Origin of the sequence: uncultured Roseovarius sp. (assembly GCF_947259555.1) — a bacterium.
GTDB lineage: Bacteria > Pseudomonadota > Alphaproteobacteria > Rhodobacterales > Rhodobacteraceae > Roseovarius.
Map to the genome: position 1 here is coordinate 1 of NZ_CAMYMD010000084.1, position 57671 is coordinate 57671.

At 59.7% G+C, this 57671-nt stretch carries 50 protein-coding genes and 1 pseudogene (1 of these 51 running past the window's edge); 25 read left to right on the forward strand and 26 right to left on the reverse strand.

What is annotated here, in order from left to right:
* The first annotated feature begins 306 nt into the window (after window positions 1-306).
* Window positions 307-2718 carry a calcium-binding protein gene (locus Q0X85_RS13610; RefSeq protein ID WP_297772732.1) on the forward strand — a complete coding sequence of 804 codons (2412 nt, stop codon included), beginning with the start codon at window positions 307-309 and terminating at the stop codon, window positions 2716-2718.
* Here Q0X85_RS13610 and Q0X85_RS13615 read toward each other — a convergent pair.
* Window positions 2705-3538, reverse strand: coding sequence for a sulfotransferase family 2 domain-containing protein (locus tag Q0X85_RS13615; protein ID WP_297772734.1), 834 nt, complete (start codon window positions 3536-3538; stop codon window positions 2705-2707). The genes Q0X85_RS13610 and Q0X85_RS13615 overlap by 14 nt on opposite strands.
* A 140-nt stretch (window positions 3539-3678) precedes the next feature.
* On the opposite strand from Q0X85_RS13615, the gene Q0X85_RS13620 reads away from it, so the two are divergent.
* Window positions 3679-4722 (forward strand): hypothetical protein, encoded by a 1044-nt coding sequence (locus tag Q0X85_RS13620; RefSeq protein WP_297772736.1) that lies wholly within the window; start codon window positions 3679-3681, stop codon window positions 4720-4722.
* On the opposite strand, the gene Q0X85_RS13625 is transcribed toward Q0X85_RS13620, so the two are convergent.
* Window positions 4712-5512 carry an ABC transporter permease gene (locus tag Q0X85_RS13625; protein ID WP_297772737.1) on the reverse strand — a complete coding sequence of 267 codons (801 nt, stop codon included), beginning with the start codon at window positions 5510-5512 and terminating at the stop codon, window positions 4712-4714. The genes Q0X85_RS13620 and Q0X85_RS13625 overlap by 11 nt on opposite strands.
* Before the next feature lie 88 nt (window positions 5513-5600).
* Between Q0X85_RS13625 and Q0X85_RS13630 the strand changes: the two genes are divergently transcribed.
* Both Q0X85_RS13630 and Q0X85_RS13635 read left to right on the forward strand, forming a co-directional pair.
* Window positions 5601-6857, forward strand: coding sequence for a sugar transporter (locus Q0X85_RS13630; protein WP_297772739.1), 1257 nt, complete (start codon window positions 5601-5603; stop codon window positions 6855-6857).
* A 13-nt stretch (window positions 6858-6870) separates the two neighbouring features.
* Window positions 6871-7545: an ABC transporter ATP-binding protein gene (locus tag Q0X85_RS13635; RefSeq protein ID WP_297772740.1), complete on the forward strand. Its 675-nt coding sequence runs from the start codon at window positions 6871-6873 to the stop codon at window positions 7543-7545.
* A gap of 45 nt (window positions 7546-7590) precedes the next feature.
* Here Q0X85_RS13635 and Q0X85_RS13640 read toward each other — a convergent pair whose 3' ends face one another.
* Together Q0X85_RS13640 and Q0X85_RS13645 are read right to left on the reverse strand one after the other, a co-directional pair.
* The gene (locus Q0X85_RS13640; RefSeq protein ID WP_297772742.1) at window positions 7591-8451 is read right to left on the reverse strand and encodes a hypothetical protein; all 861 of its coding nucleotides are present in this window, start codon (window positions 8449-8451) and stop codon (window positions 7591-7593) included.
* Window positions 8452-8453: 2 nt separating this feature from the next.
* Complete coding sequence (locus tag Q0X85_RS13645) at window positions 8454-10769, reverse strand: glycosyltransferase (protein WP_297772744.1); 2316 nt, start codon at window positions 10767-10769, stop codon at window positions 8454-8456.
* A gap of 280 nt (window positions 10770-11049) precedes the next feature.
* Between Q0X85_RS13645 and Q0X85_RS13650 the strand changes: the two genes are divergently transcribed.
* Window positions 11050-11898 carry an aspartate dehydrogenase gene (locus Q0X85_RS13650; RefSeq protein WP_297772746.1) on the forward strand — a complete coding sequence of 283 codons (849 nt, stop codon included), beginning with the start codon at window positions 11050-11052 and terminating at the stop codon, window positions 11896-11898.
* Window positions 11899-12181: 283 nt separating this feature from the next.
* Here Q0X85_RS13650 and Q0X85_RS13655 read toward each other — a convergent pair whose 3' ends face one another.
* From Q0X85_RS13655 to Q0X85_RS13685, 7 genes are read right to left on the reverse strand one after another with little or no spacing between them, the layout of a single operon-like run.
* Complete coding sequence (locus Q0X85_RS13655) at window positions 12182-13678, reverse strand: hypothetical protein (protein ID WP_297772748.1); 1497 nt, start codon at window positions 13676-13678, stop codon at window positions 12182-12184.
* Window positions 13675-14364, reverse strand: coding sequence for a hypothetical protein (locus tag Q0X85_RS13660; protein ID WP_297772749.1), 690 nt, complete (start codon window positions 14362-14364; stop codon window positions 13675-13677). The genes Q0X85_RS13655 and Q0X85_RS13660 overlap by 4 nt, the downstream gene beginning before the upstream one ends.
* A gap of 39 nt (window positions 14365-14403) precedes the next feature.
* A complete protein-coding gene (locus Q0X85_RS13665) occupies window positions 14404-15438 on the reverse strand; it encodes a GSCFA domain-containing protein (RefSeq protein ID WP_297772752.1) in 1035 nt (344 codons plus the stop codon).
* Window positions 15435-16376, reverse strand: coding sequence for an alpha/beta hydrolase (locus Q0X85_RS13670; RefSeq protein WP_297772754.1), 942 nt, complete (start codon window positions 16374-16376; stop codon window positions 15435-15437). Before Q0X85_RS13670 ends, Q0X85_RS13665 begins: the two co-directional genes overlap by 4 nt.
* Window positions 16377-16385: 9 nt before the next feature.
* A complete protein-coding gene (locus tag Q0X85_RS13675; protein ID WP_297772757.1) occupies window positions 16386-17780 on the reverse strand; it encodes a glycosyltransferase family 2 protein in 1395 nt (464 codons plus the stop codon).
* Window positions 17781-17794: 14 nt separating this feature from the next.
* Complete coding sequence (locus tag Q0X85_RS13680; RefSeq protein WP_366130027.1) at window positions 17795-19114, reverse strand: nucleotide sugar dehydrogenase; 1320 nt, start codon at window positions 19112-19114, stop codon at window positions 17795-17797.
* Between the two features lie 22 nt (window positions 19115-19136).
* The gene (locus Q0X85_RS13685) at window positions 19137-19304 is read right to left on the reverse strand and encodes a hypothetical protein (protein WP_297772760.1); all 168 of its coding nucleotides are present in this window, start codon (window positions 19302-19304) and stop codon (window positions 19137-19139) included.
* Between the two features lie 311 nt (window positions 19305-19615).
* On the opposite strand from Q0X85_RS13685, the pseudogene Q0X85_RS13690 reads away from it, so the two are divergent.
* From Q0X85_RS13690 to Q0X85_RS13705, 4 genes and pseudogenes are all read left to right on the forward strand, one after another.
* A pseudogene (locus Q0X85_RS13690) lies at window positions 19616-19738 on the forward strand (hypothetical protein); the annotation flags it as partial.
* Between the two features lie 138 nt (window positions 19739-19876).
* Window positions 19877-21253 (forward strand): glycosyltransferase family A protein, encoded by a 1377-nt coding sequence (locus Q0X85_RS13695; protein ID WP_297772763.1) that lies wholly within the window; start codon window positions 19877-19879, stop codon window positions 21251-21253.
* Window positions 21253-21465, forward strand: coding sequence for a hypothetical protein (locus Q0X85_RS13700; protein WP_297772766.1), 213 nt, complete (start codon window positions 21253-21255; stop codon window positions 21463-21465). Before Q0X85_RS13695 ends, Q0X85_RS13700 begins: the two co-directional genes overlap by 1 nt.
* Window positions 21466-21469: 4 nt before the next feature.
* Window positions 21470-23440 (forward strand): glycosyltransferase family 2 protein, encoded by a 1971-nt coding sequence (locus Q0X85_RS13705; RefSeq protein WP_297772768.1) that lies wholly within the window; start codon window positions 21470-21472, stop codon window positions 23438-23440.
* Window positions 23441-23888: 448 nt separating this feature from the next.
* On the opposite strand, the gene dapA is transcribed toward Q0X85_RS13705, so the two are convergent.
* Window positions 23889-24764 carry a 4-hydroxy-tetrahydrodipicolinate synthase gene (dapA, locus tag Q0X85_RS13710; protein ID WP_297772770.1) on the reverse strand — a complete coding sequence of 292 codons (876 nt, stop codon included), beginning with the start codon at window positions 24762-24764 and terminating at the stop codon, window positions 23889-23891.
* 153 nt (window positions 24765-24917) lie between these two features.
* On the opposite strand from dapA, the gene Q0X85_RS13715 reads away from it, so the two are divergent.
* Window positions 24918-26861 (forward strand): transglycosylase SLT domain-containing protein, encoded by a 1944-nt coding sequence (locus tag Q0X85_RS13715; RefSeq protein ID WP_297772773.1) that lies wholly within the window; start codon window positions 24918-24920, stop codon window positions 26859-26861.
* A gap of 159 nt (window positions 26862-27020) precedes the next feature.
* On the opposite strand, the gene Q0X85_RS13720 is transcribed toward Q0X85_RS13715, so the two are convergent.
* On the reverse strand, window positions 27021-27599 hold the full coding sequence (locus Q0X85_RS13720; RefSeq protein WP_297772775.1) for a HupE/UreJ family protein: 579 nt from the start codon (window positions 27597-27599) through the stop codon (window positions 27021-27023).
* 156 nt (window positions 27600-27755) lie between these two features.
* A complete protein-coding gene (locus Q0X85_RS13725) occupies window positions 27756-29153 on the reverse strand; it encodes an aminotransferase class III-fold pyridoxal phosphate-dependent enzyme (protein ID WP_297772777.1) in 1398 nt (465 codons plus the stop codon).
* 425 nt (window positions 29154-29578) lie between these two features.
* Between Q0X85_RS13725 and Q0X85_RS13730 the strand changes: the two genes are divergently transcribed.
* From Q0X85_RS13730 to Q0X85_RS13740, 3 genes are all read left to right on the forward strand, one after another.
* On the forward strand, window positions 29579-30577 hold the full coding sequence (locus Q0X85_RS13730) for an ABC transporter substrate-binding protein (RefSeq protein ID WP_297772779.1): 999 nt from the start codon (window positions 29579-29581) through the stop codon (window positions 30575-30577).
* Window positions 30578-30659: 82 nt separating this feature from the next.
* Entirely contained in the window at window positions 30660-31469 is an 810-nt protein-coding gene (locus Q0X85_RS13735) for an ABC transporter ATP-binding protein (RefSeq protein WP_297772781.1), read from the forward strand.
* Window positions 31466-32731, forward strand: a complete 1266-nt coding sequence (locus tag Q0X85_RS13740) for an ABC transporter permease subunit (RefSeq protein WP_297772783.1) — start codon at window positions 31466-31468, stop codon at window positions 32729-32731. Before Q0X85_RS13735 ends, Q0X85_RS13740 begins: the two co-directional genes overlap by 4 nt.
* Before the next feature lie 157 nt (window positions 32732-32888).
* Here Q0X85_RS13740 and trxB read toward each other — a convergent pair whose 3' ends face one another.
* Entirely contained in the window at window positions 32889-33833 is a 945-nt protein-coding gene (trxB, locus tag Q0X85_RS13745) for a thioredoxin-disulfide reductase (protein ID WP_297772785.1), read from the reverse strand.
* 197 nt (window positions 33834-34030) lie between these two features.
* Between trxB and Q0X85_RS13750 the strand changes: the two genes are divergently transcribed.
* The gene (locus tag Q0X85_RS13750; protein ID WP_297772787.1) at window positions 34031-34531 is read left to right on the forward strand and encodes an Lrp/AsnC family transcriptional regulator; all 501 of its coding nucleotides are present in this window, start codon (window positions 34031-34033) and stop codon (window positions 34529-34531) included.
* An 8-nt stretch (window positions 34532-34539) separates the two neighbouring features.
* Here the strand turns inward: Q0X85_RS13750 and Q0X85_RS13755 are convergent, their stop codons facing one another.
* Entirely contained in the window at window positions 34540-35304 is a 765-nt protein-coding gene (locus Q0X85_RS13755; RefSeq protein WP_297772788.1) for a Hint domain-containing protein, read from the reverse strand.
* Window positions 35305-35678: 374 nt separating this feature from the next.
* On the opposite strand from Q0X85_RS13755, the gene Q0X85_RS13760 reads away from it, so the two are divergent.
* Window positions 35679-36131 carry a hypothetical protein gene (locus Q0X85_RS13760; RefSeq protein ID WP_297772789.1) on the forward strand — a complete coding sequence of 151 codons (453 nt, stop codon included), beginning with the start codon at window positions 35679-35681 and terminating at the stop codon, window positions 36129-36131.
* Window positions 36132-36440: 309 nt separating this feature from the next.
* Window positions 36441-37565, forward strand: a complete 1125-nt coding sequence (locus tag Q0X85_RS13765; RefSeq protein ID WP_297772790.1) for a transporter — start codon at window positions 36441-36443, stop codon at window positions 37563-37565.
* Window positions 37566-37605: 40 nt separating this feature from the next.
* Here the strand turns inward: Q0X85_RS13765 and Q0X85_RS13770 are convergent, their stop codons facing one another.
* From Q0X85_RS13770 to Q0X85_RS13810, 9 genes are all read right to left on the reverse strand, one after another.
* Window positions 37606-38064 carry a phage regulatory CII family protein gene (locus Q0X85_RS13770; RefSeq protein ID WP_297772792.1) on the reverse strand — a complete coding sequence of 153 codons (459 nt, stop codon included), beginning with the start codon at window positions 38062-38064 and terminating at the stop codon, window positions 37606-37608.
* Window positions 38065-38327: 263 nt separating this feature from the next.
* On the reverse strand, window positions 38328-39458 hold the full coding sequence (locus Q0X85_RS13775; protein ID WP_297772794.1) for a beta-ketoacyl-ACP synthase III: 1131 nt from the start codon (window positions 39456-39458) through the stop codon (window positions 38328-38330).
* A gap of 154 nt (window positions 39459-39612) precedes the next feature.
* Window positions 39613-40665, reverse strand: coding sequence for a hypothetical protein (locus Q0X85_RS13780; protein WP_297772795.1), 1053 nt, complete (start codon window positions 40663-40665; stop codon window positions 39613-39615).
* A 37-nt stretch (window positions 40666-40702) separates the two neighbouring features.
* Window positions 40703-42235 (reverse strand): hypothetical protein, encoded by a 1533-nt coding sequence (locus tag Q0X85_RS13785; protein WP_297772796.1) that lies wholly within the window; start codon window positions 42233-42235, stop codon window positions 40703-40705.
* A 313-nt stretch (window positions 42236-42548) separates the two neighbouring features.
* Window positions 42549-45185 carry an AAA family ATPase gene (locus Q0X85_RS13790; RefSeq protein ID WP_366130036.1) on the reverse strand — a complete coding sequence of 879 codons (2637 nt, stop codon included), beginning with the start codon at window positions 45183-45185 and terminating at the stop codon, window positions 42549-42551.
* A gap of 144 nt (window positions 45186-45329) precedes the next feature.
* Window positions 45330-45752 carry an alternative ribosome rescue aminoacyl-tRNA hydrolase ArfB gene (arfB, locus tag Q0X85_RS13795; protein ID WP_297772937.1) on the reverse strand — a complete coding sequence of 141 codons (423 nt, stop codon included), beginning with the start codon at window positions 45750-45752 and terminating at the stop codon, window positions 45330-45332.
* Window positions 45753-45813: 61 nt separating this feature from the next.
* On the reverse strand, window positions 45814-47130 hold the full coding sequence (locus Q0X85_RS13800; protein WP_297772800.1) for an MATE family efflux transporter: 1317 nt from the start codon (window positions 47128-47130) through the stop codon (window positions 45814-45816).
* Window positions 47123-47632: a PaaI family thioesterase gene (locus tag Q0X85_RS13805; protein WP_297772802.1), complete on the reverse strand. Its 510-nt coding sequence runs from the start codon at window positions 47630-47632 to the stop codon at window positions 47123-47125. The genes Q0X85_RS13800 and Q0X85_RS13805 overlap by 8 nt, the downstream gene beginning before the upstream one ends.
* Complete coding sequence (locus Q0X85_RS13810; RefSeq protein WP_297772804.1) at window positions 47632-48054, reverse strand: PaaI family thioesterase; 423 nt, start codon at window positions 48052-48054, stop codon at window positions 47632-47634. Before Q0X85_RS13810 ends, Q0X85_RS13805 begins: the two co-directional genes overlap by 1 nt.
* Window positions 48055-48171: 117 nt before the next feature.
* Here Q0X85_RS13810 and Q0X85_RS13815 point away from each other — a divergent pair, with 117 nt between their 5' ends.
* The 8 genes from Q0X85_RS13815 (at window position 48172) to Q0X85_RS13850 (ending at window position 56709) form a co-directional block, all read left to right on the forward strand.
* Window positions 48172-48540, forward strand: coding sequence for a MerR family DNA-binding transcriptional regulator (locus tag Q0X85_RS13815; protein ID WP_297772938.1), 369 nt, complete (start codon window positions 48172-48174; stop codon window positions 48538-48540).
* Between the two features lie 172 nt (window positions 48541-48712).
* Window positions 48713-49114 carry a MerR family DNA-binding transcriptional regulator gene (locus Q0X85_RS13820; protein WP_297772805.1) on the forward strand — a complete coding sequence of 134 codons (402 nt, stop codon included), beginning with the start codon at window positions 48713-48715 and terminating at the stop codon, window positions 49112-49114.
* A 36-nt stretch (window positions 49115-49150) separates the two neighbouring features.
* Window positions 49151-50929 carry an acyl-CoA dehydrogenase C-terminal domain-containing protein gene (locus Q0X85_RS13825; protein WP_297772807.1) on the forward strand — a complete coding sequence of 593 codons (1779 nt, stop codon included), beginning with the start codon at window positions 49151-49153 and terminating at the stop codon, window positions 50927-50929.
* A gap of 43 nt (window positions 50930-50972) precedes the next feature.
* Window positions 50973-51185, forward strand: coding sequence for a hypothetical protein (locus tag Q0X85_RS13830; RefSeq protein ID WP_050663187.1), 213 nt, complete (start codon window positions 50973-50975; stop codon window positions 51183-51185).
* Window positions 51186-51210: 25 nt separating this feature from the next.
* Window positions 51211-52344 (forward strand): acyl-CoA dehydrogenase family protein, encoded by a 1134-nt coding sequence (locus Q0X85_RS13835; protein ID WP_297772809.1) that lies wholly within the window; start codon window positions 51211-51213, stop codon window positions 52342-52344.
* Between the two features lie 292 nt (window positions 52345-52636).
* Window positions 52637-53272: a glutathione S-transferase gene (locus Q0X85_RS13840; protein ID WP_297772811.1), complete on the forward strand. Its 636-nt coding sequence runs from the start codon at window positions 52637-52639 to the stop codon at window positions 53270-53272.
* Window positions 53273-53286: 14 nt separating this feature from the next.
* Entirely contained in the window at window positions 53287-54498 is a 1212-nt protein-coding gene (locus Q0X85_RS13845; RefSeq protein WP_297772813.1) for an acetyl-CoA C-acetyltransferase, read from the forward strand.
* Window positions 54499-54513: 15 nt separating this feature from the next.
* Window positions 54514-56709 (forward strand): 3-hydroxyacyl-CoA dehydrogenase NAD-binding domain-containing protein, encoded by a 2196-nt coding sequence (locus tag Q0X85_RS13850; RefSeq protein ID WP_297772814.1) that lies wholly within the window; start codon window positions 54514-54516, stop codon window positions 56707-56709.
* A 97-nt stretch (window positions 56710-56806) separates the two neighbouring features.
* On the opposite strand, the gene Q0X85_RS13855 is transcribed toward Q0X85_RS13850, so the two are convergent.
* Window positions 56807-57457, reverse strand: coding sequence for a carbonic anhydrase (locus Q0X85_RS13855; protein ID WP_297772816.1), 651 nt, complete (start codon window positions 57455-57457; stop codon window positions 56807-56809).
* Window positions 57458-57621: 164 nt separating this feature from the next.
* On the opposite strand from Q0X85_RS13855, the gene Q0X85_RS13860 reads away from it, so the two are divergent.
* A protein-coding gene (locus Q0X85_RS13860; protein ID WP_297772819.1) for a hypothetical protein crosses the window boundary here: on the forward strand, window positions 57622-57671 show its 5' portion. 331 nt of this gene lie beyond the right edge of the window; the window shows 50 of its 381 coding nt (coding positions 1-50); it begins with the start codon at window positions 57622-57624; its stop codon lies beyond the right edge, outside the window.

Consider the following 57671-nt stretch of genomic DNA (forward strand, 5'->3'; position numbering starts at 1 on the left):
GTGAGGTTAATATCGAGAACGGCGGAAACGGTCTGTCGGGCTTCCTCGACGCGCTGAACATCACCGACGCGGCAGGCGGAGCGCAGATGGATATCGACGGGCATCTCGTGCTGGTCGAGGGCGTCGCAGCGGCGGACCTGACGGTGGATGACTTTATCTTTGTCTAGAATAGACCGAAGGGTCCTCACCATTTTCCCTTAACTCTTCCTAAAAGCCGCAGGGCGGACACAATTCGTTAAGCCCGGTGCAGGCTCTGACAGCCAAGCTCTTTTTCGCGTGGGGACGCGGGAAAAGGGTGAGATCACGATGCCGGTCAGACTGGAGCATGTGGGCACGACATATGTAGAGAATTTTGAATTCGCCCTGACATCGGTGGCCGTGACCACGCGTCCTGACGGTGGATTTGTGGTGGTCGATCATGCCGCCGGAATGAGCCGGACCGTCGGTGCGGCTGCACAAGGGCCCGTTCTGCATGAACCACGGTGGCATGAGGTCACCCCAAGGATCGCGGTCGATGTCACGAGCATGCCGGGTTCTCTGCCAGAGGCTTTGGTTCAGGATCTCTTTGGTAGTTGGGACGCAGGTCTGCGTAGTGGCACCCTGGCGTTTCTGGGGCCGGGTGCTAATCAGGCACAGGCCGCGAGCCTGCTTGCCGCGCAGTTGGATGGGCAGGAGTATCTGTTTGCTGCGGCAAGCAACGGGCGGGGTGTGTCTGCTTTTGTGCTTGGTCCGGACGGCCGGGTACAAACCGCGCGGTCGCAGGACGACAGTTCCGGGATTTACTTGCAAAACGTGTCCGATCTCGCGCTTTTGGAGATGCCCGACGCGGTCTATCTTGTCGCGCTTTCGGCCAGTGAGCAGGGATTGACACTGTTGCGCGTCACCGCGTCGGATGGGCTGACGCCGGTCACGAGCCTCGGGCGCGAGGACAGCCTGCCAGTGCAGACGATGACGGCGGTTGTTCCTGTTGAGGTTGCTGGACGGCAGTTCCTGATCGTGGCGGCGGCAGACAGTTCCAGCCTGACGGTCTTGCGCGTCTCGGCGGACGGGGGGCTGTCGGTCGCCGATCATGTCGTTGACACACTTGAGACTCGGTTCCATGGCATTGCGCAGCTTGAGCTTGTCACGCATGACGGTCACGCTTTCGTACTCGCCGCCGGGCAGGATGCCGGACTAAGCCTCTTTCGGCTGAGTGCAGAGGGCAGGCTGGTGCATCTCGATACACTGGCTGACGGTCTTGATTTCGCGCTTGATGGCGTGTCGGGGCTGGCTGCGCAAGTCCGCGACGATGGACTCGACATTCTTGTGACCGCCGCTGGCGAGGGAGGACTGAGCCTCCTGCGTGCAGAGCTAGGGCCGACGGGCATCGTACAGCGGAGCAATGCTGACAGGGTTGAGGGGAGCGCAGACAATGACATGTTGTCGCTTGCCACGGTGTCTGGCGCTCTTGCCGGGCTTTCTGGCGACGATATTCTGAGCGACGGGGCCGGTGCCGACACGTTGGAGGGCGGCGCGGGGGCGGATCTTTTCGTCCTTAACGCCGATGGACGTCGCGATGTCATCCTCGATTTTACCCTGGACGAGGATCTTCTCGACCTTTCCCTTTGGCCGTTTCTGCGCAACCTTGGTCAGATCGGGTTTTCGCCAACGAGCCGGGGGGCTGTCTTGCGGTTCGGGGCAGAGGAGCTTGAACTGCGCAGCGCTGACGCAGTGGCGTTCGAGGCAGAGGACCTGGATGCTATGGTGGCCCCCTTGCTGGGACATTTCGACGTCAGGTTGGGTCCGCTTCGGGTCGCGCCGCCCGCGCCACCGCCAGTGATCTTGCTCCCTCCGCCCGCGCCACCAGACCTGTCAGAGCCACTGCCGCCACCGGAGCCGGTCGGGCAGCTTCTGGTTGGCGGAGACGGTGCCGACCTGCTTGAGGGCGGCGCGGTGGATGACGTGCTGGCTGGCCGGGGTGGTGATGACACGCTGCGCGGGGCCGAAGGTAACGACATGCTTGCCGGTGCTGCCGGGGATGATCTGCTCGATGGCGGCGGCGGAAACGACAACATGGGCGGGGGGCCGGGCAACGATACGATGCGCGGTCAGGACGGCAATGACACGCTCGGCGGCGGTCTGGATGACGATATCCTGCTGGGCGGTGGCGGTCACGACGTCATGAGCGGCGGGCCGGGGCGGGATCTGGTCGAGGGCGGTCTGGGCGACGATACGCTCGCAGGCAGTTTCGATCTCGATACGGTGCGCGGAGGGGCGGGAGACGACTCTCTGGGCGGCGGGCCAGGCAGCGATGAACTTGATGGTGAGGCGGGTGATGACCGGATCGGCGGCGGCGAGGGCAACGATACTGTGCATGGCGGCCCCGGGGCGGATTTTCTCGCCGGCGGCGGGCGCCATGATCTGATTGATGGCGGGCCGGGCGCGGACACGATCAACGGCGGCAACGGGAATGACACCATGACCGGCGGCGTTGGCGACGATCTCTTTGTCTTCAACAAGTTCAATGGAGGTGAGATGGATCGTATCAATGACTTTGAGCTTGGCTCTGACAGGGTCCGCCTGACCGGTGTCGAGGGGCAGGGCCTGCAGGAGCGGTTCGAGTCATTGGACATTTTCGGGACCAGTGAGGGTGCAGCCCTGCGCCATGCCGGTCATGAGGTTCTGTTGGTGGATATCGAGGCAGATCGCCTTACGCTGGACGACTTCATTTTTTTGTGAGTTGTGTCAGACCCGACGTCACCTGCGAGAAAAATCGGGCAAGCCCGGTTTTGCCCCGCTGGTCGCTCGGGTTGAGCGGATAGCCCAGGACCTTGAAGTCGACCGCGTAGAGGGCGTGAATTCTCTTGAGAGTTAACGGCGCAATGAAATTTTCATAGCCGAACTCCAGCCTGCCGACGTCTTTCGCGGGAACCTGACCCAGATAACCGATAACAGGTGTTTCGGTCAGGTCCGTCCGGTTCATGGCACGAGAGTCGAACCGCATGCCGATATCCTTGGCGAGCGCGGCCATTTCAGCATCGAGGCGTTCGACATGGACGACGACGTCATACTGAAGCTCCAGGTTCGCATGAAACGGCGGTACCTGCGTTTCCCAGTGACCATTCACCGGGTGTCTAGGGCCAGGCCGCGCGGCATGCAGCGCCGCCACGGTGTCGAGGAATTGCTCAAATGACATGCTGTTCTCGTCAGCCGGTGCACCGGTGCGCCGACAGTACAGATCGTGGAGGTCCTGTGCGAAGGGTTCGAGATCGGTGCGCGCCAGCAATCTCTTGCCGCGATAGACGCAGAACTTGTTGAAATATGCGCTGATGATCCGGTTGACCGGATGTCGTGCAAGTATGACCGAGCGATAGCCACGGTTGTGGATTGCGGAGATACAGTGCGGATAAGGTTGGCTGTGCGTGTGAAAATACCGTTTGTTGGTCGGCCGCTCTGGCATGTTGTCGGCCAGAAAATTGAACAATGTGGTGCAGGCCGCTTTTTGCGACCAGAAAAAGACAGTCTCGCTGTCATCGTCAATAAATCCGCGCCAGCCCAAGTTGCGGTCCTGCGTCAGTTTTCCAATTCAACCGATGGCTTAACGGTCCTGCGGAGGCTTGGCAATGTGATGCATTACGCTTGTCTTGCCTTAGGGTGGCCTTTACGGTGCGCGCAAATTGACTTGGGTAGCCTGTACAAATGCAAAAGCGCCTTTTCCTGCACATAGGCATGCCAAAGTGCGCAACGACAACTCTTCAGGCCTATCTTGCAGACCATGTGGCAGAGCTTGCCCAACGCGGTGTGCATTACGACTTTGAAGGCCATGTCAGTGCGCGCGGAAACGCCACGTCATTGGCCAATGCCATCTTGCAGCGTGATGGTGGGCATGTGCAATCGCTACTCGATCTGTTCTTGAGACGCGATGCCGACATTATACTCAGTTCCGAGGATTTGTTCGGGGTCGCGCGCGGCGATACGATGCGCAGCGTCGCGGATCGCATGCGACAAGCCGGGTTCGACATTACGGTAATCTGCTATTTTCGTCGTCAGGACATCTGGATCGAGTCGGACTACAAACAGCATGTCAAAAGCCAGATCGACTGGCGCAAGGGTATCGGTGCGCTGATTGAGCATCGCATGGAAAAAGAAGTCCTCAACTATAACTGGACGCTGGCCAATTGGGCCAAGGCCGTGGGCCGCGAAAATATCGTGGCGATCCCGCTACGGCCGGGACAGGCGCCTGATTACCCGGTTCGCAGCTTTCTTGATTTGGTCGGTTGTTCCGATTTTTTGTCAGAGGGTACCGTGGCGCCTATGCCTCAAAATGTGAGCCCTCCGACCGGGCTGATCGAACCCGCGCGATTTTTGAAGAAGGCGATGCTGGATCGTGGCATGTCGCCAGTATTTGTGAAACGGCAAGTGGCGCAATTTTTCGAGCAGGTGCCGAAGATCATGGACATCCCTCCGCGGCGCTTTTTGATGCCAATTGCCAAGCGGAGAAAGCTGTTGCAGCGTTTCGAGAACGTCAATGCCGCGTTTGAGAAAAACTTTTTCGACGGCAAAGAGGCGTTTGACAAGGTGTTGCAAAAGGACCCGGCCAGTGAAAGCCCCTTAGGTGCCGAAGCCGCGGAAATTCTGGCTGCGTACCATCTGGAGTTTCAGCCCGGGCTGCGGCTCCGTGCCGGTATCCGTCGCCGCGTGTCCGGCCTCTGGCACGCAACGCGGGCGCTGTCTAGAAGTTAACGATATCGCGATGATAGCGGCGCAGGAGAAGCAGACCGGCGGCCAAGGTCACCGCAGCGATCGAGAAAACGAAGACGTAAGACACGTAATCGGCATCGTAGGTGGCATAAATGCCCTGCCGCACTGATCCGATGGGATGCACAAGCGGGTTCCACCACATCCAGTCCCGATAGGGCAATGGCACGGTGTCAAACAGGAAAATCACCCCTGAAACGATGAAGAGGGGGCGATTGAGAATCGCCCACGCGCGTTCCCAGACGGGAAAGACCGACAGCAGGAAACAGTTGAGCGTACCCACGCCCGCGCCGAGGGAGAATGCCATCAGATATCCCATCGCGATGCTCTGCATGTCGATGATCACATTGATGTCATACATGGTCAGGATCAGCGGGAAAAGCAGGGCTGCGATCATGATCTGCGTGAGCATGTTCAAAATCAGGCGCGCGATGAGCGCATCCAGATAGGTTACGCCCGGATAAAAAAGCAGTTGTTTGGAAAAGCGGAGCGCAACCGAAATCTTGCTGCTGACATCCATGTAAGCCATGAATGGAAGGACACCAGTTGCAAAGAACAAAGGGTAACTGGTGCCAAGGCTCGGGGTCCGAAAGGCAAGGCTGAAAATGAAGGTCAGCAGCAGGATGCCGGCCACTGGTTCGAGGATCGCCCAAAGATACCCCAGAGCTGAACGCCCGTAGGTCGCGGACATCTCGCGCAGCATCAGGGCGACGACGGTCTGAATCATGCCGGTTCGGTGCTGTGGCTGTGCCGGAGGGAAGCTTATATTTGTCATCTTGATGGATGGTGTATCACCCTGTCTTTTGATAGAAAATGCCTAACCGGGATCCTTGATCCGACACCAGTCATTCGCGAGCTCAGATTTGAACGAAGTCACATCCCCGCCCGACAAGAAAACCGAGGGCCCTGACAAGTCGGACGAGGGCGGTGCGCGTACAAATACCAAGGCGGCCCAGGCAAAGACGCCGCCGCCATCACCCAATCCAAATTCAGAGCCGCGCCCTCCGGTGCAGCGCGCGCGCATGCGCTTGCGGCATGTCATTATCGCGCTGAGCTTTGTCCTGTGGGTCATCGTCCCGCTCGCCATTGCGAGCGTTTATCTTTACCAGGTCGCCCGCGATCAATATGCAAGCCACGTTGGTTTTTCTGTGCGCACCGAGGAAGTCGGCTCTGCCGTTGAGTTGCTTGGCGGGATAACCGAATTGTCAGGATCAAGCTCCTCCGACACCGATATCCTGTATGAATTCATTCAGAGTCAGCAGATGGTCCGCTCGGTGAACGAGCAACTGGACATGCAGGCGATTTATCGTCGCCCCGATGACCCGGTCTTTACGCTTGGCGAGGATGCGCGCGTTGAGGCGCTCGCGAAATATTGGCAGCGAATGGTCAAGATCTTTTATGATCGGGGCAGCGGCCTGATCGAATTGCGGGTCCTGGCCTTCAGGCCCGAGGATGCGCGCAGCATCGCCGAGGTGATTTTCACCGAGAGCAGCGAGATGATTAACGAACTCTCGGCCATCGCTCGTGCGGATGCGACCCGCTATGCCGAGGAAGAGTTGGCACGCGCGGAAGATCGGTTGAAGGCGGCCAACACCTCGCTGACAGCTTTTCGCAACCGGACCCAGATCGTGGACCCGCAGGCCGATATCCAAGGGCAGATGGGCCTCTTGAACTCGCTCAATGCGCAAATGGCAGAAGCGCAGATCGAGCGGGAACTGTTGCTCGACAACACCAATGACAGCGACCCGCGTGTTGCCCAGGCCAATCGCAAAATGGCTGCGATCCAGAAACTTATCGATGAAGAGCGTGCGAGCTTTGGCGGTCAGGGCGGCCTGTCCGGTGTGACCCAGTATTCCGATATTCTCGAAGAGTATCAGGCGTTGGAGCTTGAGCGCCAATTCGCGGAGAAGAGCTATCTTTCAGCTCTTGCGGCGCGCGATGCAGCCGTGGCCAAAGCACAGCAACAGTCTCGGTACCTGGCTACGCATATCGCCCCGACGCTCGCTGAAACGCCGGAATATCCCCGCCGCCTGATGCTGTTGGGTATCATGGCGGGGTTCCTGTTCGTGTCGTGGTCGATCCTGGTAATGGTATATTATTCCCTACGTGACAGACGCTGAACGGTGAAGGCGCATGATCGAGCTTCGCAACCTGTGCAAGACCTTCGTTCTCAACGGGAGCCGCAAGGTCGTGGCGGATCAGATAAATACCGTTTTCCCGGACAAGACGGCGGTTGCTATCCTCGGCCGTAACGGCGCGGGCAAGTCGAGCCTTCTCAAGATGATTGCCGGGTCCATGGACCCGGACAGCGGAGAGGTTGTCAGCACCGGCACGATTTCATGGCCAGTCGGTTTTGCCGGCAGCTTTCACCCTGAAATGACCGGGCTTCAGAATGTCCGTTTTATCGCGCGCGTCTACGGGGTCGATAGCAAGGAACTGGCGGAGTTCGTCCGTGATTTCGCCGAGGTCGGGCCGCATTTCAATCTTCCAGTGCGGACCTATTCCTCGGGCATGAAATCACGTTTGGCGTTCGGGGTATCCATGGGCATTCACTTCGATACCTATCTTGTGGATGAGGTGACAGCCGTCGGCGACGCCGCCTTTCGCGAAAAATCGGATGCGCTCTTTGCAGAGCGGGTCAAACACAGCGCGGCGATCATGGTGACACACGGCTTGGGGCAAGTGCGCAAGCTATGCCATCACGCCGCAGTCCTGGAAGCGGGGCATCTACATTATTATACCGATATTGAACGCGCCATCGCCCATCATCAATCGATCATGCGGGTCGAAAAGCAAAAGACAGCCTGATGACTAACTTGGACCGGCCAATAGCGGCCGGGTCTGAGTCGCGTCTCAGGTGGACTGTTCCGCGCTGATATCGCTACATTGCCGAACGAGCGGGTGCCTGTTGTCAAACCAAAAATGGGTCATCAAGGCGTCATTATGGGGTTTGAACTGCGCTTCGAGCCACTCGATACGCTCCGCGCTGCGGCCGCTATCGGCGTCTTGTGTGTGGTGAAATGCCTCGCGAAACATCGCGCGTATGTCTGCCTCTGACCGGCTTGGATCACGCATCGCAGCGGCGAGATTGTCACAGTCCTGCATACGTAGGGACGGATTGGTGTGCTGTAGCGGCACTTGCCAATCTAGCCCGTCGGGATAGCCGAGGAGAGGGCTGAGCGTCAGGCGGATATTATGGTGATTGTCAAGAATGAACGGCCGCTCGGGAAACAGCTTGTTCCAGTTGCGCAGATAGGTGGCGGGGCTCATGGTGCTGATACGGCGCTTTGCAAAAGTCGTGAAATCCCGCCCGCCATAGGGGCTGCGCTCGGCGAGGAACTTTTCAAAGAATTGCTTCATGAATTGAGAATAATCACCGAACACGAAATCGCTGAAAGGGCGCAGGAAAGCCAGCAGTTGAACTTCGATGCCATGATCTTTTGCAAGGCCCGCAAGAGCGCGTCCGCGCTTTGGCAGGGAATAGAGGTCCTCGTGACTAAGGACGACTGTGTGTATCCCGTCCGCGAACATGGCCTCAACCGCCTCGGGCGTGATGTCGGCCAGGTCTGCGGCATTGCCGGGATGCCCACCCGCCGGTGCCGGGTATCGAATACCCTGCTCGAGCAGCGTGGATGAATTCTGTAACATCACACGCTGCATGTAGGTCGAGCCGCATTTGGGCGAACCGATATGCAGGATTAGTCTTGGCACCATTGCTACGATGCTTGCCTGACTGGCAGGCGGCCTGCAAGCTGTTTGGCCAATTTGTCGATCATCGTCTCGGGATGGATGCCCAACGCCTGCAGATCGATGTCGCGGTCTGCGTCCGGCACCGGACCGGCGTGCCATGCTTTGCTCAACGCGTCTGCCAAAGCGGGGGCTGTGGCGGGCGTCGACAGGATGGCCGGGCTCAGACGGCTCAGATCCTTGGGCCCCAGATTGTTGGTCACGACCCTGACACCCGCCGCGGCCATCTCGATCGGAGGGTGGCTGGGGTGAGGAGAGTACATCAGCGACAGGCCCAGATCGACGCTGCCCAGATAGTCCGGGTAATCTTCCCATGCCAGCTTGCCCTTGCTCTTGAGCGAGAGTTGACCGGGTAGCGACACATCGCCGTGCTGTTGGCCGATGGACACGAGCTCGATATCCTGAGGACCGAGACCTTCGTTTGTCACGAACCGCGCAAGCGCCTCGATGGCCGTGGCATACATGTTGCGGGGTACGTCCGGCCGCCCGTACAGGGCGAGGCGCCGTCGTCCGTCTTGCGGGGCCGCGCGCGTGACGCGGCTGTAACGCGAAATGTCAATCGACGGATGAAACGCGAGCGAGTCCGGTTTGGCGAAATCGAACCCAAGGTTGGCAAACCAGTCGCGAAGGAGCGTGGTGTTGAAGATCGGCTCGAAATCGAAGTCATAGCTGGCCATCGCATCGGCGAATTCCGGGCCCCAGGGATAGAAGTGGGGCTCGAAATCCTGAATGAGATAAAGAAACCTTTTGTGCGGCATGCCGTGGCGCCGCAGGATTCTTTCTGCGACATGTGCGCTCCACCATGCAGTGGCCATGAACATGTCTGCGTTGTTCAATTTCAAGGTCTTGCTCTGAACGCCGCAATGCAGGCTGACATTCCTGGCCACGATGTTGATATCCCATCGTCCGGCCAGACGGCCGAGCACAAAGCTCCGGGAGGCACCGGGCGACGCCAGCGGCAGGTCGGTGCAGATAAAGCGAATCTTGTGCCCGCGAGCAGCCAGCCCGAGACCGATATCGAGTGCCGTTGCAATCCCGGCGAAAATCTCTGTCGGGTTCAGGGTCGGAACGAGAATATTCAGCGCCGCGTGGTCCGCAGAAAAAGAGGGGGTCCAACGCGGTTCCTTGCGCAGGTCCACGATGCTCTGGTGGGGAACGGCGGGCGCGTTGGTCTTGGGTAAAGAGGCGGGCGCCTGTGGCAACATCCCCGGAGATAACGAATAAAGCCGCGTGTCGAACCCGTCGATCGCATTATTCAGACCAGGGCCAAGAGCTTCGCGCAGACACCAGATCGTACGCCCGGCGCTGACGGTGGCAAAACCGGCGGCAATCCGGGCAAGGTCGGTATGGCGTTGCAAGCCCAATTTGACGGCATCCCACAGATGCGCCCCGGCACCACGGGTGCGCTTGAGGAATGGGCGTAACGGTGCGACCTGCGCGTCTCCATGCCCTATCCGCCCATCAGCCGTCGCGTCGACGAGCCGGTTATAGGCAGACTGTGCGAGGTATCGGGCCAGTCCGTAGGCGGTCGCCTCATTGCGCAGCCAGATCGCATCCGGGCGTTTGAGCCGTATGCGCCATCCCCGCCTGCGATCCACCGCGCCAATCGCGTTGGTGCCATGTTGCCGATAGTCGACCAGAGGCTCTTCGATCAGATGGACGCCGCCTGTCGCGGCAGCGAGGAGGCCCAGCCAAAGGTCATGATAGAAATGCACGCCGCTTTGCGCCGGGAACGGCAGGGCCAGCCTCAGCAATCGTGGCCGCATCAAGGTGGTCATTCCGGTAATGTTGTTTCGATAAAGCAGGCCACGCAGCCCCGGTTTGCGCATGCGCCGTTCATACGTGAACATTGAGGGTTGCAAAATTGTATGACCATCGGTGTCAACAAGCCGCGCATCGCTGTGGACCAGGTCGGCACCGGTTTTCAAAAGTGCGGCGACGCCTTTCTCCAACCGGTCAGGTCGCCAGATGTCATCCTGATCGCTGAGTGCGATCAGGGCCGCGTCGTCCGACAGTCCTCGCGCGGTGATGAGGCGCAAGGCCTCTGTCATACCCGCCTCAAAGGCCCGCACCGAGTCGAGCGCGAAATCACTAGGCAAGATCGTGCAGGGCAGGTCCGCCGCCGCGGCCAACTCCGTAACCAAAGCATCCGAGGAGGTGTCGGCAATAACCGCGATCAGATGGCGGGGTTCATGCGTCTGCCCCGCCAACGAGCGAATCTGCGCCGAGAGAAAGGCAGGCTCGGGCCGGAAAACCGCCATGACGATGAAAATGCAAGGAGACATCAGATCCTGAAATACAGACGATTTACTGCCAATTAGCCGACCGGTGTCGGCTTTGCAAGATCGAGGCCCCGGTATGCGGTCAAGCTGGACCGGAGTGCTTTGATCAGCGGATTAAAAGGTTTAGACAAATCAGGCGGCCTTGAGGTAGCTCCAGCATTCGGCCAGAGCGTAGAGATCGTAAGTTTCGCCGTTTGCGTCGAACATGTCGCTAAAGATACGCGCACCGATCCCGCGCACGTGAGCTCTTTTTCATTGAGTTGATCTTGGCATTTGGCGGATTTTGTCTAGGCTGGCGGTTAAATACAAGCGCGAGGTGTGGATGCATTTGGGAATTATTGGCTACGGCAACATCGCGGAGAGCCTTACAAAACTCCTTGAATCCCAGCCAGTCGAGAAGATAACGGTTCTGGTCCGTACAACCGCACTGGAGAGAGCTCGCACCAAACTTCAGTCCTCTAAAGCAGCCAACACCATTGAGGTTACAACGGACCTTGCTGACGTCCTATCAGCAAAGCCGGATCTCGTGATCGAATGCGCAGGGCATAGCGCTGTGGAGGACCTGGGCCCAAGAATCCTCGGTTCGGGCATCACTCTACTGCTTGTATCAATCGGCGCACTCGCCACTTATGAGGTTATGGCAAAGCTCCGACAGGCTGCGGACGACGGGGATGCCACGTTGGTGCTTCCCGCCGGGGCAATTGGTGGCATTGATCTACTGGCTGCCCTCGCGCCTATGGGGGATCTCAAGGTTTGCTATCGCGGCACAAAACCTCCAGCCGCATGGAAGGGAACACCGGCAAGCGACCTTCTTGACCTGAATACGCTGAGCGGCCCCAATGTCTTCTTCTCAGGCACGGCACGGCAGGCAGCTCGCGAGTATCCGAAAAATGCGAACGTCGCGGCGACGCTGGCACTAGCAGGGGCGGGCTTCGACGAGACCGCAGTTGACTTGGTGGCTGACCCTGCGGCTACTGGCAACCAGCATGCCTACGAGGTGATTTCTCCCGTCTGCCGATACTCGATCGAAATCGAGAACACTGCCTCAGGAGCAAACTCGAAAACCTCTGTCACCACGATCTACAGCGTTTTGAGAGAAATAAATCGCTTCCGAAACCCTGTGGTCATATGATCCGGAACAGGTTTGTTTCCATTGAATTGCCCCTAGATTTGTAGACGTCTTGCTTTGTAATTTTGGAAGCAACGAGGACGAGATGTCCGCTAACGGATTCACATACGAATTCAAGCGGGACGCGGTCGCTCAGGTGGTTGACCGGTGCGCGAGGTTGCCGAGCGGGACATCTTAAGCTCTTCCGGGCCGCAGCCCGCCTGTGCGCGGCAGAAACAGCCTGCGCCAACAGGGCAGGCAGCAGCAAGGTTCCAACTGGATGAAAGTTCAGTGGCAGGTTAGCAGGTCATTTCGAAAATGCCGTTTTGACTGTGCGCATGGGCGCGGTCATTCGCCATGAGGTGCTGTTTAGCAATTCCTCATTCTGAAATTCTAAAACTTCAATCTTCTCAAGCGCTTCGTTCAGCGCCGTTTCAAGCTGCGCGGCCCGTTCTGACTCGGTTTTCCTTTTATCTTGAGCGGTTTCTACGTCAAGGCGCGTATTCTCCAGCATACGGGTCAAAGCTGCCGTTTCTTCGAACCTGGTCGCCTTTTCAATATCTAGTGCCCGCTGTGTTACCTTGATCTCCGATTCAAGCTGCGTCGCACGCTCCGATGCTGACTTCCAACTGTTCTGAGCGTTGGCCAATTCAGATTGTGCGGCCCCTACTTCCTGTTCATAGGCCTTGAGCTCGGCTTGCGTGGCTTCAAGTGCGTGTTCGGCATTCTCTGCGCGCGCGACCGCTTCGAGCGTTGCAGCTTGTGCGGCTGTCAGGTCATGGTCATGGGTCCTGAGCTCGGCTTGCGTGGCTTCAAGCGCACGCTCTGTGGCGACCAAAGACTTTTCAAGCCGCGCTTTCTCTTCTGAAACAGTGGTGAGTTTCGTCTGCACATCAAAAACCAGACTTTGACTCTCTGACACCTTGCGGCTCCGCTGCTCATAGGCATCGCTCAGATCTGCAAGTTCTTGTTTTGTGCTTTTCAGCTTCTCTTGTACTTCGGCAAGTGCTTTTGTGGATGACGCGATTTTCGACTTTAACGTGCGAGTTTCCTCAATCGCAGCCAAACTTTGGCCAAGCCGTCGAAAAACAAGCTGAATATCCCGAGGAACCTCACCGTTCTCGCGCGCTTTCATAAGGCTCTTAAGACGGCTTGGCTGCTCTTCTCCAATAGGAAAAACAGTGAGTCCCGCACCTTCGCGAAACTCCAGTCTCTCAAGTCGTCCCAGTTGCTTTGCCAGCGTGACTCCATGGTCTGAATCTCGCCGGAGTGCGTTGGTGCCATGGATAATCATGATTGCATTGCTTTGTAACAATCTGATCAGGTCCTCAACATGTGGGTAGTCATTTTCCGCCAATGCATCGAGGTCGATAAAAAGAAGGTCGAGGCTATTTTCAATTATGGTTTCAATCGCTTCAGTCGTTCCGAGGCAAGTTCTGATATCAGAAATGTCTTCATAGAATTGTTCTGCGTGCTCGCTCAGGACGGAAGGGGGCTGCACCCGCGCTGCGCCGCTATCGCGGTCTATCCAAAATCCAAAGCCAGAACAGCACCCTTGCGTGTTGAGCTTGTCAATCGCCTGACAGAACAGAAAATGCGCGAAACCGTCACCAACCCCTAGCACCCCAACATGTTTTATACGCGCATCGGCAGCCAGCCAAAGCAACATTGGCGCATGAAGTTGGACCGGCGAGTTCACACGAAAACGCGGGCGCCAGAACAATGGTTTTATTGTTGCCGGTGCGAAGAACTCGTGTGTCGTTGTGGCGACCATGGTTTCCGAGGATTGGTTGCTCAGGTTCATTCTCCGTGGTCCTTACTCATCTTTAGACGTTGCTCTATCGCCTCTGCCGCGTGCATTTCATAGAATGGCTTCTTTGTCGAATAAGTCGCCTGCGCAAGGGCATTGTTGATCCGGCTTAGAGCGTCCCGGCCCAAAAGCCCCGGCGCGACATCGAAGACAGCCATGCGACCAGTTGTTTCGCGTGGCCTGACCCAGTCTTCGACCACATGATACGGTCGGCGCTCGGTGTAGTCATCAAAGAGCACTGTGACTGGCTGGGTGATGCGCGTCATTACCGTCATCATACAGGCGGCGCGAAAGCGCCCGTCAATCAATACCACATCTGGATGACGAAAGAACGGCTCATCCCAGATGGAAAGCGGATACTTATGGAATTGGGCCCAATGTGTATTATCCAAAGGCCGACCCCAGGTGCCAGTGGGGCCGATATCTGCATGATACACGGTTGCGGGTGATGGCATATTCTGAGCGTCGATGTGACTTTGAAGCCGTATCGCCCAGAGCCAGTCAGACTCGACACTGAATATCAGCTTGCCGGGCATCTCGGATGCCAGCACGGTCGAACCGCCCGAGCCATATTCCAAAATTACCTGCGCTGCCTTGTAGGCTGAAGTCAGGTACGCCGCCTCATCCTCGGGAAAAGAGAGTTCAGGCCGAGGGACGCGGGATGTGTCACATGCATTCACGCTCTTTGGGCTCCCGTAGACAGAGTACTTGATTTTAACTTATTTGAGTGCCTCCTCGAGTCTTTCTTCATCACATATGAGATCCAAGTCGTCATCCTTGTTCGAAGTATATCCAACACGGAACTCATCGGCGAGCGGACCGGAGAAGAAATGCGTCATGACGTAGTCGACGCCGAATTGATTGACCGTCCGCTGATCAGGATTAAAGAACATTCCACCCGAGGGATGTGATGAAATGATCTCATAGGATGGGAAGTAGGTGACATCGTCGAAATCGTCAGCCATTTCCCCGGCCACACCACGGAGCACGGATTTTGAGTAGACCGCAGCGGAAAGGACGTGATTGTCGGTGGCTGTGGCGGTCAGTGGCACGGGCGAGACGGTCAGCAGGGTTCGCGCCCCGGAATTGACGGCCCTGAGCCGCTCGCGCACGCCCTTCATATCAGCCAGGATCTCGGCATGGCGCAGGTTGTGAAACCGATATTTCTTGGGGTCATGGCTGCCTGCGACCGTGCCGGGGGCCATGGGGAACATGGTGCCATCCTCTAAGTTTTCCCAGCCCTCGGTCAGCCCGAGGGTAAAGACGAACAGATCGAGCGTCTCGAACATCTTGCGCACCTTGGCAAGATGCCGCTCGCGCAGAGCAAGAACGCTTTCGGCGCTGTCCTGCCCCACCGGGTCGACGCTGGGGCGCAACGCGTCAAAGAAGCGGCCCTGTTTTTCCCAGACCCGCTCTGCTGGGGTGCGTTCACCGAATGCCTCGTCGAAGAGCTGGATGAGTTGGCGCGTGGTGTAGATGTTGCCATAGCGGCAAGAAAAGACACCAAAGCCCCAGCGGCGCGCGTCGGCCTCAGACTCGAAAAGCGGAGGCGCAGGTTCCATATCCATGAAATTTGCGCCACGCCGGGCCAGGTTGTTGCCAATATGCTGTGCGAAACAACTTCCAGCGGTTGCGACTTTGTGCTCTTTCTTCAACGTGAGCGGCTGCCAAAGGTCTTCGAGGTCGGCATAGTGGCGCTCTGCAACCGCAGGCCTCCAGAAGGCTTTTTGGGGTTGGAGTTTGTAGGGGTTCATGATTTTCGATCCTTTGACAGCATATGGCTCTTCAAGACAGTCGCCAGTTCGATGTCAGTTTTCCCCCAAAGCTTACTCGATGCCTCCGTTTTAGGTGGCGCGTCTGCAGATCGTACTCCAGCCAAGAGCGAATGCGTCCTTATCAGTTCTTCCGAGCCTATCGCCGAACATACAATGGCGGAGCGTATCCATGGAGCATATGCCTCAAAAGAGGGACTGTGCCCGAATTTGCCAAAAAAACCCACATTGAGTATGATTCGCATGTCTTTCTTGTACGGCACCGCAGAAAAAAAAGGGACCATGTGGTTCTTAATGTGAAAGGAGTCTGTGGATGACTGAACGTAAACGACGAAGTTTGGAACTTGATCTGCATATAATTGCCTGACATCACCCGTTACGCACTGGAGCAATTCATTCGCCTCGGCGGTTTCAGACCAGCAACTTGAGCGATAATTCTCTACATGACGAGGGTAGTAATCGGTTATTTTTGTTTGAGGGTTGCCAACAATGGCAACACTATCTGGATGATGCCAACTGTAGTAAAGTGCGGCAAATCCCCCTCCTGATGTGCCAAAATAAATGGTTCTTTCGATATTAAGTGCGACGCAAATAGCATCAAATAGCTCCCTAAGAATTTTCTGCGAGGGGAAGCCGTCGTGGCCTGCATACCAAGACATGCTAAAGTTGCTTCCGGTCAGCATCGTTGGATCCGAAACCGCAAGCTGATGGGTGACGCTATCTAACTCAGGTATGAAAGGAACGAACGCGGGAACTTCACGCGACACGCGATCAATAGCGCCATGAAACAGGATTAGCAACGTTTTGCAGCCAGAGGGACCGGACTTGAATCTTACAGGAATTTCATGGTCCATGTTCCGAAAGCGGAACTCCACCGTATCACTGGCTAGCAAATTCTTGACTTGTTTCTCGAATGTCATGGGCCCTCCTCAAAAGCTTTCTCCAAGTTCATTGCTCAGGTTGGCCATCTGATTTTGCCAAGACACTACCATCTCGTCCGCCGCTTTGTATCGCCGGTCTTTTTGCGGGAAATCCAGGTAAGCATTCTGCGGCGTCATCTTGTCTTGGTGCCAAGCTGCCCAACTATCGCGATAGTCACCACGAATCGGGGAAACGCCTCTGACCTTGTCGACGCCGTGCTCGGGATGGTTGGTAAGACTGGTTTCAAGGTCGAGGCAGATCATTGATATTTGCGGCAGAGTGACAAATGCATCGCCCAAAAGGAGCTCGGCGCGCGCAATCATTTCGCTGTCGCCGCCAAACCGTACTGAGTCCCAGAAACCGAGCTTCTCGACTAGAAAGCTGCGTTCAAACATGCAAGAAATGGACGCTTTGCGTGCAACGCCATCCAACGAGAATGCGGTGACCTTTCCGATATGCCCAAAGAACCCATTAGGCTGCATTCGAACCATATACGTTAGGCTCGCCGCGCATTGCCTTTCACGCATTTCGGCCACTTGGTTTTCTAGCCTCTGCGGATGCGCCCAATCATCCGCATCATGCCCGGTGATAAAGTCGCCCTTTGAGTGTTTGAGAGCGATATTCTTGGAGACATAAGGACCAACATTCTTCTTGTTTCGGAGAATTTTGACCCGCTCGTCACTCTCACTAAGCTTCTGAAGAATGTCCCATGTACCATCGGTACTGGCATCGTCGACGATGATCAGTTCGATGCAACTCCACGATTGCGCAAGAATTGACTTAGCGGCGTGTTGAACTGTCTCTTCGGCATTCCAAGCTGGCATTAACACACTGATGAGTGGCCCATCCTGCCCTGCGGGGTAAGACTCTGCAAATAGGCGAGACAAGAATGAGGTATCTCCAACCTTAAGTGATACCGGTGAAAGCCCGAAGTTCGCCAGATAGGTGTTTATGTGAGATAGCCAGAGGTCTCGACGTTCGTTTTCGATTGCCAAGTTGGCGCGCAGTATTTCTGTAGTATACCGCAACTCTGCGGGCAGAAACTTTTCGGCAAACTCTGCGGCCTTTTGCGCGCCATGCCGCTTTGCCAAGTTGAAAGAGGCCCAGAGTACGTAATGATAGTCAGGTGTAGGCTGCCCGTTGGGTCCTTTGCGGTTCATATGATGTAGCAAGGGATGCAAATTGTTTCTTGTCACACCAGGATGCGTGTCAATGTAAAAACCCGTAGAGAAATGAGGCCCCGGGTCACGGCGCATTGCGGCCCCGTATTTCAGATAATGCTCTGCCGGATCCATTCCCATCATTCCGACGTCCGGGTAGGTTTTCAGGTACCAGTCTGCATCGAAATAGCCCGACTTGCGGATTTTCTCGGCGTCATTTTTAAAGGTGTCTGAAATGCTCATGCTCCGATCTCCCATCACAGGCGCAGGTCGCTTTGGTCCTTCGGGAACGCCGCCTTCATGTCGTAGAGAACGCCGTTGGGTTGCATCATCTGTCGCAGGCGGGCGGCACCATCGCCGATTATGTCGCTATGAGCAACGGCTAGGATGACCACGTCGTAGTTGCCCGTTTCGGGCAATGTGTTTGAGATTGCCTGACCGTACTCTTCATGTACTTCCGCAGGGTTGGCCCAAGTGTCCACGATATCAACGTCCATGCCATACGAGTTCAGGTTGCTGACGAGATCGATGACTTTTGTGTTCCGCGTATCGGGGCAGTTTTCCTTGAACGTAAATCCTGCCAAGAGGACTTTCGCGCGTTTGACCGGCAGGTCGCGCTGGATCATCACCTTGACCAGCCGGGTGACCGCATTGCGCGGCATGCCGTCGTTGATCTCCCGTGCCGTGCGGATGATGTCGGGTATGTGACCAACTGCCATGGACTTGTGGACAAGGTAGTAGGGGTCAACGCCAATACAGTGGCCACCCACCAGACCTGGGCTGAGACGGATGAAATTCCACTTGGTCGCGGCTGCATCCAGCACCTCGTTTGTGTCGATCCCAAGGTGCGAAAACACGATCGATAACTCGTTTATCAATGCGATATTCACATCGCGCTGAGTGTTTTCGATGACTTTCGAGGCCTCCGCCACCCGGATCGAAGATGCCTTGAACGTGCCAGCGTCTATGATGCTTTTGTAGAGTTGATCCACAAATTCTGCCACTTCTGGTGTGGAACCCGACGTCACTTTCGTGATCTTGGTCAGTGGACGGGCCTTGTCGCCCGGGTTGATCCGCTCGGGGCTGTAACCTGCGAAAAAGTCGCGATTGTATTTCAGGCCCGAAGCAGCTTCGACAACGGGAATGCACTCCTCTTCGGTCGCGCCGGGATAAACTGTGGATTCGTAAATCACCACGTCGCCAAGGTTGATATGCCGCCCAATCGTGCGTGATGCGGAGATCAACGGAGTTAGATCTGGGCTTCTGGACGAATCGACCGGCGTTGGGACCGCGACAATGAACACGTTGCATGTATCGAGATCAGACTCTGAGCATGAAAAACGAAGATGTGTTGCCTCAGCCAGTTGAGGGGCTTCAAGCTCGCCAGTCGAGTCGTGGCCAGAATTAAGCTCGGCAATTCGGTTTGCTTTGAGGTCGAAACCGACCGTTTCGTAAATCTTGCCTAATGCAGTGGCCAGCGGCAGACCGACATATCCCAAGCCAATTACAGCAATTCGGGTCGGTTCTGGAGGAAGAAATCCCTGTTCATGCGTCGGTGTGGGCATGGTCTGCATCATCTTTCTTAACTTCAGTTTATGGCTATTCCGGAGTGTGGAATTGTCTGATGTCTTGATCGCGCTTATTTTCCTTCGCCGTTTCAGTGATGGTGTTCTGCCCGAGATTTAGCCAAGCAGCACTGCCACGAGGGTGTACTGCCTTAGGAAAATCAAAACGGCGGACAAAGGGAAAGGAAATGGATTTGGTCATGCGCGCGCAGGAAACGGCATATTCATTTCTCCCGCTCACTCTTTGATTTTGAACTCGTCATTCACTCATGCTGGCCCAAGTGACTGGCTTTCGGCTGCGAACTGTAAATCGAACGACATGTACGCGCGATTTGCTCAGGATCGCAACCCCGGCCTTGCGCCACCGCTTGTGCCGATTCAAACTTTTTTATCCACGCCCTTGATTTCGTCCGATCCCGACCTTTCCTAGCGTTTTCGGCTCAGATGAAAGGGACACGCCGCTGGTGAGCGAAGCGCAGCTGGTTTAGGCCCCTTTTGGGCACTGCTTCCTATATGGAGAATCTCGGTGATGTACCGATGCTCATCATTGAGCTTCAGGCTGGCAGCTATCTCGGAGCGCTAGGCGCCATCCGGTACGAGGACATCGACTGGCGCGGATATGAGACCAAGGCCTGATTGCTCGCGCGCGTTTATCAAAAGTGTTTACTCTTCGGACGCGCGACCAAATGCGCTTGATCTGACTATTGCTTCAGGTACGTTCGCCTCTACACGACCTCCTCCCAGCGAGGGCGGACGACAAGCAGCGTAGTCTGAATGATCACCAGCATTTGCGCAGGATGGAGTGTTTCAGTAATGCCGTCAGGATCGTTTGAGATGTCGCCATTATTGGCGGAGCTTTTGTCTGTTCTGGAGCGCCCCGTTCTGGATGACCGCGGCGCGCTTTCTTGTTCGCTCAAGCATCAGCTTCAATCCGGGCTGTTATGGCTTCATCGGCAAGGCGAGCCTGAGAGCACGGAATTAGCGGCTCTTCTGGAACAGATTTTTAGGCGGCTCGTGCAAGATGGCATTTCATCCAGGATCACTCTGCAAAAAGCGCAATTCGAATTGCAGTTATTGCGGCAAAGCCAGGCTTCGAACGATGACGGCCGTGTCAGTGGTGAAGCCAAGGCCATGGGTTTGTTGATTGCGCGGCTGCTGCCAGGTCTGTCTGAATCGATGCGTGGGCAAGTATTCTCACCTGCGGATTACAAGGCGCAAAATCCTGATGTCGTCGAAGCTGGTGTCGATCCGTTAGAGCACTATATATCGACCGGCGCCGCAGAGGGCCGAGCGCCCCTAGCTTTGACAAAGCTGGCTTCGCGATCTTGTCCCAACAGTGCGATCACGAGTCTCGCCGATCTCACTGTCTATACAGGTCCACCAAAGCTTTGCCGTGAAATGCAAATGGGATTGCGCGACGAGGCGCTGATGATGTTGGGGCAAAAAAGGCCTGATGTCAGCGTAATATTGCCCACGTGGAATCGGGCTCCTACGGTGTTGGCGGCGGTCTCTTCGGCGTTGTTACAATCCTTTGCGCCTCTTGAGGTTATCGTTGTGGACGACGGCAGTACAGACGCGACCGTCGCGCTGTTGAAAAGCCGCTTTCGCGAGCCGATCGAAGACGGACGATTGGTTGTGGTGGCGAATGAAAAAGCGGGTGTGTCGGCTGCGCGAAACGCTGGCCTCGATCGCGCTCAGGGAGATGTCATCGCGTATCTCGACAGTGACAATCACTGGGAAACCGATCATCTGCTTTTTGCAGTGGCTGGCTTGCTCGCGGTTAAAGACGCAAAATGCGCCTATACGGCGCTCTGTCGACATGACCTGGCCTCGGGCCATAGCGATATTCTCTTCCGACCCTATGACGCGGATGCACTGGCCGAAGAGAACTATATCGATCTTAACAGCTTCGTGCATCACCGGGCGCTGTTTGAACGGCTGGGCGGTTTCGACACCGCGCTCACGCGGCTTGTGGATTGGGACCTTGTCCTGCGCTACACAACTAACAATGCCCCGGTGGCCCTGCCAGTCATTACTGGACATCATGTGATTGACAACGCAGCCCTTGAAAACATCTCCACACAGGAAAATCTCGAACCAAATCTAGCCCGAATCCGAGACAAGCTCCAAATCCGACGGAGGACAGTGTAATGAGCGACAGTGATCCCTGGTCCGACCAAAGGCTTGCAGTCATCGCTCATCAAAACCGACTGATGTTGGCGCAGCTTGAGGCATTGCGGATTGCACTGGCCGAGCGCGATGACGAGATTACACAATTGAGCGCACGCCTGCTCGCTCAGGAGACACACCCGCCAATGCGCCTGCGCAGCCTATGGGCGCGGCTCGGATTTCGGCAGCGCTGAGCCCATGGCTCCGGTTCCAACAGAAAGCGACGTCTCCCGCATTCGAAATGCCGCGCTCTTCGATGCGTGCTGGTATCAGCGGCGCTACCCGGACGTCGCACGCTTGCAGCTGGAGCCGGCAGCACATTTTGCCATGATAGGAGCCTTTCTCCAGCGCGATCCGGGACCGAATTTCTCCACGCGGTTCTACCTACGTGCTAATCCCGACGTCGCCGCCGCCGGGCTCAATCCTCTGCTGCATTACCTGTCCACTGGCCAGGCAGAAGGGCGGTTGCCGCACCCCGGGGCCCTGCCGGCCCGCCAACCTGAACCGTTGCGCCGGCTGATCCATATGCGTGCCCTCATGGAGACCGGAGGACTGGATGCCGGGCCGCGCGCCGCGCTCGAAGAGTTGGCGGTCGGGAAGGACGGACCAGAGGCTGCCGCAAACGCTGCAGAGGCCCTGGCTTTCGCCGCCCTTCAGGATGAGAATTTTACCGCCGCAGTGCGTTGGTTGAAGTTGCGGCTGCGTCTTGGGGCTGATGCGGCCGCGCGGCTGGCTCCGGTTCTCTCGATTGCGACGGCGCGTTCCGGCGACACACTGAGTGCGAAGCAACTGTTGGATTGGGTGCCCGAAAGCGCCGGGCTGCATCTCGCGCAGTGCTGGACAGTAGATGATATTGAGGCGCGTCTGACATGCGTTAACACCGCGTTGGCCCAGACAGGACTAGCACCTGTTTCGCTCGCACCCGGGTCAGGTGCGGCAATCGATCGGCTGTCGGGCGCAGCCCCGTTCATACCTGCTCAAGGCGGAGTGCCGCTTATCAGCGTGTTGATGGCCGTGCATGATAGCGAAAGCACGATCAGAACTGCCCTGAGTTCTATCCAGGCGCAAACATGGACTGACTTCGAACTCTTGGTGATTGATGACGCCAGTACGGACGCGACGACCGGGATCGTGGCTGAATACGCCGCGCGCGACCCGCGCATCCGTCTTCTGCCTTTGGCGCGGAATGTTGGCGCCTACGGCGCGCGCAATGCCGGATTGGCCGAGGCGCGGGGGCGTTTTGTTACTCTGCATGATGCCGACGATTGGTCACATCCTGAGCGTCTGGCCCAACAGGCGCGCTTCATGCTTGAAAATCCCGGCTTCGCCGGATGCCTCGGCCAGCACGTGCGCTGCACCCCGGATTTGCGCGTGAGTCGCTGGACGGGAACCGGAGATGTTGTTTTCGAGAACATGAATTCGCTGATGCTGCCCACCGATTTGGTGCGCTCCTGTCTAGGTGGCTGGGACGAGGTGCGTGTCTCTGCCGACAGCGAGTTGTTGCGCAGGACGCAGCGACTCTTTGGCGACCATGCGGTTGCGACGCTTGAGACTGGGCCGGTCGCCCTATTGCGCGATAGTATGGGCAGCGCCACCGCCGATGGTGCCTCCGGAATGGGGTGGTTTTATTATGGCGCAAGGCGTGAATATTATGAGGCGCAGCAGCACCACCATGCCAAAGCAAAAATTCTTTTCTATGAGCCGGGGGGCGCACGCCCTTTTCCAGCTCCCAACATATTGCTGAACCGGGCGGCCGCGCACCGCGAAATCGTGATTGACCATGTCTATGCTGGCCTCCTGAGCGTTCACGATGCATCCCTTGACGTGCTGCTGACTTGGCTTGAAGAAGATCGCGCAGGAGGCCGGACTGCTGCCTTGGTACCGCTTTACTCCCTGTCGATGCCAGCCGAGGGCGGTCTTGCCATTCACCCCTCCCTGCGCGCGCAGATTGACGGGAAGGCTCTACGCGTGCTCTGTTATGGCGAACACGTTCGCTGTAATCGATACTTTCGCCTGCCTGGGCAGGACGTAAACGAGGTGCAGCGCTATCTGCCACAAGTACATGCGGGCGCGAGGCGGGTGCTGGCGCCGGGCCAGCCGCCTGCCGAAACCGGCCAACCAGCCGCAACAGCCGCAAACTCTGTGACACGTGCCAAACCGGACGCCTGAGGCACGGGCACCGGAAGGCGCCGCTGCAATTCCAGGTGTCGCCGAAATTCAGTTGATGAGCTGATCGCGCTGCGACGCGAAACCTGATCGCTTGCGCCACATCTGGATTGCGATACCATCTACCTTCATGCACTTGACTTTGGTCAAGACCAACATGGCAGGACCACGGGCTGGAGACCATGAAGGAACCGATCATGCGCGCTGCAAGGTGACGGCTCCGGCCCAATGCGTATGCACGCGTCGGGCAAGTTGAACTTACACTCGCGGGAGCCGGTCTTGTGGTGTTGCGCTTGGCGCTGACCCAACGGGCCGGCCAACTGGTATTGGTGGCCGGGTCACATCGCATGCCGCCGGGAAGTCGGCCGATGCGTCGCTCGCCAGCGGGTCCTTGCCGATTGCGCCGTAGCCCAATGGGATAGAGCGGCCATCGTGTCGTGACAGGCTGGCCTCAGTTAATCAGGCCGGCATGGCGCATGCCATCCTCGACCAGAGCCTTGGTCGGATCGCTGAGCCCGATGAGCGGTGAGCGCACTTCTTCGCTGCACAGCCCGAGCCTCGACATTGCATATTTGACGCCTACGAGGCCGGGTTCGGTAAAAATCGCACGGTGCAGCGGCATCAAGCGGTCTTGCAGGTCGAGCGCCTTGGCATAATCACCTGCCAACGTCGCCTCCTGCACCTGTGACACGAGTTTTGGCGCGACATTCGCGGTCACCGAGATCACCCCGACTCCGCCTTGTGCGTTGAAGCCGTGCGCGGTGCCATCCTCGCCGGATATCTGAATGAACTCCTTGCCGCATGTGATCCGCTGTGCGCTGACGCGCGCCAGATCTCCGGTCGCATCTTTCACTCCGATGATGCGGGGCAACTGTGCCAGCTTGCCCATGGTCTCGGGGCTCATGTCCACAACGGACCGGCCAGGAATGTTGTAGATGATGATCGGCAGGTCGCAGCAATCATGCAGCGCGGTAAAGTGCGCGATCAGACCCGCCTGCGTGGGCTTGTTGTAATAGGGCGTGACGACCAGTGCCGCGTTTGCGCCGACGTTCTCGGCATGGCGCATGAAGCGCACTGATTCGAGAGTGTTGTTGCTGCCCGCTCCTGCGATGATCGGAACCCGGCCCGCAGCGGCCCGCACAACCTCTTCGACGACCATCTCATGTTCTTCATGTGTCAGGGTCGGGCTCTCGCCGGTTGTGCCGACAGGCACAAGACCATGGCTACCCTCGCCAATATGCCACTCGACGAGGTGTTTGAGCGTGTCCAAATCCACAACGCCGTTCTTGAACGGCGTGACCAGGGCAGGAAAAGATCCTCTGAACATGACACGCTCCTTTCGTCTAGACTTGTCGGGCCGGGCCCGGAATGTTCCTGGCGCCCATGTTACGGCGCTGCATTTGCATCATGAATGGACGCAGGCACACAGGCCGCTTAGGCTGGCGTTGTCTATCCTTTGCTATAGCGGGAAATGCAAGAGATGTTACAGGCGCTCCTCGTGGTTTTAGGGATGATTCTGCCGGTTTCGGCGGGGCATGCGGCGGATGTGCCACGGCTGGCACCGCGCCCGTTGGCCAGCGGGTTACATGCGATGCACTCGGGGCGTTGGGAGGTGGCGGCGCGGCTGGCGCGGCGTGATGGCGTTGCGGCGGCGGATCTTATCGAATGGCACCGGCTGCGCAGCGGGCTGGGCGAGCCGCGCGAGATTTTGGGTTTCCTCGCGCGTAACGGGCATTGGCCCGGCCTTGGATACATGCGCCGCCAGAGCGAAGAGGTCATGACCCATGCCGATTTTGACGATGTTCTGGATTTCTACAAAGGGTACCGGCCACAAACCGGGACCGGAGCTCTCAATCTGGCGCGGGCCCTCTTGGCGCGGGGCCGGGAGGGCGAGGCAGAGGCCAGTGTCGTATTGGCCTGGCGAACCCTTGATCTGACGCAGGCCGAACATGATGCGTTCCTGCATGAGTTTGACAGGTTGCTCGCTCCGCATCATGCGGCGCGGCTTGAAATGGCGCTTTGGCGTGGGCTTCGGGATGTCGAGCACATGCTGCCGCTGGTCGAGGCAGAGACCCGTGAGCTGGCGCTCTTGCGAGGCCGCGTCAAGCGTGATGGCGGCGATGGGTTGAGTGATGAACAGGCCCGCAATCCCGGGATCGCGTTCGAATTGTTCACCCGGCATCTCAGCAACGCGCCGGAGGACGCAATCGACGTCCTGTTGCGTCAGAGCCGGATCGAGGGAGGTCTGGGAGAGCCCGAACGCTGGGCGAGCTGGCGGCGGGCCCTGACGCGGCAGGCGATGCGGAATGGCGAGCCGGCGCTTGCCTATGACATCGCGTCGGTCCATCAACTGGTCGAAGGCGCGAACTATGCCGATCTGGAATGGCTATGCGGCTATCTGGCTCTGACATATCTTGATGCGCCGGGGCTTGCTCTTGATCACTTCCAACGTTTCCGCCGGGCCGTGTCCACTCCCATATCACTGGGGCGCGCAGGCTATTGGCTTGGTCGGGCGCAGACCGCGCTTGGTGATCTTGATGCCGCGGAGCTGGCCTATGCGGAGGGTGCCGAATATCAGACCAGCTTTTACGGAGTGCTTGCCGCCGAGGCGGCTGGCCTGCCTCCCGACCCGCAACTTGCGGGCACTGAGGCGGTTGCGCCATGGCGCACCGCCGCCTTTGCCCTGTCCGATCTGCATGAGATCGGCACACTGGCACTCAAGATGGATGATATTGGGCTCGCGCGGCGTTTCTTTCTGCATCTGGCCCAGGGGCAGGACCGCACCACGCTCCGCCAGATGGGCCGCATGCTGGAAGAGTTGGAGCAGCCCCACCTGCAAGTGATGCTCGGCAAGACTGCGGCAGATCAGGGCATTGTCGTGGAACGACCTTATTACGCCCTGCATCCGATGGTCGAGATGGATCTGCCCATTCCGATGGAACTTGCGCTTGCGATTGCGAGGCGCGAGAGCGAGTTCAACCATCTGGTCCGAAGCCCCGCCGGGGCTGAAGGGCTGATGCAGCTCATGCCCGGCACCGCCCGTGACATGGCGCGCGTTCAGGGGATCGCCTTTGACGACTCTGACGTGCTCAATGACTGGTCCTATAATGCACGGCTTGGCTCGGCCTATCTGGCGGAGCTTGCTGCGCGATTTGATGGAAATATCGTTCTTATGTCAGTGGGTTACAATGCCGGGCCCGGGCGGGCCATTCGATGGATCGAGACCTTGGGTGATCCGCGTGGCAAAGACACGCATGCGATCGTTGACTGGATCGAGCACATTCCGTTTCGAGAGACTCGCAACTATGTCATGCGCGTGGCAGAGAGCCTGCCCGCCTATCGCGCCCGTCTAGGTCAATCGGCGCTGCCGCAGCCATTTTCTCAAGAGCTTTCAGGGCGCAGCCCCGGGTTGTCGGGCGAGTAAAATACCACTCCGGAGCGATGTCGCGAGTGGCCGGTTACAGGGTACGACTTGGGTTATTAGTGGACGTAAGAACGTTCCGCGCGAACAGCACCGTCTGGCGGTTAGTCAATGTCCGCTAAAGGCCGTACTCCGCAAACGGAACGCTCGACGTGTGCAGCCTTAGCCAAAGGCAATGAACGCCCCGACCAGTGCGGTGGCCCCGCCCATGACGCGCAACGGCATCGCGCTGGTGGCGCGGGTTTCACGCGCAGCGGCATAGGCGATGGCCAACCCGGCAGCATGCAAGAGTGCGGTTGCAATCGCAAAGCCCAAACCGAATTGTAGGGCCTGCGCCTGCCCCAATTCGCCGCCATGCGCGTGGCCGTGAAACACCGCAAATAGGGCGACCGCGCCCATCGCAAGCGCGGGCGCGGGGCGCAGGGCGAGGGCAACCACCGCACCAAGCGCCATGATGGAGGCAAGGATCATCGGCTCCACGAACGGCAGTGGGAAACCCGCAAGCGCGGCAAGGAATCCGGCGATCATCGCGCCGACAAAGGCGCTTGGAACCGTCCAGAGCGCGCGACCGCCAATTTGTGCGGCCCAAAGGCCGACGGCGATCATTGCCAGAACGTGATCCAGCCCGAACAGCGGGTGTGTGACACCTGCCAGAAAAGACCCGTATTCGCCCTCCGGCAAATGAGCAAAAGCCGGGGTGGCAATGCAGAGCATGACAAGGCTGGAAAGTGTACGGTTCATTGGGGTGGTCCTTATGTTGGGTTTTCCGGGCGCCTCTGGTTGAGTCGCGCCTGTGGATGCGAACATGATGGACCATTGCAGCGCATGCAATACACGCGGCCATGAAAAAGCCCGGCACGCCTTGCGCGCCGGGCCCGAAAAGAAATTCGCCTGAGATCAGCCAAAGACCCGGGTCAGTGCCGCATCGGTGGCCGACACGATCTGGTCGATGTCATCCTTGGTGGCGATGAGGGCTGGCGAATAGCACAGCGTGTTGTTGAAGCCGGGCAGCGAGCGATTTGTTGCCCCGATCACCACGCCATTGGCCATGCAGTCGGCGACCACGGCCTGCACCATCTTCTCGGCGGTCGGTTCCTTGGTCGCGCGATCCGCCACGAGTTCCGCACCGAGGAACAGCCCCTTGCCGCGCACATGGCCGATCACCGCGTGCTTGTCCTGCAAGCTACGCAGTTGATCCAGCATGTAATCGCCCATAGCATTGGTGTTTTCGAGCAGGTTTTCCTCTTCGATGATCGCCATGTTCTCGAGCGCTGCCGCAGGCCCCGCCGTGCAGCCGCCGAAGGTTGAGATATCGCGGAAATAGTTCATCGGGTCGGTCACGTCGTCCTTGAAGAGGTCGAACACGCGCTCGTTGGTCACGCAGCAGGCGATGGCGGCATAGCCCGAGGCCACGCCCTTGGCCATGGTCACGAAATCGGGTTCGACCCCGTAATGCTGATAGCCGAACCATGTGCCGGTGCGCCCGACGCCGCAGACGACCTCGTCGATATGCAGCAGGATGTCGTATTTGCGGCAGATCTCCTGCACGCGGGGCCAGTAGCCCTCGGGCGGGACGATGACGCCGCCGCCGGCCGTTACCGGCTCAAGGCAGAGCGCGCCGACGGTATCGGGGCCCTCGGCCAGGATCACCTCTTCGATGGCGTTGGCGGCGGCGATGCCGTATTCCTCGCCCTCCAGATCCCATTGCGCGCGATATTCAAGACAGTGCGGCACGCGCACAAAGCCCGGCGTGTAGGGGCCGTATTGCGCGTTGCGCTCATCCTGACCGCCCGCCGAGAGGCAGGCGATGGTGGTGCCGTGATAGTCGCGGTCGCGGTAGAGGATCTTGTGCTTCTTGCCGCCATAGCGCTTGTGCGCGATCTGGCGGACCATCTTGAAGGCCTTCTCGTTCGCCTCGGAACCGGAATTGGTATAGTAGACCCGGCTCATCCCCGGCATTTTCGAGATCAGCTTCTCGGAAAAAAGCGCGCCGGGGATCGAGCCTGCGGAACCTGCGAAATAGGGCAGTTGAATGAGCTGGTCGCGCACCGCGTTGGCGATGCGCTCGCGCCCGTAGCCCACGTTGACGGTCCAGACGCCGCCCGAGACGCCGTCGATATGTTCGCGCCCCTTCTGATCCCAGACGCGCATGCCGCGCCCTTCGACGATGATGCGCGGGTCGGCCTTGGGGTCGGTTCCGCTCCAGGGCGCGTGTTGAATCAGGTGATGCCAGACATGGGCGCGGTCCGCCTCGACCACGTGGCTGATGTCATTGTCGCGAAGTTTGCCGTCCATGGGGGTGCTCCATCAGGTTGGCCCGGTGCAAGATGCACGTCGAGAGAGAATGATACGCAAATTTTCTGAGCAGTATAACAGCCGAGAAACTCGGCAGGGCAATAGGGCCAAAAGGTGAGCTTAAATAGGTCCAAAATTGCGTTTTAGATTGCCTTTCTCGAACTAAGGCATTGGAAATTATTATTTTTCCGTTGATTTGGCCGCCCCATGCCAGAGTTTGAGGCTATCCGAAAACCTCTTTTCGGAAATACTGAAATGTTCTTAGCTCTGTTATTAATGCGTTGATCGGTGTCTGTGGATCGGGTTCACTCATTGGTGTTGCCTGTTCCGGGGTGAGGTTTGCAGCTGCGCCCAACAGCAGGATAATCCGCCGAAAAGTGCGGTGTCGGACAAAAACAGAAGTTAACCAACGGGAGAAGAACAACATGAAACTGAAATCCAAACTGATGTCGGCTGTGGCGGGCGCTGCGTTTCTGGCGGGGGCCGGGGCCGCGCAGGCGCAGGAAATCACCGTCGCCTATTTTCTCGAATGGCCGATGCCATTCCAGTATGCCAAGGAAATGGGCACATACGAAGATGAGATGGGCGTCACCATCAACTGGCGGGCCTTTGATACCGGCACCGCAATGAGCGCGGCGATGGCATCCGGCGATGTGCACCTTTCGGTAAGCCAGGGTGTGCCGCCCTTCGTCGTGGCCGCCAGTGCCGGTCAGGACATTCAGGTGCTAGACGTGGCCGTGAGCTATGCTGACAATGACAACTGCGTCGTGGCCGAGGTTCTGGAGATCGACAAGGACAGCGCCGGAGAACTGGAAGGCAGGAAGGTTGCCGTGCCGCTTGGGACCGCCGCGCATTACGGCTTTCTCAAGCAGATGAACCATTTTGGGGTCGATATCTCGACGATGGACGTGGTCAACATGGCCCCGCCCGAGGGGGCTGCGGCCATCGCCCAGGGCGCAGTTGACATGTTCTGTGGCTGGGGCGGCTCGCTGCGTCGCGCCAAGGAGCATGGGAATGTGCTCTTGACCGGTGCGGAAAAGGAAGCTCTGGGCATCCTCGTCTTTGACGTGACCTCCGGGCCGGCGGCTTTTGTTGCGGAAAACCACGACTTGGTGGCCTCTTTCCTCAAGGTGACCGCCGACGCCAACGCGATGTGGGCGGATTCGGCCAATCGTGACGAAATGCTGCCGGTGATCGCCAAGGACAGCGGCATGGATGTCGAGGCCACGGCCGCGACGATCGACACCTTTGTGTTTCCGCCCGTCGACGAGCAGCTCACGGAGAAATGGCTGGGCGGTGGCGCGCAGGACTTCATGAAAGGTGTTGCAGAAGTGTTCGTCGAGGCTGGCAGCATCGACTCGGCTCTGGCGACCTATGAGGACAACGTCAATATCGGCCCACTTTCATCCGCCAGCGGCATGTAAGCGCGCTTTGACATGACGAAGGGCCCCGCCCGATCAATCGGGCGGGGTCTTGCCCGAAAACCCAGCTAAACAGGGGGTGGGGATGTCCACGCTTTCCATTGATAATATCTCGATGCGCTTTGATCTGCCCAATGGCGGACATGTTCAGGCGTTGCAGAATGTCTCGCTCGAACTGAACACAGGCGAATTGATGAGCGTGCTGGGGCCTTCGGGCTGTGGCAAGACCACGCTTCTCAACATCCTCGCCGGGTTTCTGGCACCCACCGAAGGGCAGATCACGCTCAACGGTCACAAGGTCACCGGGCCGGATGCCGAGCGCGGCATGGTGTTTCAGCAAGGCGCGCTCTTCGAATGGATGAGCGTGCGCGACAACGTGAGCTTTGGCCCGCGAATGGCCGGCAAGCGCGAAAAGGACTGGAGCGGCTCTGTTGATCACTTGCTCGATGTGGTCGGGCTTCAGGATTTCAAGGAAAAGGCGGTCTATGAGCTGTCCGGCGGCATGCAGCAGCGTGTGGCCCTTGCCCGGTGTCTTGCCAATGAACCCGATGTCATCCTGATGGATGAGCCATTGGGCGCGCTCGACGCCCTGACCCGCGAAAAGATGCAGGGGCTGGTGTTGCGGCTCTGGAAGGAGACCGGCAAAACGATCATCCTCATTACCCATTCGGTCGAAGAGGCGCTGCTTCTGGGCGAGCGGTTGCTCGTCATGGCCCCGCGACCCGGGCGCATTCACAAGGAATATCGCCTGCCCTTTGCCGATGATGGCGTGGGCAAGGATCTGCGCGAGGTCAAGAAGAACCCTGAATTCGGGCAGAAGCGTGAGGAGATCCTGTCGATGATCTGGGATATGGAAGAAGAGATCATGGGCCGCACAGAGGAGGCGGGTGCATGATCATCCTAATTATATACGTCGCGATCTTTTCGGCTGCGTTTTTCGCGGTGCGTTTTGGCGCCCGCAAGTTCCGCCAGATGAACGATTTCACCTCACTCAAGACGGTGACATTCGGCGATGAAAGCGCGGTACGCCCGGATCGTTGGGCGTCTGTCATTTCGGTGATCACCATCTTCTTGCTCTGGGGCGCGTTCACCGGCTCCAAATGGGTGCCCATCCATGCACCGGGGCCGTTTGTGGGCGATACCGAGTTCACCTATACTCTGGAGGCCCCCGACGGCACGCAGGACGAGGCAACAGTGTTTGTGCGGGTGTTTAATGTCGGTGAGACGATCGAGGACCGCGAGACCACCCCCGGCGACGGCATTGCGAAGAATGATGTGCTGAGTGTAGGTGCATGGCGTTCGCAGTTGCTTTTGATGGACAAGAACGATGAGGTGACCCGCTCGGATGGGGCACGTGTGGTCTCGGTCGACGGTCAGCCTGTCGAACCCGGCCAGACCGTCAGGGTCTCGGATGGCAAGGTCGCTGTGACGGCGAAGGGATCGCTCAACTTCTCGCCCGCCACCGGCATGCAGATGGAGCCGATATGGCTGCCTCCGCCCGAGTCCGTTGTGTCTCGCGTGGCCGAGATCGCAAGCGAGGGCTATCAGAATTTCACCTTGTGGGAGCACCTTTTCTGGTCACTGTTCCGTGTCATCGTCGGTTTTGCGCTGGGCGCGCTGGTCGGTATTCCGCTGGGCTACGCGATGGGTCTTTCAGACTGGTTCCGCGGCTGGTTCGATCCGATTGTAGAATTCATGCGACCGGTTCCGCCGCTGGCTCTGATTCCGCTGGTGATTATCTGGGCGGGAATTGGCGAAAGCGGCAAGATCATCCTGCTATTCCTCGCCGCCCTCTGGATCATGACGATCTCGGCGCGCGCTGGTGTGTCTGGCGTGGCGATTTCCAAGGTGCACGCGGCATATTCGTTGGGCGCGTCGAAATGGCAACTGATGCGCCATGTGATCGTGCCCAATTCCCTGCCCGAAATATTCACCGGCGCACGCGTGGCGATGGGAGTCTGTTGGGGCACGGTCGTGGCGGCCGAACTGGTCGCCGCCGAAAAAGGCGCAGGCATGATGATCATGGTGGCGTCGCGCTTTCAGCTCACCGATATCGTTTTGATGGGTATCATCCTGATCGGCATCATCGGCTACGGTATCGACATCATGATGCGCAAGGCAGAGACATGGCTGGTTCCGTGGAAAGGCAAGATTTGAGTGTTGGTTGGCATCTCGCGACAGTGCTGACCGAGATTGCTGCCTATGCGCGGCACCTCCGGGCGCCAAGACCGGGATGCGCTTTTTTCGAGCTTAGGCCAAATTCAACCGGCCCGCGCCGCGCGGCTTTGGGGATGCGCGGCGCAAGGCCCTTGGGTCAATCCGCTTGTTCGGCCAGCCAGCGCTCTGCATCAAGGGCCGCCATGCAGCCCATGCCGGCCGACGTTACGGCTTGGCGGTAAACGTGATCCGTCAGGTCGCCCGCCGCGAAGACGCCGGGCACTGAGGTGTGCGTGCTTCCGGCGCTCACTTTGACGTACCCACCGTTGTGCATCGCAAGGCTGTCCTTGACCAACTCATTGGCCGGCGCGTGGCCGATGGCGATGAATACGCCCTTGCAGGGAATCTCCGTGATCTCGCCAGTTTCGACGTGTTTCACGCGAACACCCTCGACCCCCTTGGGGTTGTCGGTTCCGGTGACTTCTTCGAGGGTGTGAAACCATAGCGTTTCGATCTTTGGGTTCTTCATCAGACGGTCTTGCAGGATCATCTCGGCACGCAACTCGTCGCGGCGATGAATAAGAGTGACCTTGGAGGCGAAGTTTGTCAGGAACAACGCCTCTTCAACGGCCGTGTTGCCACCACCGACGACGACGATCTCCTGACCGCGATAGAAGAACCCGTCACAGGTGGCACATGCCGATACGCCAAAGCCCTTGAATGCCTCTTCCGAGGGCAGGCCCAGCCATTTGGCGCGCGCGCCGGTGGCCAGGATGACCGCGTCGGCGGTATAGGCGGTGCCGCCATCGCCGCGCGCCGTGAAGGGACGCGCATCCAGATCAAGCGAGCTGATGATGTCACCGATGATCTCGCAGCCCATGGCCTTGGCGTGCGCTTCCATGCGGACCATGAGGTCCGGCCCCTGCACCTCGGTATCGCCGGGCCAGTTTTCGACCTCGGTGGTGGTCGTCAACTGTCCACCGGGTTCAATGCCTTGTACGAGAATCGGCTCGAGCATGGCGCGGCTGGCATAGACGGCAGCGGTATAGCCGGCCGGGCCGGAGCCGATGATAAGGCATTTTGTGTGGCGGGTTTCGGACATGGTCCCTCTCTCGTGTGCATGCGGAATTGGCGGCAGATATAGCCCTGCCGTGCCGCGCATGTAACCCCTTGCAAGGCAGGTATGCGTGGCATTTAAAAACTCGGAATCGGGGAAATTATCTTGCGCACGAGTGAAAGATAATTGCGTATGCGGGCCGGGGTGTTATAACAATCGCGAAATTCATTGGGGAGTGAACGATGGCGGTATCCCGTCTTGATCCGATAGATCGCAAGATTCTGGCGGAGTTGCAGGCCGATGGGCGGATGACCAACGTGGAGTTGGCCAAACGCGTCGGAATCTCGGCGCCGCCTTGCCTGCGGCGCGTTCGAACGCTGGAAGAGCAAGGCTATATTCGAGGCTACCATGCCAAGGTCGATGCCCGCGAACTGGGGTTCGAGGTGCAGGTCTTTGCCATGGTCGGTTTGCAAAGCCAGGCCGAAGCGGATCTGTCAGCCTTTGAGGCGCGCTGCCGCGCCTGGCCTCTTGTGCGCGAATGCCACATGCTGAATGGCGAAGTGGATTTCATCCTGAAATGCGTGGCCCCTGATCTGAGCAGCTTTCAGAGGTTTCTGACAGAAGAGCTGACGGCTGCGGACAACGTGGCCAGCGTCAAGACATCCCTCGTCATTCGCGGGGCGAAGGACGAACCCGGGGTTCCGTTCGAGGTGCTGGAGGCGCGGCTGAGCCAGTCGGCCTGATCCCAAGCCTAAGCCACACTTAGCGTATCTGGCGCATCGAGTGGCAGCCGCAGATGCGCCAGCGGCCCAAATTGATGCGGTTCGTGGATATGGGGAAACAGCCCAAGAAACAGCCCCAGCATTTTCGGCCCGATCTCGCGTTCAAATCCCGCACCGGGATGAAAGCTCTCGGCTTCGAGCCCGTTCGCGGTGATCGTCGCATGGCGCCGCAGGCAGATGTGATAGAGCGTGACGGCACGAGGTGGCGAGACGCAGAAGGCGTGCATGCCATCGGCCATCGCATGGGCCGGGGTCAGAACGTGATCCGAGCCAATGTTCGCGCGCAGACCTCTCGGGCGCGTCAGGATGCGCGCGCCCGGCCCGGCCAGCATATCCGTCATGGGGCGCGCGATACCGAACGCGTCGGCCATGATGCGGGTCAGCCGAACAGGCCGGTCCGGATCCGACTCAGGTTGCAGGGTCATCTTGCCGATCCAGATCACCGGCAGAGCCCCGTGCGATGTCGTGGGAAGGCGATCACCGGGCAAAAGGTCTTCGACAGCCACCGGTCCGCGTGTCGTTGTGATCAGCGTTCCTCGGGCGAAGGCCGAATGCGCCGCGTCAAACAAGGGCAGGGCCGGGGCAACCTGTTCGCGGTCATGAAGATTGCCATCCGATGTCTGCCACAGCGCATGGTAACGCCGCATTGGCAGGCGTTCGCTTTCAGAGCTTGCGGAGAGGCGGCGCGTGGGAAGCGCACGCGAATTGTGCGCCGTAAAGCGGGGGATCGTCATGCTGTGTAACCTCGTGTTCAAGGTTGTCACAACCGCGTCGGCCCCCACCGACAACGACAGATGGACAATATCTGTTTGCGTTATGCGCTCAATATGTTCCGAGACATGGATTTACGTCAAGTTGTAGCAACTATTGTTCTCGCTCGCGCTCAAATCTTCTTTGAATGCGCTTTTTGTCCCGGTTCCGCGTCCCAAGGCGCCACAATTGCGGCGAATCAACCCCTACCGACCAGCAAGGCAACTTGACCGAGCGCGCATTTGGTGCCTAATCTTATTGGGGCCCGAAAGTGCTTTGGATGTTTCAGTCTGCGGTGCGCGAGCTTCAGGTATTATTTCAGGCCCGGCGTTATCGCGGCTAAACGGCTTTGGTGAATATGAGATTGACGCGGATCATCAAGGGTATGAGCAACCTGCGCATCGCGCCGGCGCTTCTCGTTCTCTTGCTTGGTGTCCGTGTCGCCACCGCTGCCGCAGTTGATTGCCAGCACGATCTTGCAGACGCCGCACGCTCCGCCGAGTTCAACCAACAAAAGCTGTTGCGCGAGGCGACGGAACTTGGTGGAGAATTGTGCCTGACGGATGACGCCGTGGCACGCGTCCCTGCTCAGACATCCGAGGCTGCGCATGAGCATGACGGCCCGTCTCTCAAGACGCCTTGCCCGTTTTTCAAGTCGCCCGCCGCGCTGACGCAGGCTGTCGTCGGCGTCGATGCGCGGTCTGTCACGTTCACACTGATCACGCCGGCCTACGGCGACATGCGCGCCGCCGCAGGCAATTTTCCGGCAGGCTACTGCTCGCGCGCGCCCCCGATCACGACCAAGGGATAGCTGGCACGCGTGGCGCCGGACTTGCCCGTGCGCTTCGTCATCAACCGACGGGGTGCATCTCCAGCGGGACCTCCGACAAAGGGAAACCTGCCGCATGCGCCTATGATCCATGCTTACCATTGCGCGCGCTGTCTCCAGCGGGGCGCGTGATGGTACAGTCGGGGGATCAGGCCCGGACGGCACCTGCCAGCTCCTTTTGGTAAGCGACGGATTGCCCCGTTCAAGCTGATTCATCCCGTGATGCAAGGCCACGTCCGCGTGGTCATGTGCGTCATGCGAGACAGAAATACACAAGAAGAGACCAAAATCATGACACAGGTTTTCCTGCGTGCCGGTGCATTTTGCGCCGCGCTTTCCCTATGTCTTTCGACAGCGCCCGTGTCGGCGCATGACGACCCTCCATCTAATGGCGCGTTGCGCGTCACCACGACGGACTTGCCGCCGCTGCGCGCCGACGGCCACGCCCCGATCGGTGTCATGGGCGATCACATCCACAGGACCGGCGAGGTGATGCTCTCCTACCGCTTCATGCATATGGATATGGAGGGTTATCGTAGCGGCACCAACGGCCTCAGCCCCGAGCAGGTGGCCGGTACGCCCAACGGATTTTTCGGCATGCCGGGCCAGCCGCCAAATATCCGCATTGTGCCCACCAGCATGACCATGGACATGCATATGTTCGGCGCGATGTATGCGCCGAGTGACCGCCTGACCCTGATGGCGATGCTGCCTTATGTGACCAAGCAGATGGATCACATCACCTTTGCGGGGCCTGCCGGGACGGTGCGGCTTGGGACATTCAATACCCAATCCGAGGGGTGGGGCGATCTGAAGGTCTCGGGCCTTTACCGGCTGATGGAGCGTGGAGATCACAAGCTGCATCTGAACTTCGGGGTCAGCCTGCCCACCGGATCGACAACTGAGCGGGCCACCGCCTTGACCCCAACCGGGGCGCTCATGAACATGCGTATGCCTTACGGGATGCAATTGGGCTCAGGCACCTATGATCTATTGCCGGGAATCACCTATAGTGGTCGGTCTGGCAATACCGGCTGGGGTGCTCAACTGACTGGTGTCGTGCGCACCGGCAAGAACAACGGGTACCATCTGGGCAATGAGGTGGCTCTGACCACATGGGCCAGTGTCCAGCCAAAACCATGGATCAGCCTGTCGGGGCGTATCGAGGCAAAGAGCGTGGGAGATATCAGTGGTCGTGATTCCCGCATGGTCGGGCCTTCGCCGACTCTCAATCCCGATAATTATGGTGGCGAGACCGTCAGTCTGCTTGCCGGGGTCAACCTTGTGGCGCAGCGTGGCGCGTTGCGCGGTCACAGGCTCGCGCTGGAGATCGGAGCGCCGATCTATCAGGATCTAAATGGCCTGCAACTCGAGACGGACTGGACCGCGATGCTCGGGTGGCAATACGCCTATTGAGCAGCTCACGCGCGGGCCTTGTCCGCGCGTGACGATCGTCTCAGGACACCTCTTCCTCAAGATGCAGCTTCATTTCGATCAATACATGCTGAAGCTGCGTCGTCTCACGCAGAAGTCGCTTGGCCTCGTTCACGGTGATCCGGCCATCCTCGATGCTCTGCTGGTACTCGGCCATGAGCATGGCAAACCGCTGCGACAACGCGATCACATCGCTGTTTACATTCGCTTTTTCCTCGGCGTTGCGCCGCGTGCCAATCAGGCTCAGGCTGACACCTTTCAATTCTGCGAGGGCGCTTGTCACATGCGGATAGCTTGCGGCCTCTTCAAGCGCGGCAACCGCATCCACCGGCATGAACCGGTCGGTATGTTCGTCGTGATCAGAATAATACCGGCCAAGAGTCGCCTTGGACTTTCCCGTCAACTTGCACGCCGCCTCGATCCCGACATCCTTGACGAGAGCTTCGGTGTGCTTCTTCAGGTAACTTGCCATTGTTGACATACATATTCCTCAACTATTCCCGGCCTGACCGGGGAAACGCAAAACTCTTTTCCCATTAATGAGTTTACCCCGGAATGTCATTTCCAAATTGTCCCCGGGATTGTCGCGGGGCGCCGTTTGCCGAACCGGACCCATGCCGGGACGAGTGAACGGTAGCGTCCGCCCGTGCAGGATATCTCTCTTCGCGGGTCAGGACTGCCGCATCACACTGCACCATCCCAGGAAGTGCCCTTCCAGCAGTGCCGATGCGGCGGTCCGGGGCGTTATGGGCCGGGCGCGCGTTCCACCAGAACAGACCCGACGGAATACCCCGCGCCGAACGAACAGATCAGCCCCTGATCGCCGGGGGCAAGATCGTCGGAATATTTCGAGAATGCGATGATCGACCCTGCGGAGGAGGTGTTGGCGTAGTCCTGCAGGATATTGGGTTGCTCGTCCGCTGAAGGCACGCGGCCCAGAACCTTGCGGCCTATGAAATCGTTCATGGCCTTGTTTGCCTGATGCAGCCAGAGGCGGCGCAACTCATCCGATGTCACTTTCTCGGCCTCCAGATGGGCGAGAATATGGGATGAAACCATTGGCAGCACCTCTTTGAACACGCGCCGCCCCTCCTGCATGAACTGCATGTCGCGCCGGTCCGCCACGCCATCGGGCCGTGCACGACGCAAGAACCCGTTATTGTTGCGGATATTGTTTGAAAACTGCGTGGCGCACCGCGTGGAGCGGATCACGAAATGCGGGCCATTTGCCTCTTCCGCGGCCTCGATCACCATTGCGGTACAAACATCGCCGAAGATGAAATGACAATCCCGGTCGCGCCACTCCAGGTGGCCTGAACAAATCTCCGGGCTGACAACCAGCGCCCGCCTTGCGCCGCCGCCTCGGATCATGTCGGCGGCGGCCTGAATGCCGAATGTGGCCGAGGAACAGGCGACGTTCATGTCAAACGCAAAGCCACCTGCCCCCAGAAGCTGCTGGATCTCGATGGCTACGGCGGGGTAGGGCCGTTCGTGATTCGAGGCGGCGCAGATGATCAGGTCGATCTCGGACGCGTCGCGCCCGGCCTGGTCGAGCGCCTCTGCACAGGCTGCCATGGCCATTTCCGCCATGATCCCCGGCTCATCATCGCTGCGCTGCCGCAGCAGCGGGTGCATCACTTCGGGGTTGAGCACCCCGGTCTTGTCCATAACGTGCCGCCGCTCGATGCCCGAAGCGTTGACGATGAACTCGGGAGACGAGAGGCCTTTGGCTTCGATCTCGCCAGCGGCGATCTCTGCGGCGTGGCGTGTGTTGAAGGCCTCCGCGTAGGCGTTGAAGGTCTCGACCAGTTCTTCGTTGGTGATCACCTCCGGGGGGGTGAATACACCTGATCCCGTGATTGCGGGCATTACCATTCTTGTCTCTCCTCACAGATCCCGCAAGATCAACGCAGCTGATGCCCGAGGTCAAGCGCGACGTGACGCCACCCGACCACTAGGCGTGCCACCTCCGAGGCCGAGCCAAATACGGGGCTGCCGCCGAGGTGGCTGGAGAGAGGCCTTGACCGGCTCAGAAGCGCACGCGGATCGATGGCGCCACGACGTTGTCGGGCGTGGTGCCACCACAGATCCGCTCGATCTGAAAGGCCGTGTAATTATAGTTGGGGTATCCGACGCGGTCGGTGTCGGAGTCGCAGCTATACGTCAGGCTTATACCGCGCAAATTGTCGAGCAAGCTTGCTGCAACTGTGCCTTGGCTGTCACGAACCCGGTCACGGATCTCCGCTTCCAGCATGGCGCCGATGGCGGGGATTTCATCGCGCAGACGATTGCGGACGCTGTCTCTCAGGCGTCGCTCCCAGATCCAGTCTGTCACCGACACGTCCCAGGCGTCGACACGAAACCGCAGGCGCCGGTCGTGCACGAACGGTTCGATCCATATCTCGATGGAAATCGTGTATTCGCGACCGTCTGCCTTGAGCCTGCCACGCGACTTGTAGGAGTACCTCAAGAAATCCCAGTACTTCCGCCGATCAGGCTGATCGATCTGCGCGCAGTTGTTGGAGCGACAGAGTTCGTGACCGTTCTCCCATGATAGCCGACCCTGTCGAATATCGATCCTGTGGTTGTAGAAACGGTGGCGCTGTTCGCTGACGGCATCGTGAATCCGTGCCGTCATCGCATCCGCAATCAATGAGGTCGGAATGCTCGGGGCGTCAAAAACATCGCGCTGACAGACGACGGAGCGCACCTTGTTGGCCATCGAACCGAACCGCCACCTTGCGGTATCCCCCTGTGCGGCGCGTACAACCTGGAACCGACCGTTGTAGTCTTCTCCATCGAAGACATAGAGTGACACGTCCGAGTCGCCTGCCGTTATCCGAACGCTCTCGACATTCTTGTAGATGGCGCGCGCGTATTGACTGAGGTTGGCCCCGTCGAAACGTCGGCTCTGGTTCGACCACGGCTGACCGGCAAGATTTCCATCCGGCAGGTTGTAGATGACCCGGCTTCCATTCCAGTTGTCATCGCTGAAGAATTCACAACTGGTCTGTGCCTCTGCCGAGGTGATCAGAAAGCCCTGCGTCAGGGCGACGAGCGGGAAAATTAGATATCTAGGCATCTTGATGCTCCTTGATTGAAAGAACGGTGTCTGAAAACTAACCGGCATCGCAAAGCGGCAGCGGTGGCCGGGGCAGGGGGCATGGGGCGCCGGGTACGGTGCACATCACCGTCCAGAACGCGCCAACCACCGAGCAGTAGGTGTCGACGTTGCCCTGCTCCTCGGCGACCTCTTCGAATTGATCGAGAACGGACATCAACTCGCCCTCGAAATCATCCGAAAACAGCTCATGCGCGTCGAACGGCTCCACGTGCGGGGCAGCACCAGATTGAAAGCGCAGTTCACCTTGTGCCGCCTCGATCACCAGTGAAAGGTTGGGTAGGGGCTCGAAAGGCTGGCCACCTCTGGTGAATGGCGCTGGGAACGACCATTCGACATCGGCCCCCGCGCAGGCCACGATCGGCCCCGCGAAGCTGACCCCAGGCAGGCTCCATTCGCTTGGGACGGTCTCCAGCGATTGAAGGGTCTCCGTATCCAACGAAGACTCGCCGGGAACCTGCCAGTAAATACTGTCAGCGTTGCGTATATTCACGGCGCAGGCGGCATCCGGCATGAGATAGGTTCCGTCCTGTTGCGGCATCCAGTCCGGCATCCAGGCGCGGGGTATCTCGATGGTCGGAGGCATGTCATCGGGCGCAGTGAATTGAATCCTTAGCCGGTACTCGTCAGTGAAGGTGATGTTCGACGAGTTTTCGGGGAGTTGTGGCTCTGGCGGCGGTGGAGGCGGGGGTGGCGGCGGCGCGTCGTCGTCCACGAGGATTTTGAGTTCCACGTCGAGGGCGCGGCGGCCAGCCTCTTCCTGGCTGCTGGCAAAGAAAAGCTGCTCTGCCGGAGATCGGAACCGCGACAGAACGCCCGGCCCGTTGCCCTGTCGCCAAAGGGCAAAGTAGACGTCCGCGCCCTGCGCGTTGACGGCACGCTCGACGTCAAACAGTTCCCACCCGTCACTGCGCATCCGGTCCCGCAGCTCGACCAGATTGGCGCGGGGTCGGAACCGGGTGAAAACGGTGGGTGGTGCGTCGGCCCGGTACAGCCCGGCAAACCGATGCTCGCCGCCAATCACGATGGTCTCGACATCAACGAGTCGCAGACCAAGCGTGCGCATCAGGTCCTTGCTTTCCAGGAACTCGGCCACGGGCAGGGGGCGCACAAGACGCTGGGCGCCGGTGCCGGGCCCGAATACGCCAGCAAAGCGGCGTTCACCCTGTTGGCGAAAAACTTCGAAATCAATCAGGCGCAGGCCATCCGCGGCGCGGCTGCGCATGGCGCGGCGTAACGCGGTGCCAGAGCGCACCACGTCAAGGTAATTGCTGCCCGATGTCTCGACAAACAGGCCGGCAAAACCGCGTGCGCCGTTCAGGCGTGCGGTTTCAACGTCGATCAGCCGAAACCCGTCCGCAATCAGCGCCTCGGCGGTCGCGCTGAAGTCATCGAGGGCCAACAACCCCGTAAACCGGCTTGTGCCTTCACCCTCATGCCAGAGCGATTGCAAGCGCACTTCGTCAGCAAAGCTCGCCGAGATCGTTAAAATACCTGTTGTCACGGCTGTCAGGCCAAATCTGAAAAACATTATCAATTCCTCTATCCGTTGGGCGCGTCAAAACCGGACGGGTCTGCATTCCAACCGTGGGATCGGTTGGACATCCCGCGTGTTTATCGGCGCGAAGATTCGGGGTTGGGCAGGAGAGGTCTCCTCGCCGTCGCTACGCCGCCCGTTGGCTCGTTCTGACCGCCAATAAGGGTCGTGCTGATCACTGCGCGAACACATTGCATTCCGGTCGGGCCAAGAGGCGTAGGGAAAGAGTACACGTCTGACGTGCAAAGAGCCCTGAGTAGGGATGCTCAAATTTCGGTACTTGGATACCTAAATTTCGAAACGCAGTTTAATTGTGCGGCTGGTCTTCAGACAGGATCCAAGGCTCGCTTTGCGTTCGAAGCACGACTTCCATACGGTTCTTTGCGCGCATTTTTGACAGGATCGCGGAGACATGGTTTTCAACTGTGCGCCGTGAGCGCGACAAGTCCTTCGCAATCGCATCATTGCTGGCCCCGTTTGCCAGAAATTGCAGGACGATCTGTTCCTTACGTGTAAGGCCGTAGGGATGTCGTCTGGCATCGCGGTATTTGCCCCGCTTCAGCACCGACAAGGCCGCCGGGTCGGTCAGGTTCGGCAGGCGCGCGCGAAGCGCCTTGCGAGCTGGCAGAGCATCAATCGTCTGAAGTATCTCGTCGGCACGCAGCACAGCGTCGCTACCGCCTTTTGCAACCAAGGACCATGCGGCCAGGTAGGCCGCTCCGCAGTTGTCAAAGTATTCATACGCGCGGTCGAATGCGCCCGACGCGACGGCTGCGAACCCTTGGGGCAGATTGCTCGTGTCGTGTGCCGTGACATCGTGACCCGCCAAGGTGGCCCAGAATAAGAATTCACCATGCTTTCGCGGGCTCAAGAGCCCCCTGTTCAGTTGCTCAATCCACGCGATATGCGAAGCCGCCAAGGCCGGGTCGCCGGCAAGCACGGCTGCCTCGATTTGCGCGATGTGCAATGGCACCAGATATTGCGGCTCGCCGATCTTCTGCGCGCCCGCAAGCGCGGTATCCAGATCGTCCCTCACACCGTTTTCGTTCAAGCGAAGCTTGGAGCGCGCCAGTACGATCATCGCGGGCATGCGCATCAGCAAGGTCTGATCGTCCTGCGTCAGAACGCCCTGCGCGATTGTGATCGCCTCGGCGTATCTGTCCTGCTCAAAGCGCAACTGCGCCTTGCGCCCGACCAAGTAGAACGTCCAGGCGTCAAGATCATGCTCGCTGTCGAAGGTGATCCCTTCCTCGATCAGGGCTTCGGCTTTTTGGAGAGCTCCCATTTCGATCAGGCATTCTGACAGGTTGGTATAGACCCTCGCTGCCTCAATGTGAAAGCCGTGCTGGCGCGCGATTTCAAGGCTTTCACGCAGATCGGCCTCGCCTTGTGTGTCGCCACGGAACAATGCAGCAGATCCGGCGGTGTTCAACGCATGCGCGCGTGTCTCTTCGTCGCCGACCTGATCCGCAATCTCCAACGCTTTGCGCGCCCATTGGAGCGCCTCGTCCATGTTGTCCTGAAGCATGAAGAATTGTGCGCGCAACGCATAGGCGCGGGCCTTGGCTGACGACGGAAGACCATTCTCCAGAACTGTTATCGCGTCCTCAAGATAGTGCTGGGCCATCTCGGACTCGCCGCGATACCAATGCATGCGCGACAGCCAGCGCAGGTTTTCGCCGACGCGCTCGGGCCGGTCGATCTGCTGCCATAGCGCGACGGCCTTTTTGCGCGCACCAATCACGGCGTCGTCTATCCTGCGCGCCAGGCCAGCCTCGTGTGCCCAACATTCGTGGATTACTGCAGCGTCTTCGGGCGGGGCTTGGTCGACATAGTGCAGGGCCGCATCAAGATGCATCGCAGCTTCGCGATGGGCGCCAAGTTTTGCGGCGATGTTCGCCGCGCGGGGTGCAAATTCCAGTACCACATTCGGGCTGTCTGCCCCGCGCGCGTGGTGGACGATCATATCAAGCGGTGGCGCGGCGTCCTGTGCGAGCAGGGCCGACATGATTCGCGCATGTGCATCGGTTCGAGCCGGGGGCGACAGCCGCTCATATGTGACAAGCCGTGCCAGCTCGTGCCGGAATTTGAAATGCCGCCCTGAGGCGATGAGCAACTGTCGCTCAGTGGCGTTCGGCAAAAGGGTGACCGCTGTCCCGCCCGTCAGGTCCTGCAACAGCTCAAGCGAGATTCCGCCGGGACAGCATGACGCGAGTTCGAGCAGGTTGCGCGTTGCTTCGGGTAGCGCGTTGATCCGCGCATTGACCGCATCGGACACGGATATCGGTACGACACCGGCATCCTGCTTGTGGTTCAGGACTTCTGTTATGAAGAAAGGATTGCCACCGGTGATCGTGTTGAGGCGTTCGGCAGAATACCCGCTGCCCGATGCGATTTGTCGAATCGCACTCAGCGACAGGGGGGCGAGGCGGCACTGGAGTTTCCTTGAGGCGGGAATGCCGCCAAGGGCCGTGCGCAGTGCATGGGTTGCCTCGACCTCATCATCTCGAAAGCTTCCGATCAGAAGAATTGGCAATTGGGAAATGCGTCGACCCAGATAATTCAGCCAATCCAGGCTGCGCTGGTCCGCCCAATGCAGGTCTTCTATCACGAGTACTATCGGGTCACGAAGCGTGCCCGCTCGCCAGACGAATCCCTCAAAGAAACGCGCCTCTTCAAGATCGTTCAATCCTGTCCCGAACATGCTCTGAAAAATGTCTCGCACCGGCCCAAGGGGCCGGGGTGTGTGCAGGGGGTCGCAAAGACCGACAGCGCGGGGCAATGATGGCGGGAGCCGGGACAAGAAAGCGTCAATTACCGAGGATTTCCCGATCCCGGCCTCGCCGCTGATCAGAACGATCTGCCCACCGCTCTCCGCGACGCGATCAAGGCGATCGCGTACGTTGTCAATTATCTCGTCCCGCTCGATCAGCACGCAATACACTCTCGATGAGTCAAAAAGACTACAGAAAATCCAGTATACGACGAATTCAACCCATGGTCTGCCTGGATTTTGCGAACCATGAAGGGCAAGCGCCGCAACGGCGGCAGACAATCCTGCTAAGTTGAAAATTCTTGCAAATAAGCCTTATTCTTCGCCACCGACCTGACCGCGCAGCGCCTTGACCTCGCCACGTAACTTCTTGGCCTTGAGACGGCGTTTCTTTGATCCGAGGGTTGGGCGGGTCGCCACGCGTCGCTTGGGTGCGACGGTGGCCTTGCGGATCAGGTCGGCCAGACGCTCTCGCACGATTTCGCGGTTCCGGGTCTGACTGCGGGTTTCATCACAGCTCATCACGAGCGCCCCTTCTTTGGTCCAGCGCCGCCCGGCCAGACGCCTCAGCCGGGTCTTGACCGGTCCGGGCAGGTTGGGCGAGCGCTCGGCCTCGAAGCGCAACTCGACGGCGCTCGAAACCTTGTTCACGTTCTGCCCGCCCGGTCCCGACGCGCGGATGAACTGCTCGGTCAACTCCCAGTCCTCGATCGCGATGGTGTCAGTGATCTTGAGCATGATGCCTGCCGTGGATTCGGGGCCCCGTTCATACAGCATATCGCGCCGATTGCGAACCCGATCAGACGATGGCCCGCTCCAGAGCCGGGTAGCGCAGGCCGAGTGTGACGCCGCGCGCGAGGAAGCTAATCAACAGCGCCAGCCACAGCCCGTGATTGCCAAGGCCCGGCACAAGCGCCGCCGCCGCCACGACATAGACCACGAGGCTGAGCGCCATCATGTTGCGCATGTCGCGCGACCGGGTCGCGCCGATGAACACCCCGTCGAGCATATAAGCCGCAAGCCCCAGGATGGGCGCGGCGGCCATGTAGATCAGATAGCTGCGCGCCTCGGCCTGCACCTCGGGCACCTTGGCCATGAGATCAATGATCGCGCCGCCGAACGTGGCAAAGCCGACCGCAAGCGCGATGCAGACCACCAGCCCCCAGAAGCTGGTTATCAGCGCACCGCGCCGCAGCAGGGCCACCGCGCGCGCACCGTAAGCCTGCCCCACCAGCGCCTCGGCGGCGAAGGCAAAGCCGTCGAGCGCATGCGCGGTGATGTTGAGGAACTGGAGCAGCACCTGATTGGCCGCCAGCGTCACATCGCCGAAATCCGCGCCCAGAAAGAGGAACGAGATGAAGATGATCTGAAGCATCAACGAGCGCAGCAGGATATCGGTATTCACCATCGCCATGTTGCGCAGGCGTGCGCGGTCAAAGACGCGCGGCCAGTCGCGCCAGGCGGGCACGCCGAAGGCATCGCGGCAGAACCAGAAGCCGAGCGCCAGCCCGCCCCATTCGGCGATCACCGTGGCCTGCGCCACGCCGGTCACACCCATATCGAGCCACAGCACGAACCAAAGATCGAGCCCGATATTGACCGCGTTCATCAGCACCTGGATCATCAGGACCGCGCGCGTGCGCTCTTGCGCGATGAGCCAGCCGGTCATGCCGAAAAGTGCGATCATCGCGGGCGCGGACCAGACGCGAATGGCCATGTAGTCGCGCGCAAGGGCCTCGACCTCGGCACTGGCGGGGGAGAGCTGGAAGGCGGCCCAGAAGATCGGCACTTGCATTGCGATGACGAAGACGCCCCCGGCAAAGCCGATCATCAGCGCGCGGGTGAGCAGGGCTGCGACCTCGCCGGTTTGTCCCGCGCCATGTGCCTGGCTGGTGAGGCCGGTGGTGCCCATCCGCAGAAAGCCGAAGATCCAGTAGATTCCGGTCAGGATCACCGCCCCGATGCCGACCGCGCCGATGGGGGCGGCGAGCCCGATCTGCCCCACCACGCCGGTATCCACCGCGCCCAGAATGGGCACGGTCGCGTTGGAAATGACGATCGGCACGGCGATCCTGAGGACGCGGGCATGAGTGACCGCGCGGGCGGTCTCACTCATCGCGGCGCGGCATCAGGAAATGGCCGGTGGCCTGCGCGAAGGGGCGCGAGCGGTTGTCCTGCCACGCCTCGACATGCACTGAGGCATAGCGCCGCCCCGAGCGGTTGACCTTCGCACGGGCATAGGCATCGCGCGGCAAGCCTGAGCGCAGGTAATCGACGGTGAAATCAATCGTCTTGGGCAGGCGCGGCAGGCGGCCTTCGGTCAGCGTCTCGACCTCCACCTTGCCGCTCTCGATCTCTTCCCACAAATGGCCCCAGCTGAGCCCGATGATCGAGGTGATTTCGAGAAACGCCGCTGTCGCCCCGCCATGCAGCGCGGGCAGCAGGGGGTTGCCGATGAGCTTTTCATCGAACGGCATCACGGCGGTCAGCTCATCGCCGCGCCGCTCGAACTGCACGCCGAGAAAGCGGATATAGGGCACCCCCTCGACCAGCGCCTTCAGTGCGGCATCGCGGCGTTGCTTGACCACCTGCACGGGTTCGGGACGGGCACGCGCCATCAGCCTCCCTCCACGGTGAAGGTGCCGGTCGCGGTGGCGACAGGGCGCGCGCTGTCGTCGTCCATGGCGCGAGCCCGCACGAAGGCCACCGAGCGCGTGATGTGGTAGCATTCGGCATGCGCCCGGATCGCCTGTCCTGGTGTGGCGGGGCGCATGTAGTCGATGCGCAGATCAATGGTCGCAGTGCCGCCGGGCGAGGCAGGATGGCTCATCGCCGCCGCCCCACAGCAGGTATCCATCAGCGCCGACACAGCGCCGCCATGAATCACCCCCGTTTCGGGGTCGCCGATCAGGCGCTCGTCATACTCCATTTCGATCTCTGCCTTGCCCTTGCCCATACCGATCAGGCGCATCCCGAGCGCGCGGGCATGCGGCAGCGCCTGCATGAACTGCTGCGCGATCTTGTTCTTTTCGTCATCCATGGGCATCCCCGCTGCGAACTTGCGCCCTTTATGGGGTGCAACGGGCCGGACCTGCAAGAGCGGCGGTTGCGCGGCGCGCGCCTTGGCCCTAACCTGCCCGTGCAGGAGGGCCGGACGATGGCGGAGAACAGACTGTCCTTCAAGGAAATGTGCGCGAAATACGACGTCACGCCGCGCACGTTGCGCTATTACGAGTATATCGAACTCTTGCAGCCGGAGCGCGAGGGCAGGTCACGCTATTACGGACCCCGCGAATGCGCCCGGATGACGCTGATCCTGCGGGGCCGGAAATTCGGATTTTCGCTCGAGGATATCCGCCAATGGCTGCTGATCTACGAGCATGAGGGCACCGACGCGCAGATGCGCAGCTGGATCGACCTCGCTGACCGGCAGCTTGCCGAACTCGCCGAACAGCGCCGCCAGATCGACGAGGCGATGACCGAGTTGCGCCAGCTGCGCGACCAGACCGAAGCGAATCTCGACTGAAGCCTGGTGACGCAGGGGCAAGAAAATGTCCCTCCACACGGCCTTACCTTGCCTTATCTTACGTCAATTTGAAAGTGACGTGACGTAGCAGTTACGTAAAGCCGCGCGGCTGTTGTAACCATGGGGCACCCGACGCAGGTTATCGCCAGAGGCTCTGCGATGAGGCAACGAGATGACTGATGATGTGATGACAATCCGGCAGATGTGCGAGGCGTTCGACGTCACTCCGCGCACCCTGCGATTCTACGAGGCCAAGGAACTGCTCTCGCCCATCCGGCAGGGACAGCGCCGCCTCTTCACCCGGCGCGACCGCGCCCGGCTGAAGCTGATCCTGCGCGGCAAGCGCTTCGGGTTCAGCCTCGAGGAATTGCGCCAGTTGCTTGATCTCTACGACAAGGGGGATCAGCAGCACACCCAGATCGCCAGCGCCTACGAGGTGGCCAAGGCGCGTCTGGCCGAGATGGAGACACAGCGCGACGACCTGGAGGCCGCGATCTCCGAGTTGCGCGAACAGATGACATGGGGCGAGCGTATGCTGGCCTCGCTCAAGGACAACCGCGACGCCGCCGAGTGATACCGGCACGGCCATTCTTTAGGGAGAGAGAACCAGATGCCAAGCTACACCGCACCGACCCGCGACATGCAATTCATCCTGCATGACGTGCTGAACGTGTCAGAGCAGGACACGCCGGGCTATACCGAGCTTGACCGCGATTTCACCAGCGCGGTTCTGGAAGAGGCCGGAAAGATTTCCTCGGAAGTGCTGTCGCCGCTGAACCCGGTGGGCGATAGCGAGGGCTGCGTTCTGGAAAACGGCGTGGTGCGCACACCCAAGGGCTTCAAGGCGGCGTTTGACCAAGTCCGCGAGGGCGGCTGGACCGCCCTTGACCTGCCCGAGGAATATGGCGGGCAGAACATGCCTTACGTACTGGGCACCGCCGTGGGTGAGATGTTCTCGGGCGCCAATCAGGCCTTTACGATGTATCAGGGTCTGACCCATGGCGCGGCCTCCGCGATCCTCGTGCATGGCTCGGACCAGCAGAAAGAGACCTATCTGCCCAAGATGTTCTCTTGCGAGTGGACCGGCACGATGAACCTCACGGAGCCGCATTGCGGCACCGATCTGGGCCTGATGCGGACCAAGGCCGAACCGCAGGAGGATGGCAGCTATCTGCTGACGGGGCAAAAGATCTTCATCTCGTCGGGCGAGCATGACATGGCCGACAACATCGTCCATTTGGTACTGGCCAAGATCCCCGGCGGGCCCGATGGGATCAAGGGCGTGTCGCTCTTCATCGTGCCGAAATTCATGGTGAAGGAAGACGGCAGCCTTGGCGATCGCAACGGCGTGACCTGCGGCAAGATCGAGGAAAAGATGGGGATTCACGGCAATTCCACCTGCGTGATGAACTATGACGGGGCAACGGGCTACCTGCTGGGGCAGGAGCACAAGGGCATGCGCGCCATGTTCACCATGATGAACGAGGCGCGCATCGGCGTCGGCATGCAGGGGCTGGCCCAAGCCGAGGTCGCCTATCAGAACGCGCTCGCCTATGCCAAGGACCGGCTTCAGGGCCGCGCGGTGACCGGCACGGAGAACCCCGACGGCCCCGCTGACCCGCTGATTGTGCATCCCGATATCCGCCGCTCGCTGATGGATCAGAAGTCGTTCATCGAGGGCGCGCGCGCCTTCATGCTCTGGGGCGCGGAACTGATCGACCGCTCGCATCGCGGCGAGGATGCGGATGCCGAGGGGCTGATCTCGCTGATGACGCCTGTGATCAAGGGCTTCCTGACCGATGAGGGCTATGACATGACCGTGCTGGCACAGCAGGTCTATGGCGGGCATGGCTATATCGAGGAATGGGGCATGTCGCAGTTCACCCGCGACGCCCGTATCGCGATGATCTACGAGGGCGCCAACGGTGTGCAGGCGCTCGATCTGGTGGGGCGAAAGCTGGCACAGGACTCAGGCCGTCACGTGATGGCGTTCTTCGAGATGGTCAAGACGTTTATCAAGGAGAACGAGGGCGACGAGGCGCTGAAGAAAGACTTCCTCGACCCGCTCAAGACGGCATCGAAAGACCTGCAGGCCTCGGCGATGTTCTTCATGCAGAACGGCATGAAAAACCCCAACGCCGCGCTTGCCGGGTCCTATGACTTCATGCACCTTTTCGGCCATGTCTGCCTCGGGCTGATGTGGGCGCGGATGGCCAAGGCGTCCCATGCGGCGCTGGAGGCGGGCACCACGGATGAGGCGTTCTACAAGACCAAGCTGGCGACGGGCCGTTTCTACATGAAGCGCCGCCTGCCCGCGACTGCGCTGCATCTCGCGCGCATCGAGAGCGGTGCGGAGCCGGTGATGGAGCTTGACGCCGAGGCGTTCTGAAACAGGGGTGGGGTGGAACCCCACCCTACGGGAGGAGGAAACGATGCCGAAACGCTTTCGCCTGACGCGCCGCTTCAACGCGGCGATGACCGAGGACGGCTATCGCCGGTTGCGCAAATTCAGTCAGGAGGCGGGGCTCGACGAGGGCGAGGCGCTGTCTTTCCTGTTCGAGAATTTCGACAGCGTGATCGACGAGGATACCTTCGCGCACCGTTTGCGCATCTTCAATTCGGAGCTCGACGCGCGCAAACGCTGACCATTCAGGGACGGGAGGCCCGGCGATGACATGGATGACGGACGAGCACCGGATGCTCGGCGAGATGACCGCCAAATTCATCAATGATGAATGGCGTCCGCATTACGAACGCTGGCGCAAGGCCGGCATCATGGATCGCGAGACATGGAACCAGGCGGGCGAGTTGGGCCTGCTCTGCCCATCGATCCCCGAGGAATACGGCGGCGCGGGCGGCGATTTCGGGCATGAGGCAGTGATCTGTCTGGAGCAGAGTCGTGCCAATCTTGCCAGCTGGGGCAATCCGATCCATTCCGGTATCGTCGCGCATTATATCCTCGCCTATGGCAGCGAAGAGCAGAAGAAGACATGGCTGCCCAAGATGGTCTCGGGCGAGATGGTGGGCGCATTGGCCATGACCGAGCCCGCCGCCGGATCGGACGTGCAAGGGATCAAGACCCGTGCGGTGCGCGACGGCAACGCCTACCGCCTTTCGGGGCAGAAGACGTTCATCACCAACGGCCAGCACGCCGACCTGATCATTGTGGCGGCCAAGACCGACCCCAAGGAGGGCGCGAAAGGCACCTCGCTCGTAGCGGTTGAGACCGAGGGCGCCACGGGCTTTGCACGCGGGCGCAACCTTGAAAAGGTCGGGCTGCATGCGGGCGACACGTCGGAACTGTTCTTCGACAATGTGGAAATCCCGCCCGAGAACATCCTTGGCGGCGAAGAGGGCCGCGGCTTTTACCAGATGATGGAGCAACTGCCGCAGGAACGGCTGATCATTGCCTGCGGCGCGCAGGGGGCGATGGAAGGCGCGGTGGAGCGCACCATTGCCTACACCAAAGAGCGTCAGGCTTTCGGCGGGCCGATCCTGCAATTCCAGAACACCCGCTTCAAGCTGGCCGAATGCCAGACCAAGACCGCCGTGTGCCGGGCCTTCATGGATGAATGCATTTCCGAGCACATGCGTGGAGAGCTGAGTGTCGAAAAGGCCGCGATGGCGAAATACTGGCTGACCGATGCGCAGGGCGAGGTGCTGGACGAGTGCCTGCAACTGCATGGCGGCTATGGCTACATGCAGGAATACGACATCGCCGAAATGTGGGCCGATGCCCGAGTGCAGCGGATCTATGGCGGCACCAACGAGATCATGAAAGAGCTGATCGCGAGGGCGCTGTGATGATCTGTTCGTTGGCGCATATGGTAAATGCCGGATGCCTCCGGCGGGGATATTTGCAGCAAGATGAAGGAGCGGAGGTCCACCCTGCCGCGCGCACGGGCCACTTGGCATCAGGCGCGACGACAGGGCTTCACCTTGCACGTCCATCGGCTTCCCAGCCTGTGACGCCATGCCATCAAAGCGCATTAAACTTAATCAATGATGAACAGCCCCCTGCTTCATATGATGAACAGCCCCCTGCTTCATCTTGCCAAAAATATCCAAATCCAACACCGCAACCGGGAGCCACGCCATGACGATCAAACTCCACTGCTTCGGCGAGAGCGGCAATGCCTACAAGGCGGCGCTGGCGCTGGAGTTGTCCGGCCTCGACTGGGACCCGGTCTTCGTCGATTTCTTCGGCGGCGAGACGCGGCAGGCGGATTTCCGTCACATCAACGTGATGGGCGAGGTGCCGGTGCTGGTGGATGGCGATGTCACCTTGACGCAATCGGGTGTCATGCAGATGTACATCACCGAGAAGACAGGCAAGTTCGGCGGTCAGACGCCGCAAGACGCGCGCGAGGTGATGCGCTGGATGTTCTGGGACAATCACAAGCTCAGCTCTCAGGCCGGGATGACGCGATTCCTGATGAACTTCCTGCCCGAGGAGAAACGCCCGGCGGAGGTGATCGGCTTCATGCAGGGGCGGCTCAAGGCCGCCTATGCCGCGCTCGACGCCCATCTCAAGGGGCGTGACTGGATCGTGGGCGATGCGATCACCAATGCCGACCTGAGTTGCTGCGGCTACCTCTTTTACCCCGAGCCTTTCGGTTTCGACTGTAAGGATTGGCCCGAGATCGACCGGTGGCTCTCGAATATCGAGCGCCTGCCCGGCTGGAAACACCCCTATGACCTGATGCCCGGCAGCCCTGCTGACCGAGCGTGAAAAAGGAGACCGAGATGACAGATGCCTATATCTATGACGCCGTGCGCAGCCCGCGTGGCAAGGGCCGCAAGGATGGCGCGCTGCACGAGGTGACCGCGGCGCGGCTCTCGGCGGATATGCTGAACGCGCTGAAGGCGCGCAGCGGGCTTGAGGGTCACGCCGTCGAGGATGTGATCTGGGGCAATGCCACGCAGGTGATGGAGCAGGGCGGGTGTCTGGCCCGCACCGCCGTTCTGGCCTCGGATCTCGACGAGCGTATTCCCGGCCTCTCGATCAACCGCTTCTGTGCGAGCGGCATGGAGGCGGTGAACCTCGCCGCGAATCAGGTGCGCGCCGGCGCAGGCGACGGCTATATCGCGGGCGGGGTCGAGATGATGGGCCGCGTCGCGATGGGCAGCGACGGGGCGGCGATTGCCGTCGATCCCAGCATCGCCATGGACAGCTATTTCGTGCCGCAGGGGATTTCAGCGGATATCATCGCCACCGAATACGGCTTCTCCCGCGACGATGCCGACGCGCTCGCCGTGGAATCGCAGCGCCGCGCTGCCGAGGCGTGGGAGGACCGCCGCTTTGACCGCTCGATCATCGAGGTCAAGGACCAGAATGGCCTCTCGATCCTTGATCGTGACGAATACATGCGCCCCGGCACCGACATGCAATCGCTCGGGGCCTTAAAGCCCAGCTTCAAGGACATGGGCGAGGTGATGCCGGGCTTTGATGCCGTGGCCAAGCTGAAATACCCGCATCTTGAGGCGATCAACCACATCCACCATGCCGGTAACTCCTCGGGCATCGTCGACGGGGCGGCGGGCGTGCTCGTGGGCAGTAAGGCGTTCGGCGAGAAATGGGGCCTGACCCCTCGCGCCCGCATCCGCCAGACCACCAAGATCGGCACCGATCCCACCATCATGCTGACCGGCCCGGTGCCCGCAACCGAAAAGGCGCTGAAGGACAGCGGCATGGCGATTTCGGATATCGACCTCTTCGAGGTGAACGAGGCGTTTTCCGCCGTCGTCCTGCGCTTCATGCAGGCCTTCGGCGTCGATCACTCGCGGCTCAACGTCAATGGCGGGGCCATCGCCATGGGCCATCCGCTGGGGGCCTCTGGCGCGATCATCATCGGCACGCTTCTGGATGAGCTGGAGCGTAGTGGCAAGGGCACCGGCCTTGCCACGCTCTGCGTGGCCTCCGGCATGGGTGCCGCCACCATCATCGAACGCGTGTAAGGGGAGACTGCGACAATGACAGATTTCACCATGAAAAAGGGCGCCGACGGCGTCGCGATCATCACCTGGGACGTGCCCGGCAAGTCGATGAACGTGATGAACCAACAGGGCTTTCTCGACCTCGAGGCGCTGATTGACGATGCACTCGCCGATGACGCCGTCAAGGGCGTGATCCTGACCTCGGGCAAGGAGGGGTCTTTCGCCGGCGGCATGGATCTCAACATCATCGCCAAGATGCGTGATGATGCGGGCGATGAGCCTGCCAAGGGGCTCTTCGAGGGCGTGATGGGCATGCATGCCATCCTGCGCAAGATCGAGCGCGCGGGCATGGACGACAAGAACAAGGGCGGCAAGCCGATCGCCGCCGCCCTGCCCGGCACGGCGCTTGGCATCGGGTTGGAAATCCCGCTCGCCTGCCACCGGATCTTTGCCGCCGACAACCCGAAGGCCAAGATCGGCCTGCCCGAGATCATGGTAGGCATCTTTCCCGGCGCGGGCGGTACCACGCGGCTGGTGCGCAAACTGGGCGCGATGTCGGCCTCGCCGCTCTTGCTCGAAGGCAAGCTGAACGACCCGAAAAAGGCCAAATCCGCCGGTGTGGTGGATGAGGTGGTTCCCGCGGATCAACTGATCGACAAGGCCCGCGAATGGGTGCTCTCCAACCCCACCATCGTCAAGCCATGGGACGACAAGGGCTACAAGATGCCGGGCGGCGCGCCCTATCATCCGGCAGGTTTCATGACCTTCGTCGGCGCGTCGGCGATGGTGAACGGCAAGACCCAAGGCGCGTTCCCTGCGGCCAAGGCGCTCTTGTCCGCCGTCTATGAAGGCGCGCTCGTGCCCTTTGATACGGCCCTCAAGATCGAAGCGCGCTGGTTTGTCAACGTACTGATGAACCCTTCCTCCAGCGCCATGATCCGCTCGCTCTTCATCAATAAGGAAGCGCTGGAGAAAGGCGCCAACCGTCCTGATGTGCCGGATCAGAGGGTGAAAAAGGTCGGCGTCATGGGCGCGGGCATGATGGGCGCGGGCATCGCGCTCGTCTCGGCCATGGCCGGGATGGAGGTGGTCCTGATTGACCAGAAACAGGAGGCCGCCGACCGGGGCAAATCCTACACCGCCGATTACATGGACAAGGGCATCAAGCGCGGCAAGGCGACGGAAGAGAAGAAGCAGGCCGCGCTGGGTCTGATCACCGCCACCACCGAGTATTCGGCGCTCAAGGGCTGTGACCTGATCATCGAGGCGGTGTTCGAAGACCCTGCCGTCAAGGCCGAGGCCACCAAGAAGGCGCTGGCCGAGGCGGGCGAGGACTGCATCTTCGCCACCAACACCTCGACCCTGCCGATCACCGAACTGGCCAAGGCGTCTGACAATCCTGAGAGCTTCATTGGCATCCATTTCTTCTCGCCGGTCGAGAAGATGATGCTGGTTGAGATCATCAAGGGCCAGCAAACCGGGCCGCGCGCCGTGGCCAAGGCGCTCGACTACGTGCGGCAAATCCGCAAGACGCCCATCGTGGTCAATGACGCGCGGTTCTTCTACTGCAACCGTTGCATCATCCCCTATATCAACGAGGGTATCCGCATGGTGGCCGAGGGCGTCGCCCCCGCGCTTATCGACAATGCCGCGCGGCAGTTGGGCTTTCCGGTCGGGCCGCTGCAGCTGGTGGACGAGACCTCGATTGATCTCGGGGCCAAGATCGCCCGCGCGACCAAGGCGGCCATGGGCGACGACTACCCAGACGCAGCCGTCGACGAGGTGATCTTCTGGATGGAAAGCGAGGGGCGGCTCGGTCGCAAGGCGGGTGCCGGGTTCTTCGACTACGACGACAAGGGAAAGCGGCTGGGATATTGGGACGGCCTCGCGGCCAAATACCCCCGCGCCGAAGAACAACCCGACCTGCACGAGGTGCAGCACCGGTTGATGTTCGCGCAGGTGCTCGAAGCCGTGCGTGCGCTGGAGGAAGGCGTGCTCGAAGATATCCGCGAAGGCGACGTGGGCGCGATCCTCGCGTGGGGCTTTGCGCCCTGGTCGGGCGGGCCGTTCGCTTGGCTCGACATCATCGGCACGCCCTATGCCGCCGAGCGGTGTGACCAGCTGACCGAGAAATTCGGGCCGCGCTTTGCCACGCCCGCGCTCTTGCGCGAGATGGCCGACAAGAACCAGGGATTCTATGCCCGGTTCGGCCAGCAGTCACAGGCTGCGTAAAAGAAAAACCCCGCGTGCTCCAACCGGGCGCGCGGGGTTTCTTTTTGGCGAAAATACTCAAAATCCCCGGTCTTCTACAGTGCAGTCCCGGGGGGCATCACAGCGGCACGAACTCGCCCTGGCTCGCGCTGTATTGCTCCAGCGATCCGCTGCCGATTTCGTGCCAGAGCCCGTGCAGCGTCAATTCACCCGAGGCCACCGCCGCCTCGACGAAGGGAAAGCTCATCAGGTTTTCCAGCGACACCATCACCGCCTGTTTTTCCAGCGCCTTGAGCTGTGCCGCCTCGTCGGCCATGTCCTTGACCCGCTCGTAGCCGGGCCGCAGGATATCGAGCCAGCGGCCCACGAAACTGGTCTGCTCCTCGAGTTCCGGCGCATGGCCCGCGCACATCTGCTGGCAGCCCTTGACCCCGCCGCAGGCCGAATGGCCGATCACGATCAGATGCGCCACCTTGAGCGCGGTCACCGCGAATTCCACCGCCGCGGAGGTGCCGTGCTGCGCGCCGTCGGTCACGTAGGGCGGCACGAGGTTTGCGATGTTGCGGTGAATGAAGAACTCGCCCTGGTCCGCACCGAAGATCGAGGTGACATGAACGCGGCTGTCACAGCAGGAAATCACCATCGCGCGCGGATGCTGGCCCTGCTGGGCAAGGTGACGATACCACGCCTGGTTCTCGGTATAGCTGGTGGCCTTCCAGCCGTGGAAGCGGTGCACGAGGTAGGTCGGCAGGGGGCGGGCGTAGTCCATGATCTCTCCGGCGCTAGGGGCGGCTCAGGGCTGGATAATCGGTATTCACCTCGAATTCGAGCCATAATTCGCAAGGACGGCAACCATTTGGGAACCCTGACAGTGCCATTCTCTGCGCAGTCGTGGGGGACACAGCACGACAAGCGGGTGAGAAGGTGAATAACGTGGATCAACTGACAGTGTTGCAACAGCGTGAAAGCGTGCGGCTCGATTC

Coding starts and splice junctions, on each gene's coding strand:
- Q0X85_RS13610 (WP_297772732.1), top strand. CDS start 307: ATGCCGGTCAGACTGGAGCATGTGGGCACGACATATGTAGAGAATTTT.
- Q0X85_RS13620 (WP_297772736.1), top strand. CDS start 3,679: ATGCAAAAGCGCCTTTTCCTGCACATAGGCATGCCAAAGTGCGCAACG.
- Q0X85_RS13625 (WP_297772737.1), bottom strand. CDS start 5,512: ATGACAAATATAAGCTTCCCTCCGGCACAGCCACAGCACCGAACCGGC.
- Q0X85_RS13635 (WP_297772740.1), top strand. CDS start 6,871: ATGATCGAGCTTCGCAACCTGTGCAAGACCTTCGTTCTCAACGGGAGC.
- Q0X85_RS13640 (WP_297772742.1), bottom strand. CDS start 8,451: ATGGTGCCAAGACTAATCCTGCATATCGGTTCGCCCAAATGCGGCTCG.
- Q0X85_RS13645 (WP_297772744.1), bottom strand. CDS start 10,769: ATGTCTCCTTGCATTTTCATCGTCATGGCGGTTTTCCGGCCCGAGCCT.
- Q0X85_RS13655 (WP_297772748.1), bottom strand. CDS start 13,678: ATGAACCTGAGCAACCAATCCTCGGAAACCATGGTCGCCACAACGACA.
- Q0X85_RS13665 (WP_297772752.1), bottom strand. CDS start 15,438: ATGAACCCCTACAAACTCCAACCCCAAAAAGCCTTCTGGAGGCCTGCG.
- Q0X85_RS13670 (WP_297772754.1), bottom strand. CDS start 16,376: ATGACATTCGAGAAACAAGTCAAGAATTTGCTAGCCAGTGATACGGTG.
- Q0X85_RS13675 (WP_297772757.1), bottom strand. CDS start 17,780: ATGAGCATTTCAGACACCTTTAAAAATGACGCCGAGAAAATCCGCAAG.
- Q0X85_RS13680 (WP_366130027.1), bottom strand. CDS start 19,114: ATGATGCAGACCATGCCCACACCGACGCATGAACAGGGATTTCTTCCT.
- Q0X85_RS13685 (WP_297772760.1), bottom strand. CDS start 19,304: ATGACCAAATCCATTTCCTTTCCCTTTGTCCGCCGTTTTGATTTTCCT.
- Q0X85_RS13695 (WP_297772763.1), top strand. CDS start 19,877: ATGATCACCAGCATTTGCGCAGGATGGAGTGTTTCAGTAATGCCGTCA.
- Q0X85_RS13700 (WP_297772766.1), top strand. CDS start 21,253: ATGAGCGACAGTGATCCCTGGTCCGACCAAAGGCTTGCAGTCATCGCT.
- Q0X85_RS13705 (WP_297772768.1), top strand. CDS start 21,470: ATGGCTCCGGTTCCAACAGAAAGCGACGTCTCCCGCATTCGAAATGCC.
- dapA (WP_297772770.1), bottom strand. CDS start 24,764: ATGTTCAGAGGATCTTTTCCTGCCCTGGTCACGCCGTTCAAGAACGGC.
- Q0X85_RS13715 (WP_297772773.1), top strand. CDS start 24,918: ATGTTACAGGCGCTCCTCGTGGTTTTAGGGATGATTCTGCCGGTTTCG.
- Q0X85_RS13720 (WP_297772775.1), bottom strand. CDS start 27,599: ATGAACCGTACACTTTCCAGCCTTGTCATGCTCTGCATTGCCACCCCG.
- Q0X85_RS13725 (WP_297772777.1), bottom strand. CDS start 29,153: ATGGACGGCAAACTTCGCGACAATGACATCAGCCACGTGGTCGAGGCG.
- Q0X85_RS13730 (WP_297772779.1), top strand. CDS start 29,579: ATGAAACTGAAATCCAAACTGATGTCGGCTGTGGCGGGCGCTGCGTTT.
- Q0X85_RS13735 (WP_297772781.1), top strand. CDS start 30,660: ATGTCCACGCTTTCCATTGATAATATCTCGATGCGCTTTGATCTGCCC.
- Q0X85_RS13740 (WP_297772783.1), top strand. CDS start 31,466: ATGATCATCCTAATTATATACGTCGCGATCTTTTCGGCTGCGTTTTTC.
- trxB (WP_297772785.1), bottom strand. CDS start 33,833: ATGTCCGAAACCCGCCACACAAAATGCCTTATCATCGGCTCCGGCCCG.
- Q0X85_RS13750 (WP_297772787.1), top strand. CDS start 34,031: ATGGCGGTATCCCGTCTTGATCCGATAGATCGCAAGATTCTGGCGGAG.
- Q0X85_RS13755 (WP_297772788.1), bottom strand. CDS start 35,304: ATGACGATCCCCCGCTTTACGGCGCACAATTCGCGTGCGCTTCCCACG.
- Q0X85_RS13760 (WP_297772789.1), top strand. CDS start 35,679: ATGAGATTGACGCGGATCATCAAGGGTATGAGCAACCTGCGCATCGCG.
- Q0X85_RS13765 (WP_297772790.1), top strand. CDS start 36,441: ATGACACAGGTTTTCCTGCGTGCCGGTGCATTTTGCGCCGCGCTTTCC.
- Q0X85_RS13770 (WP_297772792.1), bottom strand. CDS start 38,064: ATGTCAACAATGGCAAGTTACCTGAAGAAGCACACCGAAGCTCTCGTC.
- Q0X85_RS13775 (WP_297772794.1), bottom strand. CDS start 39,458: ATGGTAATGCCCGCAATCACGGGATCAGGTGTATTCACCCCCCCGGAG.
- Q0X85_RS13780 (WP_297772795.1), bottom strand. CDS start 40,665: ATGCCTAGATATCTAATTTTCCCGCTCGTCGCCCTGACGCAGGGCTTT.
- Q0X85_RS13785 (WP_297772796.1), bottom strand. CDS start 42,235: ATGTTTTTCAGATTTGGCCTGACAGCCGTGACAACAGGTATTTTAACG.
- arfB (WP_297772937.1), bottom strand. CDS start 45,752: ATGCTCAAGATCACTGACACCATCGCGATCGAGGACTGGGAGTTGACC.
- Q0X85_RS13800 (WP_297772800.1), bottom strand. CDS start 47,130: ATGAGTGAGACCGCCCGCGCGGTCACTCATGCCCGCGTCCTCAGGATC.
- Q0X85_RS13805 (WP_297772802.1), bottom strand. CDS start 47,632: ATGGCGCGTGCCCGTCCCGAACCCGTGCAGGTGGTCAAGCAACGCCGC.
- Q0X85_RS13810 (WP_297772804.1), bottom strand. CDS start 48,054: ATGGATGACGAAAAGAACAAGATCGCGCAGCAGTTCATGCAGGCGCTG.
- Q0X85_RS13815 (WP_297772938.1), top strand. CDS start 48,172: ATGGCGGAGAACAGACTGTCCTTCAAGGAAATGTGCGCGAAATACGAC.
- Q0X85_RS13820 (WP_297772805.1), top strand. CDS start 48,713: ATGACTGATGATGTGATGACAATCCGGCAGATGTGCGAGGCGTTCGAC.
- Q0X85_RS13825 (WP_297772807.1), top strand. CDS start 49,151: ATGCCAAGCTACACCGCACCGACCCGCGACATGCAATTCATCCTGCAT.
- Q0X85_RS13830 (WP_050663187.1), top strand. CDS start 50,973: ATGCCGAAACGCTTTCGCCTGACGCGCCGCTTCAACGCGGCGATGACC.
- Q0X85_RS13835 (WP_297772809.1), top strand. CDS start 51,211: ATGACATGGATGACGGACGAGCACCGGATGCTCGGCGAGATGACCGCC.
- Q0X85_RS13840 (WP_297772811.1), top strand. CDS start 52,637: ATGACGATCAAACTCCACTGCTTCGGCGAGAGCGGCAATGCCTACAAG.
- Q0X85_RS13845 (WP_297772813.1), top strand. CDS start 53,287: ATGACAGATGCCTATATCTATGACGCCGTGCGCAGCCCGCGTGGCAAG.
- Q0X85_RS13850 (WP_297772814.1), top strand. CDS start 54,514: ATGACAGATTTCACCATGAAAAAGGGCGCCGACGGCGTCGCGATCATC.
- Q0X85_RS13855 (WP_297772816.1), bottom strand. CDS start 57,457: ATGGACTACGCCCGCCCCCTGCCGACCTACCTCGTGCACCGCTTCCAC.